At 64.7% G+C, this 51,322-nt stretch carries 73 protein-coding genes and 1 tRNA gene; 28 read left to right on the top strand and 46 right to left on the bottom strand.

Annotated features, from left to right (window positions below):
- Window positions 1-87: 87 nt before the first annotated feature.
- The 8 genes from AC0IY1_RS06495 to AC0IY1_RS06530 form a co-directional block, all read right to left on the bottom strand.
- A complete protein-coding gene (locus AC0IY1_RS06495; protein ID WP_471768528.1) occupies window positions 88-1,236 on the bottom strand; it encodes a phage tail tip lysozyme in 1,149 nt (382 codons plus the stop codon).
- Window positions 1,237-1,296: 60 nt separating this feature from the next.
- Window positions 1,297-1,527: a hypothetical protein gene (locus tag AC0IY1_RS06500; RefSeq protein WP_471768530.1), complete on the bottom strand. Its 231-nt coding sequence runs from the start codon at window positions 1,525-1,527 to the stop codon at window positions 1,297-1,299.
- Window positions 1,528-1,538: 11 nt separating this feature from the next.
- Entirely contained in the window at window positions 1,539-2,798 is a 1,260-nt protein-coding gene (locus AC0IY1_RS06505; protein WP_471768531.1) for an SGNH/GDSL hydrolase family protein, read from the bottom strand.
- An 81-nt stretch (window positions 2,799-2,879) separates the two neighbouring features.
- A complete protein-coding gene (locus AC0IY1_RS06510) occupies window positions 2,880-3,554 on the bottom strand; it encodes a hypothetical protein (RefSeq protein ID WP_471768532.1) in 675 nt (224 codons plus the stop codon).
- Window positions 3,554-5,662 (bottom strand): phage tail protein, encoded by a 2,109-nt coding sequence (locus AC0IY1_RS06515; protein WP_471768534.1) that lies wholly within the window; start codon window positions 5,660-5,662, stop codon window positions 3,554-3,556. The genes AC0IY1_RS06510 and AC0IY1_RS06515 overlap by 1 nt, the downstream gene beginning before the upstream one ends.
- Window positions 5,655-6,053: a DUF6950 family protein gene (locus AC0IY1_RS06520; protein WP_471768535.1), complete on the bottom strand. Its 399-nt coding sequence runs from the start codon at window positions 6,051-6,053 to the stop codon at window positions 5,655-5,657. The genes AC0IY1_RS06515 and AC0IY1_RS06520 overlap by 8 nt, the downstream gene beginning before the upstream one ends.
- Window positions 6,038-6,604 carry a hypothetical protein gene (locus AC0IY1_RS06525; RefSeq protein ID WP_471768536.1) on the bottom strand — a complete coding sequence of 189 codons (567 nt, stop codon included), beginning with the start codon at window positions 6,602-6,604 and terminating at the stop codon, window positions 6,038-6,040. The genes AC0IY1_RS06520 and AC0IY1_RS06525 overlap by 16 nt, the downstream gene beginning before the upstream one ends.
- Complete coding sequence (locus tag AC0IY1_RS06530; protein WP_471768538.1) at window positions 6,604-8,802, bottom strand: hypothetical protein; 2,199 nt, start codon at window positions 8,800-8,802, stop codon at window positions 6,604-6,606. Before AC0IY1_RS06530 ends, AC0IY1_RS06525 begins: the two co-directional genes overlap by 1 nt.
- A gap of 13 nt (window positions 8,803-8,815) precedes the next feature.
- Between AC0IY1_RS06530 and AC0IY1_RS06535 the strand changes: the two genes are divergently transcribed.
- Window positions 8,816-9,070, top strand: coding sequence for a hypothetical protein (locus AC0IY1_RS06535; RefSeq protein ID WP_056302895.1), 255 nt, complete (start codon window positions 8,816-8,818; stop codon window positions 9,068-9,070).
- Here the strand turns inward: AC0IY1_RS06535 and AC0IY1_RS06540 are convergent.
- The 29 genes from AC0IY1_RS06540 to AC0IY1_RS06680 form a co-directional block, all read right to left on the bottom strand.
- Complete coding sequence (locus tag AC0IY1_RS06540) at window positions 9,067-9,195, bottom strand: hypothetical protein (protein ID WP_471768539.1); 129 nt, start codon at window positions 9,193-9,195, stop codon at window positions 9,067-9,069. The genes AC0IY1_RS06535 and AC0IY1_RS06540 overlap by 4 nt on opposite strands.
- Window positions 9,192-9,626 (bottom strand): gene transfer agent family protein, encoded by a 435-nt coding sequence (locus tag AC0IY1_RS06545; protein ID WP_471768540.1) that lies wholly within the window; start codon window positions 9,624-9,626, stop codon window positions 9,192-9,194. The genes AC0IY1_RS06540 and AC0IY1_RS06545 overlap by 4 nt, the downstream gene beginning before the upstream one ends.
- A complete protein-coding gene (locus AC0IY1_RS06550; protein ID WP_471768542.1) occupies window positions 9,623-10,063 on the bottom strand; it encodes a hypothetical protein in 441 nt (146 codons plus the stop codon). The genes AC0IY1_RS06545 and AC0IY1_RS06550 overlap by 4 nt, the downstream gene beginning before the upstream one ends.
- Window positions 10,064-10,065: 2 nt before the next feature.
- Window positions 10,066-10,509: a DUF3168 domain-containing protein gene (locus AC0IY1_RS06555; RefSeq protein WP_471768544.1), complete on the bottom strand. Its 444-nt coding sequence runs from the start codon at window positions 10,507-10,509 to the stop codon at window positions 10,066-10,068.
- A 379-nt stretch (window positions 10,510-10,888) separates the two neighbouring features.
- Window positions 10,889-11,452 carry a hypothetical protein gene (locus AC0IY1_RS06560; protein WP_471768545.1) on the bottom strand — a complete coding sequence of 188 codons (564 nt, stop codon included), beginning with the start codon at window positions 11,450-11,452 and terminating at the stop codon, window positions 10,889-10,891.
- A 157-nt stretch (window positions 11,453-11,609) separates the two neighbouring features.
- Complete coding sequence (locus AC0IY1_RS06565; protein ID WP_471768547.1) at window positions 11,610-11,954, bottom strand: head-tail adaptor protein; 345 nt, start codon at window positions 11,952-11,954, stop codon at window positions 11,610-11,612.
- A complete protein-coding gene (locus AC0IY1_RS06570; protein WP_471768548.1) occupies window positions 11,954-12,511 on the bottom strand; it encodes a head-tail connector protein in 558 nt (185 codons plus the stop codon). Before AC0IY1_RS06570 ends, AC0IY1_RS06565 begins: the two co-directional genes overlap by 1 nt.
- A gap of 1,474 nt (window positions 12,512-13,985) precedes the next feature.
- The gene (locus AC0IY1_RS06575; protein WP_471768550.1) at window positions 13,986-14,606 is read right to left on the bottom strand and encodes a hypothetical protein; all 621 of its coding nucleotides are present in this window, start codon (window positions 14,604-14,606) and stop codon (window positions 13,986-13,988) included.
- Window positions 14,603-14,947, bottom strand: a complete 345-nt coding sequence (locus AC0IY1_RS06580; RefSeq protein ID WP_471768552.1) for a hypothetical protein — start codon at window positions 14,945-14,947, stop codon at window positions 14,603-14,605. The genes AC0IY1_RS06575 and AC0IY1_RS06580 overlap by 4 nt, the downstream gene beginning before the upstream one ends.
- Window positions 14,944-15,651: a hypothetical protein gene (locus AC0IY1_RS06585; RefSeq protein WP_471768553.1), complete on the bottom strand. Its 708-nt coding sequence runs from the start codon at window positions 15,649-15,651 to the stop codon at window positions 14,944-14,946. Before AC0IY1_RS06585 ends, AC0IY1_RS06580 begins: the two co-directional genes overlap by 4 nt.
- Window positions 15,648-17,996, bottom strand: a complete 2,349-nt coding sequence (locus AC0IY1_RS06590; RefSeq protein ID WP_471768554.1) for a phage head spike fiber domain-containing protein — start codon at window positions 17,994-17,996, stop codon at window positions 15,648-15,650. The genes AC0IY1_RS06585 and AC0IY1_RS06590 overlap by 4 nt, the downstream gene beginning before the upstream one ends.
- A 1-nt stretch (window position 17,997) precedes the next feature.
- The gene (locus AC0IY1_RS06595; RefSeq protein WP_471768555.1) at window positions 17,998-18,222 is read right to left on the bottom strand and encodes a hypothetical protein; all 225 of its coding nucleotides are present in this window, start codon (window positions 18,220-18,222) and stop codon (window positions 17,998-18,000) included.
- A 57-nt stretch (window positions 18,223-18,279) separates the two neighbouring features.
- The gene (locus AC0IY1_RS06600; RefSeq protein WP_471768556.1) at window positions 18,280-19,467 is read right to left on the bottom strand and encodes a phage major capsid protein; all 1,188 of its coding nucleotides are present in this window, start codon (window positions 19,465-19,467) and stop codon (window positions 18,280-18,282) included.
- A 4-nt stretch (window positions 19,468-19,471) separates the two neighbouring features.
- Complete coding sequence (locus AC0IY1_RS06605; RefSeq protein WP_471768558.1) at window positions 19,472-20,134, bottom strand: HK97 family phage prohead protease; 663 nt, start codon at window positions 20,132-20,134, stop codon at window positions 19,472-19,474.
- A gap of 14 nt (window positions 20,135-20,148) precedes the next feature.
- Complete coding sequence (locus AC0IY1_RS06610) at window positions 20,149-21,378, bottom strand: phage portal protein (RefSeq protein WP_471768560.1); 1,230 nt, start codon at window positions 21,376-21,378, stop codon at window positions 20,149-20,151.
- Between the two features lie 11 nt (window positions 21,379-21,389).
- Window positions 21,390-22,937, bottom strand: a complete 1,548-nt coding sequence (locus AC0IY1_RS06615; protein ID WP_471768679.1) for a terminase large subunit — start codon at window positions 22,935-22,937, stop codon at window positions 21,390-21,392.
- On the bottom strand, window positions 22,916-23,404 hold the full coding sequence (locus AC0IY1_RS06620; protein WP_471768562.1) for a P27 family phage terminase small subunit: 489 nt from the start codon (window positions 23,402-23,404) through the stop codon (window positions 22,916-22,918). The genes AC0IY1_RS06615 and AC0IY1_RS06620 overlap by 22 nt, the downstream gene beginning before the upstream one ends.
- A gap of 697 nt (window positions 23,405-24,101) precedes the next feature.
- Complete coding sequence (locus AC0IY1_RS06625; RefSeq protein ID WP_471768564.1) at window positions 24,102-24,662, bottom strand: hypothetical protein; 561 nt, start codon at window positions 24,660-24,662, stop codon at window positions 24,102-24,104.
- Between the two features lie 26 nt (window positions 24,663-24,688).
- Complete coding sequence (locus tag AC0IY1_RS06630) at window positions 24,689-25,174, bottom strand: 3'-5' exoribonuclease domain-containing protein (protein ID WP_471768565.1); 486 nt, start codon at window positions 25,172-25,174, stop codon at window positions 24,689-24,691.
- Window positions 25,174-25,365 carry a hypothetical protein gene (locus AC0IY1_RS06635; RefSeq protein ID WP_471768566.1) on the bottom strand — a complete coding sequence of 64 codons (192 nt, stop codon included), beginning with the start codon at window positions 25,363-25,365 and terminating at the stop codon, window positions 25,174-25,176. The genes AC0IY1_RS06630 and AC0IY1_RS06635 overlap by 1 nt, the downstream gene beginning before the upstream one ends.
- Window positions 25,362-25,610: a DUF551 domain-containing protein gene (locus AC0IY1_RS06640; RefSeq protein WP_471768567.1), complete on the bottom strand. Its 249-nt coding sequence runs from the start codon at window positions 25,608-25,610 to the stop codon at window positions 25,362-25,364. Before AC0IY1_RS06640 ends, AC0IY1_RS06635 begins: the two co-directional genes overlap by 4 nt.
- Before the next feature lie 194 nt (window positions 25,611-25,804).
- Window positions 25,805-26,332: a hypothetical protein gene (locus AC0IY1_RS06645; RefSeq protein WP_471768569.1), complete on the bottom strand. Its 528-nt coding sequence runs from the start codon at window positions 26,330-26,332 to the stop codon at window positions 25,805-25,807.
- 4 nt (window positions 26,333-26,336) lie between these two features.
- Complete coding sequence (locus AC0IY1_RS06650) at window positions 26,337-27,263, bottom strand: helix-turn-helix domain-containing protein (protein WP_471768570.1); 927 nt, start codon at window positions 27,261-27,263, stop codon at window positions 26,337-26,339.
- Window positions 27,264-27,265: 2 nt separating this feature from the next.
- Window positions 27,266-27,523 carry a hypothetical protein gene (locus AC0IY1_RS06655; protein WP_471768572.1) on the bottom strand — a complete coding sequence of 86 codons (258 nt, stop codon included), beginning with the start codon at window positions 27,521-27,523 and terminating at the stop codon, window positions 27,266-27,268.
- Window positions 27,513-27,902, bottom strand: coding sequence for a RusA family crossover junction endodeoxyribonuclease (locus AC0IY1_RS06660; RefSeq protein ID WP_471768573.1), 390 nt, complete (start codon window positions 27,900-27,902; stop codon window positions 27,513-27,515). Before AC0IY1_RS06660 ends, AC0IY1_RS06655 begins: the two co-directional genes overlap by 11 nt.
- The gene (dcd, locus tag AC0IY1_RS06665) at window positions 27,899-28,390 is read right to left on the bottom strand and encodes a dCTP deaminase (protein ID WP_471768575.1); all 492 of its coding nucleotides are present in this window, start codon (window positions 28,388-28,390) and stop codon (window positions 27,899-27,901) included. Before dcd ends, AC0IY1_RS06660 begins: the two co-directional genes overlap by 4 nt.
- Before the next feature lie 34 nt (window positions 28,391-28,424).
- Window positions 28,425-28,817 (bottom strand): hypothetical protein, encoded by a 393-nt coding sequence (locus AC0IY1_RS06670; RefSeq protein WP_471768577.1) that lies wholly within the window; start codon window positions 28,815-28,817, stop codon window positions 28,425-28,427.
- 271 nt (window positions 28,818-29,088) lie between these two features.
- Window positions 29,089-29,514 (bottom strand): hypothetical protein, encoded by a 426-nt coding sequence (locus tag AC0IY1_RS06675; RefSeq protein WP_471768579.1) that lies wholly within the window; start codon window positions 29,512-29,514, stop codon window positions 29,089-29,091.
- Window positions 29,511-29,735 (bottom strand): hypothetical protein, encoded by a 225-nt coding sequence (locus AC0IY1_RS06680; RefSeq protein WP_471768581.1) that lies wholly within the window; start codon window positions 29,733-29,735, stop codon window positions 29,511-29,513. Before AC0IY1_RS06680 ends, AC0IY1_RS06675 begins: the two co-directional genes overlap by 4 nt.
- A gap of 443 nt (window positions 29,736-30,178) precedes the next feature.
- Between AC0IY1_RS06680 and AC0IY1_RS06685 the strand changes: the two genes are divergently transcribed.
- The 19 genes from AC0IY1_RS06685 (at window position 30,179) to AC0IY1_RS06775 (ending at window position 39,554) form a co-directional block, all read left to right on the top strand.
- Window positions 30,179-30,487: a helix-turn-helix domain-containing protein gene (locus AC0IY1_RS06685; RefSeq protein ID WP_471768583.1), complete on the top strand. Its 309-nt coding sequence runs from the start codon at window positions 30,179-30,181 to the stop codon at window positions 30,485-30,487.
- Between the two features lie 393 nt (window positions 30,488-30,880).
- On the top strand, window positions 30,881-31,030 hold the full coding sequence (locus AC0IY1_RS06690) for a hypothetical protein (RefSeq protein WP_471768584.1): 150 nt from the start codon (window positions 30,881-30,883) through the stop codon (window positions 31,028-31,030).
- A 1-nt stretch (window position 31,031) separates the two neighbouring features.
- Window positions 31,032-31,385: a hypothetical protein gene (locus AC0IY1_RS06695; RefSeq protein ID WP_471768585.1), complete on the top strand. Its 354-nt coding sequence runs from the start codon at window positions 31,032-31,034 to the stop codon at window positions 31,383-31,385.
- Entirely contained in the window at window positions 31,385-31,600 is a 216-nt protein-coding gene (locus tag AC0IY1_RS06700) for a hypothetical protein (protein ID WP_471768586.1), read from the top strand. Before AC0IY1_RS06695 ends, AC0IY1_RS06700 begins: the two co-directional genes overlap by 1 nt.
- Before the next feature lies 1 nt (window position 31,601).
- Entirely contained in the window at window positions 31,602-31,817 is a 216-nt protein-coding gene (locus AC0IY1_RS06705; RefSeq protein WP_471768588.1) for a hypothetical protein, read from the top strand.
- Window positions 31,814-32,035: a hypothetical protein gene (locus AC0IY1_RS06710; RefSeq protein WP_471768590.1), complete on the top strand. Its 222-nt coding sequence runs from the start codon at window positions 31,814-31,816 to the stop codon at window positions 32,033-32,035. The genes AC0IY1_RS06705 and AC0IY1_RS06710 overlap by 4 nt, the downstream gene beginning before the upstream one ends.
- On the top strand, window positions 32,032-32,343 hold the full coding sequence (locus AC0IY1_RS06715) for a hypothetical protein (protein WP_471768592.1): 312 nt from the start codon (window positions 32,032-32,034) through the stop codon (window positions 32,341-32,343). Before AC0IY1_RS06710 ends, AC0IY1_RS06715 begins: the two co-directional genes overlap by 4 nt.
- Before the next feature lie 226 nt (window positions 32,344-32,569).
- Window positions 32,570-33,286: a hypothetical protein gene (locus AC0IY1_RS06720; RefSeq protein WP_471768593.1), complete on the top strand. Its 717-nt coding sequence runs from the start codon at window positions 32,570-32,572 to the stop codon at window positions 33,284-33,286.
- Window positions 33,283-33,681 carry a recombination protein NinB gene (locus AC0IY1_RS06725; protein WP_471768594.1) on the top strand — a complete coding sequence of 133 codons (399 nt, stop codon included), beginning with the start codon at window positions 33,283-33,285 and terminating at the stop codon, window positions 33,679-33,681. Before AC0IY1_RS06720 ends, AC0IY1_RS06725 begins: the two co-directional genes overlap by 4 nt.
- Window positions 33,678-34,169 carry a hypothetical protein gene (locus tag AC0IY1_RS06730; protein ID WP_471768595.1) on the top strand — a complete coding sequence of 164 codons (492 nt, stop codon included), beginning with the start codon at window positions 33,678-33,680 and terminating at the stop codon, window positions 34,167-34,169. The genes AC0IY1_RS06725 and AC0IY1_RS06730 overlap by 4 nt, the downstream gene beginning before the upstream one ends.
- Window positions 34,166-34,615 carry a hypothetical protein gene (locus AC0IY1_RS06735; RefSeq protein WP_471768597.1) on the top strand — a complete coding sequence of 150 codons (450 nt, stop codon included), beginning with the start codon at window positions 34,166-34,168 and terminating at the stop codon, window positions 34,613-34,615. Before AC0IY1_RS06730 ends, AC0IY1_RS06735 begins: the two co-directional genes overlap by 4 nt.
- Window positions 34,612-35,073 (top strand): hypothetical protein, encoded by a 462-nt coding sequence (locus AC0IY1_RS06740; RefSeq protein WP_471768598.1) that lies wholly within the window; start codon window positions 34,612-34,614, stop codon window positions 35,071-35,073. The genes AC0IY1_RS06735 and AC0IY1_RS06740 overlap by 4 nt, the downstream gene beginning before the upstream one ends.
- Entirely contained in the window at window positions 35,060-36,007 is a 948-nt protein-coding gene (locus tag AC0IY1_RS06745) for a hypothetical protein (RefSeq protein ID WP_471768599.1), read from the top strand. Before AC0IY1_RS06740 ends, AC0IY1_RS06745 begins: the two co-directional genes overlap by 14 nt.
- Window positions 36,004-36,162, top strand: a complete 159-nt coding sequence (locus AC0IY1_RS06750; protein ID WP_471768601.1) for a hypothetical protein — start codon at window positions 36,004-36,006, stop codon at window positions 36,160-36,162. Before AC0IY1_RS06745 ends, AC0IY1_RS06750 begins: the two co-directional genes overlap by 4 nt.
- 205 nt (window positions 36,163-36,367) lie before the next feature.
- Window positions 36,368-36,703, top strand: a complete 336-nt coding sequence (locus AC0IY1_RS06755; RefSeq protein ID WP_471768603.1) for a hypothetical protein — start codon at window positions 36,368-36,370, stop codon at window positions 36,701-36,703.
- Window positions 36,700-37,218, top strand: coding sequence for a hypothetical protein (locus AC0IY1_RS06760; protein ID WP_471768605.1), 519 nt, complete (start codon window positions 36,700-36,702; stop codon window positions 37,216-37,218). The genes AC0IY1_RS06755 and AC0IY1_RS06760 overlap by 4 nt, the downstream gene beginning before the upstream one ends.
- Window positions 37,211-37,510 (top strand): hypothetical protein, encoded by a 300-nt coding sequence (locus AC0IY1_RS06765; RefSeq protein ID WP_471768607.1) that lies wholly within the window; start codon window positions 37,211-37,213, stop codon window positions 37,508-37,510. The genes AC0IY1_RS06760 and AC0IY1_RS06765 overlap by 8 nt, the downstream gene beginning before the upstream one ends.
- A 280-nt stretch (window positions 37,511-37,790) precedes the next feature.
- On the top strand, window positions 37,791-38,906 hold the full coding sequence (locus AC0IY1_RS06770) for a tyrosine-type recombinase/integrase (protein WP_471768609.1): 1,116 nt from the start codon (window positions 37,791-37,793) through the stop codon (window positions 38,904-38,906).
- A 177-nt stretch (window positions 38,907-39,083) separates the two neighbouring features.
- Entirely contained in the window at window positions 39,084-39,554 is a 471-nt protein-coding gene (locus tag AC0IY1_RS06775; RefSeq protein WP_471768611.1) for a GIY-YIG nuclease family protein, read from the top strand.
- Between the two features lie 9 nt (window positions 39,555-39,563).
- Here AC0IY1_RS06775 and AC0IY1_RS06780 read toward each other — a convergent pair.
- A tRNA-Arg gene (locus AC0IY1_RS06780) sits at window positions 39,564-39,640 on the bottom strand.
- 220 nt (window positions 39,641-39,860) lie between these two features.
- Between AC0IY1_RS06780 and AC0IY1_RS06785 the strand changes: the two genes are divergently transcribed.
- Both AC0IY1_RS06785 and AC0IY1_RS06790 read left to right on the top strand, forming a co-directional pair.
- Window positions 39,861-41,471, top strand: a complete 1,611-nt coding sequence (locus AC0IY1_RS06785; RefSeq protein ID WP_471768613.1) for a hypothetical protein — start codon at window positions 39,861-39,863, stop codon at window positions 41,469-41,471.
- Between the two features lie 670 nt (window positions 41,472-42,141).
- Window positions 42,142-42,702: a metallophosphoesterase family protein gene (locus AC0IY1_RS06790; RefSeq protein ID WP_471768615.1), complete on the top strand. Its 561-nt coding sequence runs from the start codon at window positions 42,142-42,144 to the stop codon at window positions 42,700-42,702.
- A gap of 60 nt (window positions 42,703-42,762) precedes the next feature.
- Here the strand turns inward: AC0IY1_RS06790 and AC0IY1_RS06795 are convergent, their stop codons facing one another.
- The 6 genes from AC0IY1_RS06795 to AC0IY1_RS06820 all read right to left on the bottom strand — a co-directional run bounded on the left by AC0IY1_RS06795 (window position 42,763) and on the right by AC0IY1_RS06820 (window position 44,995).
- A complete protein-coding gene (locus AC0IY1_RS06795; protein WP_471768617.1) occupies window positions 42,763-43,221 on the bottom strand; it encodes a hypothetical protein in 459 nt (152 codons plus the stop codon).
- 128 nt (window positions 43,222-43,349) lie between these two features.
- Window positions 43,350-43,601, bottom strand: a complete 252-nt coding sequence (locus tag AC0IY1_RS06800) for a hypothetical protein (protein WP_471768618.1) — start codon at window positions 43,599-43,601, stop codon at window positions 43,350-43,352.
- Window positions 43,601-43,960, bottom strand: a complete 360-nt coding sequence (locus AC0IY1_RS06805; protein WP_471768620.1) for a hypothetical protein — start codon at window positions 43,958-43,960, stop codon at window positions 43,601-43,603. The genes AC0IY1_RS06800 and AC0IY1_RS06805 overlap by 1 nt, the downstream gene beginning before the upstream one ends.
- Window positions 43,961-44,036: 76 nt before the next feature.
- A complete protein-coding gene (locus AC0IY1_RS06810; protein WP_471768622.1) occupies window positions 44,037-44,234 on the bottom strand; it encodes a hypothetical protein in 198 nt (65 codons plus the stop codon).
- A 70-nt stretch (window positions 44,235-44,304) separates the two neighbouring features.
- Window positions 44,305-44,487 (bottom strand): hypothetical protein, encoded by a 183-nt coding sequence (locus AC0IY1_RS06815; protein ID WP_471768623.1) that lies wholly within the window; start codon window positions 44,485-44,487, stop codon window positions 44,305-44,307.
- Window positions 44,488-44,725: 238 nt separating this feature from the next.
- Window positions 44,726-44,995 (bottom strand): hypothetical protein, encoded by a 270-nt coding sequence (locus AC0IY1_RS06820; RefSeq protein WP_471768625.1) that lies wholly within the window; start codon window positions 44,993-44,995, stop codon window positions 44,726-44,728.
- A 218-nt stretch (window positions 44,996-45,213) separates the two neighbouring features.
- Here AC0IY1_RS06820 and AC0IY1_RS06825 point away from each other — a divergent pair, with 218 nt between their 5' ends.
- Both AC0IY1_RS06825 and AC0IY1_RS06830 read left to right on the top strand, forming a co-directional pair.
- Complete coding sequence (locus tag AC0IY1_RS06825; protein ID WP_471768626.1) at window positions 45,214-46,098, top strand: hypothetical protein; 885 nt, start codon at window positions 45,214-45,216, stop codon at window positions 46,096-46,098.
- A 67-nt stretch (window positions 46,099-46,165) separates the two neighbouring features.
- Window positions 46,166-46,807, top strand: coding sequence for a hypothetical protein (locus AC0IY1_RS06830; protein WP_471768628.1), 642 nt, complete (start codon window positions 46,166-46,168; stop codon window positions 46,805-46,807).
- A gap of 139 nt (window positions 46,808-46,946) precedes the next feature.
- On the opposite strand, the gene AC0IY1_RS06835 is transcribed toward AC0IY1_RS06830, so the two are convergent.
- Both AC0IY1_RS06835 and AC0IY1_RS06840 read right to left on the bottom strand, forming a co-directional pair.
- Window positions 46,947-47,306, bottom strand: coding sequence for a response regulator receiver protein (locus tag AC0IY1_RS06835; protein WP_471768629.1), 360 nt, complete (start codon window positions 47,304-47,306; stop codon window positions 46,947-46,949).
- 176 nt (window positions 47,307-47,482) lie between these two features.
- On the bottom strand, window positions 47,483-47,893 hold the full coding sequence (locus AC0IY1_RS06840; protein ID WP_471768631.1) for a hypothetical protein: 411 nt from the start codon (window positions 47,891-47,893) through the stop codon (window positions 47,483-47,485).
- A 119-nt stretch (window positions 47,894-48,012) separates the two neighbouring features.
- On the opposite strand from AC0IY1_RS06840, the gene AC0IY1_RS06845 reads away from it, so the two are divergent.
- The 4 genes from AC0IY1_RS06845 to AC0IY1_RS06860 all read left to right on the top strand — a co-directional run bounded on the left by AC0IY1_RS06845 (window position 48,013) and on the right by AC0IY1_RS06860 (window position 51,282).
- On the top strand, window positions 48,013-48,330 hold the full coding sequence (locus tag AC0IY1_RS06845; protein ID WP_471768633.1) for a hypothetical protein: 318 nt from the start codon (window positions 48,013-48,015) through the stop codon (window positions 48,328-48,330).
- A gap of 514 nt (window positions 48,331-48,844) precedes the next feature.
- The gene (locus AC0IY1_RS06850) at window positions 48,845-49,726 is read left to right on the top strand and encodes a hypothetical protein (protein ID WP_471768635.1); all 882 of its coding nucleotides are present in this window, start codon (window positions 48,845-48,847) and stop codon (window positions 49,724-49,726) included.
- Window positions 49,723-50,004 carry a hypothetical protein gene (locus AC0IY1_RS06855; RefSeq protein ID WP_471768636.1) on the top strand — a complete coding sequence of 94 codons (282 nt, stop codon included), beginning with the start codon at window positions 49,723-49,725 and terminating at the stop codon, window positions 50,002-50,004. The genes AC0IY1_RS06850 and AC0IY1_RS06855 overlap by 4 nt, the downstream gene beginning before the upstream one ends.
- A 9-nt stretch (window positions 50,005-50,013) precedes the next feature.
- Window positions 50,014-51,282, top strand: a complete 1,269-nt coding sequence (locus AC0IY1_RS06860; RefSeq protein ID WP_471768638.1) for a hypothetical protein — start codon at window positions 50,014-50,016, stop codon at window positions 51,280-51,282.
- Window positions 51,283-51,322 lie beyond the last annotated feature (40 nt).

Genomic DNA, 51,322 nt, shown 5'->3' on the forward strand with positions numbered 1-51,322 from the left:
TCTTCCAGACCAGCAGGGCGAATATCGCCACGATCAGGCCGAGGCTGCAGAACAGCCAGAAGACGGGGTAGAGTTCGACGAGCATCGCTACCGCCCGAACATTGAGCCGAGCCAGCCACCGAGCTTCGGAGCGTCTGACGGCTCGTCCTCATCGGTTGGGGCCGGCGCGGGCTCGCCGTTGTGAAGGCCCGTCTGTTCGGCGACGACCCGAGCGCGCACAATGCCCTGCGCGGCCAAGGCGCTGTAGGCGAGCGGCACGAACGCCATCAAGAACGGCGCAACAGCCTGGACGATCGATCCGAACGGTGGCGGGATGAGCCCAAGGATGATGGAAGACCCGAAGGGCAGATCGGCCGGCGCAGTGTAGGCGGCGTGCGCAGCGCCAACGAGTGCGACGAGGAGACCGAGCACGCTGGCCCACGTCACCCGGTTGCCCTCAATGGCGATCGTTGAGCCCTGGTGACGCAGATCCTTCGCCGTCGTGTTCGCTCGGGCTGGGTCGACCTTGCGACGGTTGCCGTCGTCGGCCAAGGCTTCTTTCGTCTGCGGCCCCCAGTGCCCGTCTTCGGTGATGCCGGCCGTAGCCTGCAGGGCGAGCAGCGCGGCTTTAAAGCTCGGGCCAATCTTCCCGTCGACCTTGCCGACCTGGTAGAAGCCCAGATCGCGAAGGCGCTGCTGAATGGCTCGCACCTCAAAATCGGCGAGGCTGTCTTCGGACCAAGCACGCGCCCGCGTGACGGGGGTCACTGAAGCCGGGCGCTTCGGCGGGGTCGGAGCCGAGACCGTGATCGGCTGGCCCGTAAACGCTGTGTAGGCCTGCCCAGCGTAGTTGTAGCGGCTGGGGTAGTGCTTGACGCCAGCCCGCTCGAAGGCCGCCTCAAACGCTCGGACTTTAGCTTCCAGGCCCTTCGCCGCTTTAACAGCAGGAATGGCCTTTGCCTCGGTGCTCTGCAACTCGTGCACGAGAAAGCCGAGGTTAGCTTCGTCGGACGACGGGTCATAGCCCTTCGCCGAGACCCAAGCTTCAAAGGCGCGACGCCGCGGCCCGGTCCACTGTGCCCAGCCCCAGCCCCCGCAAGATCCCGCTACAAGCGGCTTCTTCTCTTGCAGGAACTTGAAGCCCCCGCTTTCGTGGCCAAGATTGCCGAGGATCGCCGCCGCGCTCAGATCGTCCAGGCCAAACGCGGCCATGAGATCGCGCATGATGGCCGGCGCTTTCTCGGTGAAAAGCGACATCGGGTGTTCTCCAGCAGGACAGGAAGTCAGAGGCTCGGGCCGGGTGGCGCGGCGAGCTGGTCAGGGACCGTTGCGGGCAGCGTTCGTCTCGCACGGCTCCCAGGCATCACCAGAGCGACGCTCAAGGCGCTCCAGGGACATCTCCGCGTCTTCCTCGCGCGCCAGCGCCAGCGCATCCTCATCGCTCGCGCAAGCGACATAGAGGTAGCCGTCACCGCCGTAGCCATCGCGCATGCGGTGGTCGGTCGTCGGATAGCGGTGGGTGTCGGTCTGGGGATCGGTCGAGATCATAGCGGCCTCCGTCATTGACACACGGCCTCCGAAAGGATCTGGGCCATGTCGGCATAGCCCGCGCCGGACGGATGCAGCCGGTCGAACATCAGTCCGTAGGTCGCGTTCTGGTCCCAGCCCGTGTAGCTGCCGAGTGCGTTTGACACGTCGATCAGCGGGACGTTCCGAGATTGCGCTAGGCTGTATTGAGCCACGTTGACGGCCATCTGTGATGCCGCGCTGACGCCGCCGCTGATCGATGAGGGCACGCAGGTCTTCAGCAGGGGCGAGCCGCCAACCGCTGTCAGGATCTGCCCGAGCTGCGTGAGGAAGGTCGCGGCGGTCAGGGTGCCGTTGTCGATCGCTCCAGCGTCGTTGATGCCGAGGCCGACGATAGTGAGATCTGCGCCAAGGGTCGGAAGAAGCTGCAGCGGGCTCCATGGATCGCTTCCGACAATCCAGTCCGAAGCTTTTGAGCCGGAGCTTGCGCCGTTGAGGATGTCGATGCCGGGCTTGGTGCTGTCGTAGGCGTTGAAGCCGACCACGTAGACTGCGCTGCCGGTGACGCCCGTGAGGTTCAGGGTGTGGAGGCCGACTGAGCCAGCGCTGAAGGTCTTTTTGACCACCGCCGCCGGGTTGCTAGCGGTGCTCACCGCCGTGGCCGTGCCGCCGTCGATGTTGGCCGAGAGCGATCCAGTCGTGCCGTTGCCCGAGAAGAACACCTCGAAGGTGTCGACGGGGTTGGTGGGGCGATACGAGAGAGCGCCAGTCCCACCGGCGTTGCCAAACAGGAGGTAGCCGCCGACAGTGGGGGTGTTGGTCACGCCCCAGCCCGAGCCGAAGGTCAGCCGCGGGTCGAAGGTGGTCGAGACGTTGCCGCCGTTGCCGATGATACCGTTGGCTACGGCGTTGTAGCCAGCCGCAACGAGGAAGTCTGCTAGATGCGTAGGCCAAGAGGAAAGCGGCCCCTCGCCGACGCCTCGTCCGGTGCTGTCGTCCACGATCAGGATGCGCCCGCGCCGAACCTTGTTCTTCACTGCCGCGCGGCCCGTGCGCCAGGACCGAAGCAATTGGCTGTCGTAGTTCCAGAGCTTGCGGTTCGGCGCGTAGGCAAGGCGCTTGCGCAGATCGTTGAGCGCGGTGGGGTCACCGCCCGCGGCGGTCAGCGCGTCCAGTATCCAGTTCAGAAGTGAGACGATGTCCCCCTTGGGCGGGGTATAGGCGCCCGACAGAGGGTTGCCGGCCTGATTGAACGGACGGAAGACGTCTTGCGGCAGGACGGGAGGCGGCATCTCGATCTCACGATGGGAGGAGACGTGCGGACGCAGCCCAGCGGCAGGCTAGGTGGCGTCAGTGCGACGGCGTTTGGGGAGTTAGAAAGCCTCGACGAAGTCGACCGTCGGCGTGGCAAAGCGGTTGAGCGACAGGTTCAGCGAACCCGCATCATCGGAGGCAAGGCGCATCCGACAGACGGGACGATCAAAGTCGACGGCAGTCCCTGCAGGCCAGTCCGCAGCCGTCCAAGGGCCAATCTTGACCGTCCAGAGGTTGCCGCCGTCCCAGTCGATAAGGTCTGCGATCTCGTGGAGACGACCGCCAGGCATTGAGAAGCGCATGCCCGGCAGAAGCTGCAAGCCGGCACCCAAATTGATGCGGACCTGAGTGGCATTCATCGCAGCGGGCTCGGCAAGCCTAGCATCGCTGAAGCTCTGGCCGTAGCCAGTGCCATCGGAGAAGTTGGCACGGTCTGAATGCGGGACGCTGTAGCTGCACGGCACGATGCCGGCGCGATGCGCAGGGCCTCTCCCGTCAGATGCGGGCACGAGGATGACCGTGCCGCGCCCTCCTGCCTTCATCCAGCGCCATGCCAACACAGCATCTTGCTTCTGAGAAACCGGAACCGTCATCGTGCCGATCCAGCGCGCGGTCGGTGAGACGACGATCTGTTCCTGTCCCATCAGCGATTGCCCGCCGGAACGGGTTGAGCCACGCGGCTCAAGCAGAACCTGCGAGAAGCGAAGGGCCGGCGGCCAAACACGATCCGCCATCAAGTCACCGTCACTGTAATGGGGCCAGCGGTGCTCGTTGCGTCACCGAAGCCGCTGCGATTGTAGGCGCGGACCCAATAGCTGTATGTGCCCGCCGGGCGGCCAGTGTCCGTGAAGTCGAAGGCTTGGCTTGCCGAGCCGTTGACGGTGCGGATGGCGGTGGCCTGCGCGAAGTTCGTCGTCGTGCCGCGGAAGACCTTGGCGCTGCCGAAGTTCGGGGCGTTGGGGGCCGTAAAGGCGCCAGACGCCTGGCCTGCGCCACCCGTCACAACGAAGCCGGTGGGCGCTCCGGTCGAAGTCGCATCGGCGATGGCCCTGATGGTCGCTGGGCTGGTTGCCGTCCAGTCGCTTTGCGAGGCGCGGCCATAGCTGGCGATAGCGCCTTGCGCTTCGTACTCCTGCCCGTCGACGAGGACAGACGAGACCACTCGGCCGCGGCTGTCCGTGTCGGCGTTCATGTCGATCCAGTCTGTCGCACCCACTGCGCGATAGCGACCGATCAGTGAGAGGTCGACCCGCTCAGGCTCGTCCGACGTGAGAACGAGGAACGTCGCCGCAGTCGTGCCGCTGACCGTGCGCCGATCAATCTGAGCCGCCAGATCCACGGGAGGCGCCGGCACTTCGGCTACGGTATCCTCGCCAGGAAGCGCAGGCGCGGTGCCCTCCTCGGTCGCAGGGTTGAAGTCGAAGGCTGCAGGATTGATCGATACGAGGTCGAAGGTGCATGTCGAGCCATCGCCGGCCGCAACCGCGCGCTCAACGGTGAACACCGCGTCGATGCCGTAGCGCGTGAGTTGCAGGCGGATGACGTCCTCAAACAGCGCCGGAAGGCCGCTGCGATCGGTGACGAGGCCAGTGATGCGATATTGAGGGTTCTGGCGGGCTGTGTGGATCTTCGCCAGACGCCTCACCTGATTATGGTTTTGTACCCACGGCCGCGAAAAGTCACTCTCTAAAATCTCGCCTGCCGCCTCCTGCCCCGGCAGATCTTCCCACGGGTCGCCCTCGATCACTTGGTAGTCGTGGGAAGTTGAGACGTAGGAGATTTTCAGTCGGTTGAAGGCCGCACGCTTGCCAGACCCGATCTCAATCTGTCCCGTGGAGATGATGTGCGGATCGGTCAGTGTGACATCGGGCGGGACGTAGACGCCGCCGCTGATGCCGATCTTACCCTCGGGCGTGAGGTAGAGCCGCCCATCGCAGGCATCGAGCATACCTTGCAGCGCATCGGCCGGCTCGTCGGTGAGATCGAAAGCGCCGCCGAGATAGTAGCGCGGGAAACTCTCGCCGGCCTTGTTGGTGACGGGCTGAGCGTGGAGATTAGTCGCCGCCGAAAACGATGCGTCGTCGATCAGGGCGTAGGGCACCTTCATGCCGAAGGTGGGATGCGTGAGGTGGTCGCGGATGCAAAGTGCCGGGATGTCCGACCACAGCCATGTGGCCGCGTTGTCGGTCTGTGCTGCGTCGTTCAGGTTCCGCACCCGTGACCCCTGGATCAGCACGCGATGCTCGGGCCAAGTGCCAGATGGGAACGATTTCGGAAAGTTCTTCTCTTTCGGGGCTGTTGCCGCCATCACCGAATAGGCGCAGCCGCGCAGGCGGTCCTCGGCGCTCCATTGCGGGAGTTGAAGCAGGAGGGTCGAGGCTGCCTGGTCAGTGGCGCCAAGATGCCCCTCAAGCACGACGTTGTCCTGCCAGGGGGCGATACCGGATGGGCCACCGAGAGAGCCCGGTGGCAGGTTCGCACGCTTGTCCTCAAGCCAGTAGCCGAGGAATGAGCCTATCGGCCCCTCGCAGTGATAGATCGCGTTGTAGAACTTGCCGTTCGCGCTACGGTATTCGACCTTCGGCCCGGCGATCATCACCGTGCCGAAGGCGCGCCGCCGGGGCGGAAGCGACTGCTTCGACGAGAATTGCTGGCTCTGCACCTTCTGTTTGATATCAGGCGTGGTCAGCGTGTTGACGAGGAGCGAGCCGCCGAGGATCGCGGTGGTGCCGACGATGGTCCCGACCGACACGCCCGCGATGCCGACAGCCGCAATGCCGATGCCGCCGGCGCCCGCCCCGCCGATCGCGCTGATGATGGCAAATCCGAGCGCTTCAGCCACGCGACAGGCTCCAGGCTACCAGCATGCGGAAATCCTCGACGATGATGCCATTGGTGGTCTTGGCGGCCCACTTGCCATCGAAGCGGATGGCCGAGATGGTCTGACCCGCCGCATCGAGGACGACGCCGACGTCACCTTCTTGCGGGAAGGTCGTCGTGTTAAAGCCGGCCGTCGCCATGTGAACCCGCCACATCGGGACATAGCCGCCCCAGCGGATGATCTGCCGCGCCGCGCCGACCTCGTTGGTGTAGGTGCCGCGGAGGTCTGCGGCCGGGTCAATGCCGGTTGCCTTCAGAACCCAGTCCGCGCACCACATGGCGCAGTCGTTGCCGGATGCGCGATCAAAGGGCGTCGCCATGCCCTCGCGCAGATGGCTTAGTAGGCAGGCCACTTTTCGGAAGCCTGCACGAGGCGGGCGAGTTGATCTGCGCCGCCGTCGTTCGGATAGAGCCGTCGCTGCGAGGCCGCGTTCAGGTAGGCGAAGGCCGGGCGGCGCCGGTTGTAAAGCAGGGTCACGGTAGTGACGCTGATGGTGGCCGTAGCGCCGTCATCTTGGATCGTCATGCGGTCCATGAGACCGACCCAGACAGCCAGCGGCGCGTCGAGCAGCCCTAAGTCTTTGTTGAAGTGCTGATCGAAGATCCGAACAGGCCGCCCCTTGGTCTCGTCCGATGCGGCCATGGTCTTGGCGATTAGATGAGGTTCGACGCCCGACAGCGTGAGGCTCGGCCCGCCGTTGCTCGGCACGACGGCCCGCTCGATGTCCGAGATCGTGCCGAGTTCGCCGAGGCCGGACCAGACCGCGCCATCGGCCGTGCGGATCGGCCCAGCGCCCTGATGCACACGGATCGTCTCGCTGGCGAAGTCGAACTGCACGAGCCGCGCGACGCGCACGACCTGGCCCTGCTGAAGCGCGGCAATGGTCGCCGGCATGCGGGGCATCAGTTGTTGTCCTTCCACGAGGCAAGCTGGTTGCCGATCGTGCGACGGCTCTCGGCAGCCTGCGCAGCAACAAGCGCCCGAAGGCGCTGCTCGACACCAGCATCTGCGCCGCGGGCGTCGATGATCGTGTCGCCCATGCGGATGGAGTTGCCGCCCGTGGCGCCCGAGCCTTGAGCAATGGGCACGATCTGACCGTTACCGTTGGGGATGAACAGTTCGCGCCCGCGCTCGCCTACAGTGTAGGCGCGACCGGCATCGACAGGGCCACCGTTGGCCTTGAAGCCGCCGAAGAAGCTGGTGAACAGCCCAGCAACGCCACCTACCGCGCTGCTACCGGCGCTCGCGGCGGGCGCCGTACCTAGCAGCCCAGCAAGCGGCCCCTGACCCGTGAGAAGCCCTTGCAGCCCCGAGCGGAAGACCTGCTGAGAGATGCTATTCAGGACGCTTGAGAACGACTTACCCTGCAGGATGGCATCGCCAAGCCCGTTAGCTGCCGCTTCGCCGAAGAACCGAGAGGCCTCGGCCGCCTGACGGATCGCTTGGTTGGCATCCATCGTGCGGTCCTTGTAGGTCTGCCAAGCTTCGGCGCCAGCTAGAATGCGCTTGCGCTCGTCCTCGGACAGCGCCGCGCTCTCGCGGTTGCCCTTCTTGACCTCCTCGCGCGCCGCGGCCTCAGCCTTCGCAATGGCGACGGCCTTCTCACGCTCGACGTTCGTCTTCTCGACGTTGTCGAGTTCGGCCTTCGCGGTGTCACGGGCCTTTTCGATCTGGTTGATGAGAGTTTCGACGGCATCGAGGCGTTCGGCTGACGAGCCGCCACCGCCGCTGCTGCGAGGCGTCGAAAGGCTCGGCAACGCACGGGAGCGATCGCGGCCACGCACGCCGATCTCTGGCAGAGTGGTAGAGGCGTCTGCGGCACCTTCAGGGCCAACCACACCAACGGCCCTGCCGGCTTCACGCAGGAGGGTGATCGGGTTGCTGGCAGTCAGCACCTTGCCGATGTACGGGATCTGATTGACGAGATCCTTCGCCGCCGTGACCACACCAGTGATCTGCGTGTAGAGGTTGACGGCTACTCCGACGACCCGGGCGATGACGGCTTCGACCTGTAGGAATGCGTCGTAGGTGTCGAGCACCGAATTGGAGATATCGCGCTGGATCGGCGCCAGTGCAGACGACAAGGTGTTGGCGATGTCCTTGGCTTTCGCGTCGAGCTGATTGGCGCGCTCGACTTCCTCTTCGCCGATGATGCGAATGCCGGCGACCGATGCCGACGTGGTGTCCATCGCGGCCTTGAGCTTGTTGACCGCGTCCTCGCCGTTGCGAAGCTGCCTTTCAAACTCAGGGCCAACGAACTTGCCGGCGAGATCAAAGGCGGCAACGTCCTTGCCCTCATCCTTCAGCTTCTGAATGAGATCGAGAAGCGCGCGAAGCTTTGCTTCCGTGCCGTTCGCGCCCTCAACAGCGCCGCGGTCGCCAGCGGTGATGTTGCCCGCCGCTACATTCTGCTGAAGCCGATCGCTAAGAGCCGACGTGTTGCGCCCGTCTTTGCCCTCGCCGATCTTGACTTCTGAGGCATCGCGGAAGCGGTTGAGGGATGCAGCGGCCTGCTCGACGGTAAGGCCGTACTTTTCGGCGCCGAGGGTGACGCGCTGGAAATACTCAGGGGAGACGCCAGCGCGCTCGGCCTCTTTGCCGATCTTGACGAAGTCGGCAATGTGCTCGCGAGCCGCGTCGATGGACGCCGAGACGCTGGCGAAAACCAGCTTTGCGGCCTCGAATGCGAGGAAGGCGCCGAGCAACGTGCGCAGCGCCGGGATCTGAGCGCCGAGGGTCGTGATGGCGGTCGTCGTACCCGAGACGCCGGCCTGTACGGCAGCCTGGGCAGATTGGGAGGATGCTGCTGCCGCGGTGAAGCTGGTCACGACGCCCTGAAGGGTCGCCTTCTCGGCCGTGGCTGCATTGGCCGTGGCCGTCGCGATGTTCTTCACGTCGTTGCCGATGGCTCCGGCTGCGCGCGTGAGGTTCTGTTGCAGGGCGCCAAGAGCGTTGCCGGTCTGGTTGCTGTTTGCCGCCAAGCCGGACAGAGCCACGCCGGCCGACGCCATATTGCCAGCGATCGACGCGGCAAGGCTTGCCATCGCGCTCTGAGCGCGCGAGGTATCTGCCCCGAACTGAATGACAAGCGGATCGGCCATTTAGGAAACGCCCATGTATCTGATCCTCGTCCTCATGGCCTGCACACCCGGCGGTAAGCAGGTCCCCTGCACCTTTGACCGGGTCAGGGAGCCAGTGACGCCGCTGGAATGCGCCCGCTATGTCGATGGACGGTTGCTGGACGGGCGCAAGATGTTCATCTGCGCGACGGACGATGACTTGAAGGACCTCAAGCGCACGAAGGGGATGGCCGCGACGCTCGACAAGACGACCGCGATCGCTGTTCGCCTGACGTCCCAGATCCGCTAGGCCCGGCCCGCCGCCATCTCTTCCATCAGCACCTTCAGGAACTCATCCTCGGATGGTGCCTGCTCGGCTGGGCTTTTCGCCCCTATGAACCCGTCGAGTGCCGCATGGAACTCGGCCAGGGTCATGCCTTTGACGTCTTGCGGCGTGTAGCCCGCGACGGCGCCGGCTCGGATGAAGACGGAGAGGTCCCCGGGCCTTGGTCGCTTGCCCCCTCCGTCTCGGCGTTTCCCTCGGGCACTCCCGACACCGCGCCCTGCACGATCTGCACGGCGAGCTGCAGGAAGTCGGCAATCGGGTAAGCCGGTGGGTGGTAGCGCATGACAAGCGCCTGGGCTTCGATCGGCGATGAGCCCGCCCCCTCAAGGCCGAGACGGATCGGTTCCCAGATGTCGTTCACGCCGAAGCGGTGCGTTGCCAGCCGCGCCATGATCTCGCCGATGCCGGCGCTGCACAGCCGCTCCAGTTCGGACATCTCGCCGAGCCGGAGCTGAAAGTTGCGCTCGCGGCCACCGAAGGCCGCGCGCACCATTGTGCGAGAGGTGTCGCTCTCGCTCATGCGGTGGCCGGCGCCCAGACGAGCGGGCCATCGCCGCGGAACTGCGCGGTGAACTGCGTGATGCCTGCGTTGCTGCGGGTGATCTCAAAGCTCTCGATGTGGACGTTGCCCTGCCACTGGCCGCCGCCACCCGCCAAGGGCTTGTCGATGCGGAAGGTGTACGGCACCGGGCTCTCACTCGCGACGTCCGTGCGGAAGTCGTCAAGGTGATCGGCGGCGATGGCGCCCGCGAACCGGCCGCCCCATGACGTCGAACTCTTGGCGCTCTTGCGGGTCGGGATTTCAAGAGGATTGTCGCAGTCGGCCACCGTCACATCGTCATAGGCGTTGGTGATGGTGAGCGTGATCGAAGTTGCCAAGCAGACGAACTCAGCAGAAGTACCGAGGCCACGATAGGCACGGAAGCGGTTGCCGGGGAGAAGGTCAGGGGTTGCCATGGTCAGTCCTCCAAACCGGACCCAGGCCCGGCGATGATGGTTGTGAGGTCGAGGAAGACCGACTTCGCTTGCAGCGGGTCGATCACGTCACCGGCCTGCGTGACCTCAATGGGCTTCTGCAGTCGGAACGGTTCGGCAAGGGCGGGGGTGAAGTCCTCCAAGCCCTCAAGAGCATTGGACATCGCGTCGATCAGCGACCAGGCCTCGGTGCGCCCGTTGGCCGTTGAGACAGCGTAGAGGCGAGCCTGCACCGTCCAGGCGAGGCCGCATCCGATCTCGTAGCGCGAGCGCCGCATCGGGCCGACGTAGGCGTAGGGCGCCGTTGCTGTGCTCGTCGGCACGTCGTCGTAAATCCGATTGCCCGCAATGGCCTTGAAGCCGGCATCGGCACGCAGCAGCGCGCGGATCGCGTCACGCAGCGGCAGGATGGGAGAGAGCGCGGTCACTGCGCTGGCTCATAATCTGAAGGCGCCCCAATAGTGCAGGGACCGAGGCGGCAAACCTTGCAGGTGCGAGGGTAGGCCTTGCCGGCTACACGCAGCACGCATGAAGCGTCAGACGTTTTTTTGACAGGCTTTGATGGGCTAGTCGTCAACACCGGCTGAGGGTTCGCCTGGCTAATCACTTGAAAATCATGATGCCCGCGATAATCGCGGTTAACCTCAAAACGCGCAGCCGAGGTTAAGCCATCACTGCATGCGGCTAAGGCTAGATCCTGATTTTCGTAGACGCCCTGAACTTCAAACTGTCCCGCCTTATCCCCCTGCAATAGCGTGCAGACGACCCAAACGCTGCGCGATGCGTCTTTCGATAGATCCAAACCCATCACAATCCCTCGCGGCTGGCGTCGCGCAGCTCGCCCGCCCAGTCGGCCAGGGCCTCACGCGCGGAGTTGTAGAAGAACGGCTGGCCTTCGACATCGCCGCCGCTCGAGGCGCGAACCTGTCGCCCCCCTGCCCCGGTCGTGTCGTCGAATAGGTTGCCATCCGCGACCGTGCCACCGGCATGGTGCCCCGCTTCAACAGCCAAGGCGTAGTCGTAGCCGCCAGCACGCACCGCCGTCGCCTCGACAACCCAGGTCTTGCCTTCCTTGCGGTAGGTGATGCCGTTGAGGAGGTTGCCGGTGTCCTGTGCCACGCGCGAGCGCATGAGGTCGACCATCTCGCGGGCGGCCTTCTCGCTCGCATTGTCCGACTTCAGCGCCAGCTTCACGGCATGGCTAACGATCTGCTTCGTGACGGCCTCGACGCCGAAGATGCCAGTGACGGTGTCGATCAGGCGAAGGCCCGAGAGCACACCGCGGGTGTTGGAGAAGTCGCGCGCCGCGCCGGTCAAGGACGTGGCTGAATAGCCCTGCGAGAGCAGGCCGATGGTCGCGCCGATGTCCATACTCAGACCCGCCTTATTAGAATTGCTTTTCGGACAACCCACTTAGACGCGCGAACAGGAAGACGAACACCAATCTTACTCAAGCAGCATACCGATAGAAGAGCAGGCATGAACCACCAAGCAAGGCCAAATCGTAAAATGATCGTATTGCTTGCCATTACCCGCCGCCGAGGTTGCTTGAGATGTTGAGGGCAATCAGGCCAGTGCGGCGATCGGGAAGGCCGACGCCCTCGATAGCGAAGTCGCGACCCAGGATCTTCACGCGCTCGCCGTTGGTGATCGTGCGGGACTGCTTCGTGTCGCGCACAGTGAGGATGCCGGTCTCGACATTCTGAGCGCCACCGCCCTGCACCGCCTCACGCACAGACTGAGGCCGGAAGTTCGCGTTCAGAGTGAAGGCAGGCGCGTAGGGTCCGCGGTCGCCAGTGTCTTGGCCTTCGTTGTCGAGGATCGGGGGCCGGCGCATGAACTGCGCGCGATGCTCGAAACGCCCGCTGTCCATCAGACGCTCAGCACTCGATAGGGGCCTAGCAGGAACTCGACGCCGAGCGGCAGGGTCGCCGGCTGAGCCTGGGTCGTCGTCACCGCATCCCGGTTGTTGTAGAGGTGCGAGACCATGAGCAGAACCGCGGCCTTGATCGGAGCTGGCGGGGTTGCGTAGCCAGCGCTGTAGCGGACCCGGATCACGCCGCAGTCGGCGCGCGTCGCAGGCCAAGAGCCGTTGAAGGCGCAGACCACCGTTCCCGTCACGTCGAGGCGATAACCGCCAGTGTCTAGGATCTGCTCGACGCCGCTCGGGTCATCGTACTTGACCGAGGTCACAGCGATGGCCGGCGGGTAGGGAAGGCGGATGCCGAAGTCGAAGGTGTCTGTCGTGACTTCCAGGGTCTGCATGCCGACGCAGCGACCGAGCCAACCAGACGGACCATCGATATTCCCTTGCGCGGCTTCGATCAAGGCCAGCACAACGTCGTCGTCGTTTCCGTCGATGCGCAGATGCCGTTTCGCTTCATCAAGCGAGACGATCGGCTCGGGTGGCGTGATGACGCTGGTGTGCATGCTGGTCTCTGTTTCCGGTCGCGCGAGTGTCAGCCGAGGACTTCTTCGCACTGCGAGACGATTGAAGCCGCCGCGGTCCCAGCCGTGGTCGCAACCAGCCTGACGTAGTGGCCAGCCGGCACGATGTAGGAAAGCTGGGCGGTGTTGGACGTGGTCAACGCGATGCTGACAGTCAGGCCGACGCCGGACGTTGCTTCGACCCGCCCGCGCTCTGTCGTCGGGGGGTTAGCGGCGTCGCTCAGCAGGGCGACTGTCGCGCTAGAGGTGCCAGCGAGAAGCGGGTTCGTCACCTGTGTTTTGATGGAATAGCTGACGAGGACAGGCTTGGTTGCGTGAGGCTGGAATGCGGTAGCTAGAACTCGTGCTGAGACCGATGGCGCCGCCGTGGTAGGCCCGGCAGGGCCGGTTGCCCCCGTAGCGCCTGCTACCCCGGTAGGGCCTGCGACGCCTTGAGGCCCTGTTGCTCCTGTCGGTCCCGCGGCCCCCGTTGCCCCGGTGTCGCCCTTTAGTCCTGTGGCTCCCGCGCTGCCTGTAGGGCCAGTGTCGCCTTTCGGGCCTGCTGGTCCAGTTGCGCCCGTCGCGCCAGTTTGACCTGTTGCGCCTGTAGGCCCTGCCGGACCCACGCTTCCTGTTGTTCCCTGAGGGCCTTGTGCTCCGGTGGCTCCTGCTGCGCCTGTGTCACCCTTGTCACCTTTCGCGCCTGTAAGACCCTGAGGGCCAACAGCGCCTGTAGCTCCAACACTGCCGACGGGTCCGGTCGATCCTGTCTCACCCTTCAGTCCTTGCGCGCCGGTTGGCCCAGCCGAGCCAGTTGCTCCAACCGGTCCCGTGAGCCCTGTGTCACCCTTGGGTCCAGCAACTCCCGCGGGGCCGGTGGCGCCAGTTGCACCAGTCGGGCCAGCCCATCCAGTATCGCCCTTAGGCCCGGCTGCACCTGTGTCTCCCTTGTCGCCCTTCAGGCCTTGCGGACCAATTGGGCCAGGACTGCCTTGATCCCCCTGCGGGCCTCTCGGACCTCCGGGTCCTGGTTCCCCAGCCACTCCCTGGCTGCCCGCCGGGCCTGCCGCACCAGGGCTGCCTTGCTGACCGCTTTGTCCTGCATCGCCTTGATCTCCCTTCGGCCCGGCCGGGCCTGTCGCCCCCTGCGGTCCTTGAATGCCTGTCGGGCCTATTGGCCCCTGCTCACCCTGCGGCCCAGTCTCACCTTGAAGTGGAGTTACCGGACCTCGGCTAAACACGCCGTCAAGGTAAGCCTTCGCATCCTCTGGCGTCTCAAATGACACGCCGTCAGCAGTGCCAAAGTCTGCGAAATTACCACCCGCGATGAAGGTGTCGGTGGTGCCCCGCATGTTGATGCGGATGGTGCTGCCGCCACCGTTCAGGGTGCAGATGAGCGACCGCGGAGCGAATGAGTGCAACTCGCTTGAGATCATGATCTGATCGCAAACGGCGTCGTACCAAACTCGGACCCGGCTCATGGCTGGATGCTCGTCGGCCGCAGGAACAGGGTTTCGCTGATGACCTGCAGCGGCCGATCGGCGGTGAGGTAGAACAGGGCGCCGTTTGCGAGGAACGTGCTGAGCACCTGAATTGAGAAGTTCAGCGTGACCCGCTCAACAACCGTGGCGCCTTCGAACAGAAGCGCGGTGCTGGTCTGGAGCGGGCCGAGGGGCGAGCCGCTGTCAATGTCGACCCGGATCTTGCCACCGGCTTGCATGGATCGAACGGCGAGGTTGATGGTGATGTCGTAGACGTCGCCCATGGCCCGAGCGCGCAGCACGTTGTCGACGAAGAAGTTGTGCGCGTTGAAGGGCGGCAGGAGCAGGCTCTGTGTGGTCAGACCGCTCGGCGCGAAGATGAGGCGTTGCCGTATGCCAGGGTCGAAGCTGTCTTCAACGCCGATGGTGCGGTCGGTGTAGGTGATCTGGCCGAATGGGCCGTCACCTTTCGGCCCCTGAGGACCAACATCGCCGCGGGGGCCCTGGTCGCCAACTGGGCCAGGGACGACCGCATAGATGATTTTCGGCGTTGGGGGCGTGGCGACTTTAACGATCGGCGTCTTTGTCGCAACTGAGACACGAACCCCGCCGCTCATGGAACGGGCACCCCCAGGCCAACGACACGCCCCTCAACGAAAGTGCGGTGAGCCGTGCCGGCGCGGCGTTGGAGGCTGTAGGAAGCAAGCCGGCCCTTCGGGATAGACACGGTCTCTTCGGTCGTCGGCTTCCACGTCACTGTGGCATTAGGGGCGTCGTAGGTAAGCCCCTCTGAGGCCGCGCTGTCCTTGCGGATAAACAGATCACGCCACGAGATCACAAGCACAAAGGTGGATGACGGCTCTGTAAAGGGTTGACCGTTGTCATCGACGATTGCCCAGACCACGGCAGGGTCGTTGTCGCCGCGCTGGATCTCGATGTCTTCGACGGCAGCACTCATTGCGCTCCCCAATCCAAGTCCGTGAAGCGCAGAACGAGGGGCAGTTGCTTCTTGGCCCACTGGTCGGCGCCATAGATGCCCCAGCCGGGATAGAGGCCTTCGTTGTCGGGGAAGCCGGTCGGGCCGGTGTAGGTGCAGATGACCTTGGGCGAGCCGCCTTCGGGCGTGATCGTGATCTTGAGCCGTCCGTCAGGCCCGCCGGCCGCATCGGTGTACTCGATGCGGAAGGTGAAGGGCGTACCGCGAGGAACCGCAACCCGCGGCGTGTCGAGCTTGAGGCCGCCAGTCGCGCCGGGATGGCAGACAACAGCTCGGAAATACTCCATGCCGGCGACGTTCTCGATCTGGAGCGCGACGGGTGGCGAGGTCGGGTTCGTGATGCGCTGGATCTGAGCCAACAGGAACCACCAGGCGGTGAGGCGCTGGTAGGTCTTCTCGATCGTCACCGTGCCTTCGAAGAACAGCGGCACGCCGACTGGGAGGCGATCCGGGCTGCCGGCATTCCGGTTGTACGGGACCGCCATGTTGCGGACCTTGGACTGCCCGCCGTCGAGGACCACGCAGCGCTCGCCTGGGGCGGCCAGGGTGAAGGTCTGAGCCCCATCCTCGGCCACGTCCAGGCAATAGTCGCAGTCGCCGTTGTAGGCGATGCAGCGCCGGCCCTTGGCGTCGTCGAAGATGCCCCAGTCGCGAACGATGCTCACGGATTGGCCACCGCGAGAGCCTGGACGGCAGTGCCAGCGACCAGCGTCGGACCCCAGCCAACCAGATCACAGGTGCCGCCGGTCTGCGAGAGGGCATTCGTCGAAGAACCCGCGCCGATGGTGACGCCCGTAGCCGTGGTCCGCACCACGTTGGTGTCGGTGCCGAGCGCGCTGCCGTTGATCGACAGGCTGCGGCCCGTGGCGTCGAAGGTCACGGCAACCCCGAACGAGCCGGTATAGGGCGTGCCTGTCGTGTCGGCGCTGAGCGATACCGTGCCGTTCATCGACATGACGCGGGTTGCCACCGCCGTGCGGCCGAGGATCGCGTTCCCGCCGTCGCCACCGATGAAGGTCGCTGCGGTGGCCGGCGCAAGACGCCCGCGGTAGACGAACGCGCCTGCGGTCTGCAGGGCATCTGTCAGAACGGCAGGCGTAACCTTTTCGGCCGGGCGGGTCGTGGCCGAACCGGTGGTGTAGATCGGCGAGGTGGCGAAGGCGCCGACCTCACATTGCACTGCGTCGATCAGGAAGCTGTCGCCTGAGGTGGCGATGCGGAAGCCGATCGTGGGGCTGGTCAGCGTCTGGCTCGGGATCGACACGCGAGTGATGCCGGCGGTGACGGTCAGCGTCGTCCAAGTCGGCGTCGTCGCGTTGAAGTCCTGCGTCATCTCCAGCGTGCCGGTGCCGACGAGGCGCATGACGTCGACCGAGCAGATGCGGACAGCCGAGGTAGCGGTGATCGCCTGAGTGATGGTGCCGGCGGCTGCCGTAGCCGTGATGCGCGAGGCCGAGTTCGCCACAGCGTCAAGGCCCGTCTGATCCTTGACCGCGGTGATATTCGTGGCGACCCATACCGCGTTGGTGAGATCGCGGCCGTAGAGAAGCGCGTTCTGCGCCTGGGCCTCGTGCACGAGCCGACGCTTGCCGCCCGTGAAGTCGAAGCGCAGCACGTTGGCAGCGAGGTTGTTCCGGCGCACTCCGCCCGCGTCGATGTAGGTCCGCTGCGTCGTGCCCGTCGTGGCAACAGCCAGGATGTCGGACGACAGGCAGGACTTCATGGTGGTGAGGTCGCCGGCCGTCGTGGCTCGGGCGTAGCGATCGTTGTTCGGGTCGGCGATGTTGGTCAGGCCAGTGAATGGGGCCTTTGTCCACCAGCGCTGGACGGTTGCGCCCGTGCGGATGCCCTTCAGATCCACACTTGCCGCGGTGAAGTGCAGTCCGTCGCCAAGCGGCAGGCCATCGGTTGAGACGAGTTCGACGTTCTGGTCCGCGGTGATGATGGCACCCTGAGCAGCGTAGACGGTCGCCCAGCCAGCGATGAAGCCTGACTGGGTCATCTCGACGTGCAAACGCTCAATGATCCAGCGCGAGGCGACCCAGTCAGTGCGGGCCTGCGCGATCAGGGTGTTGAGGTTGCTCTGGTAGTTGCCGGCGTCGGTGGTGGTCTTGGCGTCCTGCTCGCCCTGGCTCTGCACCACGACGGTGTTCGCGGCGTTCACAGTGACGCTCTGCGCAGCGAGAGCGGCCTTGGCTGCCGTAACCTTGCTGGTGTGGATGGCGTAGAGCTGCCCAGACCCACCGGACGGCGCCCAGTAGCGGGGGGATGAGCCGGGCGCGATACCGGTCGAGCCGATCGCGGTCTTGACGATGTAGACGTTGCCGGTCGGGTTGTCGGCCAGATACGCCGAGGCGATGGCCCACTCCGAACCCCAGGTCGTGCCGGCGTTGTCGCCCTGCTCGCTGTTGACGTAGGGCTGGTAGGTCTCGAAAGCGTTGGACGCGCCCCAGATCTTCACGCGGGCGTTCGGGCTGCTGTAGCCAGTCGGGAGAACCTGGCTCGCGTTGAAGCCGCCGTTCGCTGTGGTCGCCGTGCCGAGCGCCTGAGAGTTGGACTGCCCCCACATGATGAGCAGCAGGGCTGGGCCAGTGGCGGCAGCGATGACCGCACTCGTCGCGGCGCTGGTTGCGCTGGCCGAGCCTGCTGAGTTCGTGGCCGTCGTCGTGACCGTGATCGTCTTGCCGATGTCGCCAACGACCGGGACATAGGTGGTCGCCGTGGCGCCCGAGATAGGCGTGCCGTTCGCTGACCACTGGAAGGTGAAGGACGTCGGCGAGTTGGCCCAGGTTCCTGATACCCGCGTAAGCGTGGAGCCGACCTGTGCCGTTCCCGAGATGCTGGGTGGGGTCTGGTTGACGGGCGCGGACACGCCACCGCCGCCCCCGCCAGCCCAGACGGGCGGCAGGTTCTTGGCCTTGACGATGGGGGAAAGCTGAACGGAACGGCCGACGCCCCGGTCAGCGCGGCCATCAGGGCGATTGGACGGGCGGCCAGGGCGACGAGCCATATCAGTGCTTCCGCTTGCGGGAGGAGGAGGCGACGCCGGCCTTGTTGTCGGGGGCGTCGTTCATCTTGTTTTCGGGCGCGGGCGCCTGCTTCGCCTCGGGCGCACCGATCAGGCCGGTTTCCTCGAGGTGCTTGCGGTCGGCGGCGTTGGCAGGCTCGACTTCGTCGCCGGCCGTGTAGGTCGTTCCGTTGTGATGGAACGGGTGTTTTGCAACGAGTTTGGACATGGAAGCGCCTCCCAGAACGAGGCGACGCGGGAACCACTAGGCCCCCGCGTCGATGGATCAGGCGAAGGCGCCGCCGACGAAGGCGGTCGGGCGGGTCACGGTGAGGGCCAGACGCTCCTCGCCGCGCAGGGTCAGCATGTTGCGGACGAAGTTGTCGCGATCCTCTGAGGAGATCGCCACGTTCGCCTGCTCACGGTCCCAGATCTTCGCGGCCAGCGAGAACGCGCCGACCATGAAGGTGCCGACCGCCATCGCGTCGCTCTCGACCACGCGCATGCCCCAGAGACGGGGATCGGAGCCGGTCGTCACGGCCGAGTAGAGGTAGAGGCCGCCGGCATCCTTGAGCAGTTCGATGGTGGCCCAGTCCTGCGGGTTGAGCACGACTGCGGTCGCCGGGAAGAACGACTTGCGCACCTGAAGCTTCGCCCAGCGGATGTGATCCACCATGTTCGCGTTGGCCGGGATGCCGGTCGACGAGTAGGCGGTGCGCTGGGTGTAGATGCCGTTCATGTTGCCGGTGGCGCCGGAGCCGAGCAGGAGCTGGTTCTCCTCGACCTGCTCGAGACCCACGCGAAGGTCGCCATCGATGAGCGAGCCGAGCATCGGCACGTCGTCGTAGACCTGCTTCGACACGGGGATCCAGTGCGCGATCGTGACGACCGGCGCCTGCGCGGCAGTCCACGTCATCGCGCTCTCGGGCTTCAGAGCACCCTCGGCGACGATGGCGGCAGCGGTGGCGAGCGGACCCTGCACACCGTACTCGATGAGCTGGGAGTTCGTCTGTCCGACAGGGATCAGGTCGCGAACCATCAGGGGACGGTTCACGCGCGTGACCATGTCGGCCTGCTGCGCGGTCACGAGCGGATGGCGCGCGGCCGGAGCGGTCGGGGTGGTGATGATCGTCTTGAGTTCGATCGACACCGTGCCCTTGCCGCCGCGGGCGCCGAGCGACTTGAACTGCTCGTTCTCGGCGAAGATCTCCGAGGCGCGCTTGGTCTGCGGCTGCGAGCCGCCGAACAGGCCGGCGCGGTTGGCCTTGCGCTCGATCTCGTCGGCGCGGTCGGTCGCCTTCTTGATCTCAGTCTGGAGATCCTTCAGGTGGCCCTCAAGCACGACCGTGTCGGCCTTCTCGCCCTTGAGCTTGTCGATCACCTCGGCGAGGTCCGTGGTCTTCTTGTCCAGGGTCTCGTAGGTCGTTTTGATCTCGGTCTGCACGAGCTTGGTGAAATCGGTATCGTCCGCCATGAGGTCAGGTCCTTGCCTTGCGGATTGCATCGAGGAGGGCGCTTTTCAGCGTCTCCGGCTCGGGCTGTCCGCCAGCGTCCCGCGTGGCAGTCAGTGCGTCGAAACCACCTTTCAGCAGGGTCTCGACGTCTGTTCGGCTCATCTGCAGGCCGCGCTCCCGCGCGAAGTCGAGCAGCATGTTCCGGAACTCTCGGAATTGAAGGTCGGCCGCTTTCACGGCGCTGATGAGCGCGTGGCTGTCGGCCGGGAAGGTGACGATGCTGGCCTCGGCCAGGTTGATCTTCTTCAGCACCCGCACGCCGTCGCTGCGCTCGGATGAGCCGCCCGGCGGAATACTGAAACCGATGGAGATGCCGTCGACATGCCCCGCCTTCACGGATGCATAGGCATCCTCGGCGAGGCTATGGCCGGGGGTGAACTCGCCCTCGACGATTAGGCCCTTGTCGTCCTCGGCAAGTTTCGTCCAGCGCCCGATGACCTTCTCGGGATTGTGCTGCCAGAGCATCTTGATCCCGGTTTTGTTGGCCTTGATCGTGGCCGAGTAAGCGCCGGGAACGATGGTGTCCTTATAGCTGTCGATGTTGCCGAAGACGGAGGCGTAACCGCGCACAGTGCGCGCGTCTGCCTTCACCTCGACATCGTCGAGAGCGGTGAACTTGTATTCCATTGCTTGAAGCCTCGTCAGGCGGCGGGCAGCGCCGGGTCGGCGGGCGTGTTAGTGGCGTTCTGCGATCCGCGGAACAGTTCGTCGCCGCCGTCGATCGGGTCTTGGTCTTCCATGGCCCGGATCTCGTTCTGGGTGTGCCAAGCCGGCGCGCCGCCAGAGCCGAGGGCCTTGGTGTAGTATTCCGCCCGATCCTTCGCGGCGCCGCGCATCAGGCCCTGCAACAGGAAGTGCGAATAGCTGGCCGGGTCTTCGATCAGGTCGCGGTCGAGGGTGTTTTCCCAGCGCTGCACCCACGGGTCGAGGGTGTGAACGACATGAGCGATGAAGAACTGCTCCGACGAAGCGAAGGTGGCCGTCTTGTCCGCGGCCATGAGCATCAGCGGCAGCACGCGGAAGGCGCGACCGACCTCTTCAATCTGGAAACGACGGGTCTCGATGAGCTGCGCGTCGACCGCAGTCATGGTCATCGCAGCAAACTCCCAGCCGCCGTCGAGAACAGCGATGCCGCCTTCGCCGCCTACGCCGAACTTCTTCTGCCAGGCCTCGGTGAGCGCGTTCTTGGCATCCGGCGAGAGCGTGGCGCCCTTGTTGGCGAGGATGCCGCTCGGACGCCCGCCCGTGCGCTGCAAGGATGCCTGCGACTGTTCAAGACCGCGGGAAAGGCCGAGGAGAGCGCGGGCGATCCGCACAGTCGGCAGCCCTTCAATGCCGTTCAGGGTCGGGCCACGCAGATGGAACACGTCGACGGGGTCGAGATCGCGTTCCCGACCGTCAATTGTCGCCCGATACGAGAGGGTGCCCCCCTCGAATTTGACCGACATCAGCTCGGGTAGGATCGGGATCAGCTCGTCGATCTGGCCGTTCACGCGCGAGATGTACGAGAAAGCGTTCCCGCCGAGGACGGCGTGCATCGTCATCATCTCGCGCCACTCAAAACTCGTCATCCACGAGTTCGGCTTGCGGTGCAGAATGCTGTAGATTGGCTGGTCGGTGGCGAGTTCGCGGTAGGTCTTGCCGCCGCGCTGCACCTCCCGCATCACCTTGAGCGGCACCTGGGCAACGCCCTCGGCGATCACGCGCACGGCACAGAACACCGCGGCAAGCTGCAGCGCGCTCTCGGGCGTCAGGGCCACGTCTTGCGCGATGTAGCCCTCAACGATGCCCCGCGGCACATTGCGGATGAAGTTGTCGCCGTCAGACGGGCGCGGCCCCCATCTTGAGATCAGGTCTCCGAACCAACTCATGCTGTCATCGCCTACAGAACGAGGAGGGGAGAGGTTTCAAGGTAGGAAGGCGCAACGTCTTCTGTCCGATCTCGCGACTTGAGGCCTACGGCCATGGTCAGCGCCACCGCGCCGTCGATGCGGAACCGAGCCTTTTGCTTGTCCAGTTTGCGCCCATTGGCCGGGTCCATGACCGCAACCGCGTTCGCCACGTTCCACGTCAGAACCGGATTGGCCGGGTGCTTCAGCTTGCCTTCGATGATCGCCAACTCGAGCGCGTCGATGGCCGGCGTCATGTCTCGGAACCCCTGCCCCCAAGGGATGAGCCGCAGCCCATCGCCCTTCTCGCCATCCTTGTGGCAGTCGAAGTCGATGCGGCTGAACTCTTTGATGAGGTCGTCGATGCGCCAGCGATCGTAGGCCATGCCGAGGATGCGATAGCGCCCCCAGAGGTCAGCGACGAAGCGAGCTATCGTTTCCTTGTCGATCGACTTGCCAGGCGTAGTAAGCAGCTGCCCGTCCTTCGCCCATTCCTTGAACCGCTGGATGCCCTTGCCGAAGTCGCGCTTGCTGTGCTCCTCGAGCAGGGCTTCCGGCTTCCAGAGGAAGGGCTGAACCCGCGTCCCGCTCTCGGCGCTCACCATCACCAGGGCGGTGAGGTCGTTGATGCTCGACAGATCCAGGCCGAGGTAGACTTCTTCACCCTCGCGGATCGTCGCGTCGCCCGCGCATGCGGTCCATTCGGCCCGGCTGATGAGCGACGAGACCGGCGCCACGCGCTGGTTAAGGTAGAGATTGCGGAACTTCGGCTCCTCGGCCGGCATGCGAGCCGCTTTGCTCGCCGTGGCCTTGAGATCCGCCAGAGACCGGAAGTCGCCGAGCGCTGGGTTCGCCAGCTTCCAGACCTTCGGGTCAAAGATCTTCTCGTCCGGTGTCTCCTCGGGCACCGCGTACAGATGGCAGACGATGGATGCGTCACCGCCGGTCAGGCCGTCGTCGATCAGCTTGGAAAGGATGTGCTCCGGGTCGTTGGACTGGGTCGAGATGGTGCAGAACAGCGGCTCGGCGCGTGCGCCCATCGAAGTGTCGAGCACGTCGTAGAGTTCGCGATTGCGGGCCTGGGCCAACTCATCGAAGACGACAAACGACGGGTTGAGCCCGTGCTTCGTGCCCGCCTCAGCGCTGATGGCCTTGTAGAAGCTCCCGTTCGAATAGCAGGCGATGTGCTTCGTGCTGTCGACGACGCGGACCATGCCGGCGAGTTCGGCATCGGCACGCACGATCTGCGCGGCGACCTTGAACACCTGGGCGGCCTGCTCGCGGTCGTTGGCCGCAGAATAGATCTCGCCGTTCTCGATCGCTTCCGGCCCGACGAGATGCGCCAGGACCAGCGCCGCGATGAGAGCGGTTTTTCCGTTCTTGCGAGCGATGCTGAGGATGGCGCGTCGAACGAGGCGCCGACCGTCCGCACCGTGCGGCTCGTAGATGTCGCGGATGAAGCGCTTCTGCCAAGGACGCAGAATAAAGGGACCGCCCTGCCCCTCGCCGCTCGGGACCGTTAGTGCTTCGATAAACCGGATGACACGGTCTGCCCGGTCAACCCGTCGAACTTGCTTTTGGGTTTTTCTGCCGGGAGGTGCAGCGCGGCGCGGGCCTTCGGATTGAGCCCGAGCCGATCGCCGAGGCTGGCGATCAGCGACGCTTGCTGGTTGATGATTTTGAGCCATCCGTTCGGGGCCTCGTTGCCCGATGTGTTGAGCACGATCCACGCGAAGTCTGGGTTGCTGATCTCGTGTGCGGCCCGCTTGTGGATCGCCCAGGCCATCGCGAACGCCGCGAGCGAGTAGCTATCTAAAGCCGAGTAGATCTTCGGCGGCATCGAGCCCTTAATGACCTCGATGCAGGCCGCGGCATCGTCCGGCATGTGGTCCGGCACGAACGCATCGCCCAGACCCTCGATGCCGCTCTCAATGATGGGGCGTTTGCCGGGGGTGCCCTCCAACCGCTCGATAGCGGCGAGCTTCGGCTTAGGTCCACGCAGACCCATCGGGTTGTCCTAAATTCGCGAAAAACTTGCGGAGTTTGAAGGGGAGTTTGACAGCCGCCCTTTAGACTTTTTCTTTCCAGACTTTCGATACCCCCCTACCCTACTGTCGAGAGGCCATCCATCTATTCCGACTACTTGCCTTGCCTTGCCGCCCTTCTCTAGGGCCTGCTCATCCCTGTCGTGACAGTCAGTGCAGGATGAGGCGAAGGGGCCATTCCAGAACAGGGTCTCGTCGCCCTTGTGCGGGGTGACATGGTGGCAGACCGTTGCGGCTGTGATGACGCCCTGTCGTTGGCATCGCTCGCATAGGGGGTGGGCTTGAAGCTGCTGTGCCCTGATGGCTCGCCACCGGGCTAGGTTATACCAACCCTGCCAGGGCTGCTCTCGCCTGCGCTTGGCGTTGTGCTCTCGGTTGGCTTGGCGCTTCCATTCGGGCTTGGGCATCAGAGGGTGATGACCAACCAGAGGACCAACACGCAAAAGGGCCAGCCCCTTCGGACCAGCCCATCAGACGCAACGCGCCCTGTGAGACACTGCCCACGGCGCAGGGTCATTGTCAAGCCCCTACCACAGACGACATCAATGCTTGCCTGATCGCCATCCTCTGCCGCGCATAAGGTGCAAATCCAATTGCGCTCCTGGGAGGTCGGATCATTAGCGACATCCATGGGCTCGGTGCAATTCGGACAGAACCGCATCACTTCCACAACCTATGAAGGCTGTTAAGGCCGACCCGCAAAGCGCCCCGCGTATCATCGTTGCGAGGATAGCTGTCGAGCGTGCAGACCAGGGTCAACGCCTGGTAGGCCGCTCGCGCCTCGCCGGTCTCCTCCAGCGCCCGCATCGCAGCAGACCAATCCTTGCGCAGCGCGGCCAGTTGCTCGGACGGCCTTTCCGTCGCCGTAGACCGGCCGCCACCGCCCTCCAGCGTCTGAGGGGCAACACGATAGCTCACACCCTCGCAATCGCGCCCGTGGGCCTCGTGCAGCGTTTTCCATCTCTCTCCGGCCTCGTACTGATCTCGAGTGATAGCGCGCTCGTTGTAGAGCCGGCCGAGAGCATGCCCGAGCTTTGGGTCATCAGGGTCTTTCTGGCCGCGGCGGTGAGGCTGATTGCGGACGGTCGCCATGATCTTCTCTTGGCTTTCCTCGACGCGACCGCGGACGGTGGTGGGACGCTGCACCCGTCCATTCCTCTCCCTTGCCTTCGGGACGATACGGAGAGCCGCGACTTTCTCAGGGGTGCTGGCGTAGGGCATGGGGCTCTATCCTGTGCGGGGGCGGGTTAGGCGAAGCGCTGCCAATTCAGTTCACGCTCTCGATGCTGCAAATGCTCCCAAGCATCCCGCGTCCAGACGGCATCGGCGAGCGCATAGTGCTCCTGCGTGTCTTGCTTCGGCAGGGTAGCGCCGAGCCGGTCTGCTTCCTGCTTCAAGTCGCGGCAATACATCGGCCAGCCATCCGGCAGATCGATCATGCGGCCGAAAAGCTGGCAAAGGACGACCCAATCGTAATCGGCGTAGTAAGCCCAGAACTCCGGCTTCTGACCGCAGAAGATGCGGACAGCATCGGCTATCGTGGCACGGCTGAAGCGATGCCCACGAAGATGCGGCACCACGTTCTCATGCACCCAAGGGTCAGCGCGAGAGAGGTCGCAATCGGCATTTTCCATGTATAGCGTACCGCCAATCTCGCTCACCATGCCGATGCTGATGAGGTCGATCGTCTTGCCGTCCTCGACGAACTCAGTGTCGAACCAGATCTTACCCATCACTTCTCTCCCGCTTGGTTCGCACGTTCGATGAGCCATTCGCCGAGACGACGGCATTCGGGGTTGGACAGGAAGAATTGTCCGTCCGCGTCCTGACCTTCTTCAGCCGTGAAGAGGACGCCATTGACCACGTCGTCGGCGCAGATGGCCGGAAAGATGCCGCCGCCGCGGAAGATCTCGCGCTCGCTCACGTCGCGCACTCCTCTATCTTCGGGGTACGGGGAGGAGCAGGAACCGGCATCCAGTGGGTCGGGTCTTGGATGCCAGGCAGGCCGACACCCTCATAGCCGCCCTCCTCGCTCATCGTTTGCCAGCGGCCATAGCCGAACTCAGCATCGACCTCCCGCCACTCAATCCCAGCGATCCGGTCGACAACCCAGAGGTCTACAGGCGTCCCGTCCTTCGGCGCAGTCTCAATCGGTTTCCACTCACCCATGGCTCACCCCCTCTGTCTTCCGCTGGGTCTCTGAGGAGGCGGGCCGAGACGACCGCATGATCCGCTCGTTCGCAGGGATGGCGGAACGAAGCTCGGCAAGGGTGGCCTCAAGGCGGGCCTTCATGGCGTCTTGATCGCGCTGAGGCAGGCTGCTGAAAGAAGGGGCTGGGCGGTCATCTTGAGGCTCCCATGGCTTACGCATCGGATGGCTCCTCTTGCGGCGGGTTCTCGGCAAGCCAGCGCTGCCAGTGCGAGCGGTTGTTGATGCTGACGGTGTCTTGCTCGGCAGGTGTCCGCCCAGTCTGCGCAGCAGGTGCCATGCTGGCCGCGGCCTCTACATCTCGAGCGGCCTGCTCGAGACCAGCCGCATTCGCTTCGCGCTGCGCCTCGGTCGGCACATAATCCGGCTCGGCCTCAAGGACGCGCTCGAGCCGCATAGCCTTGCCAGCGGCAACCGATGCGATGCGGAGGGCTAAACGGCGCAGCCGGGCGGTCGACGGGGCAAAGCTGTACTCGTCTTCACGAATGTCGCCTCCGGCCTCGCCACGCTGCCAGCGTGCCAGGGCCTCTCGAGTTGCCCAAAGCGGCACGTCGAATAGCGCCTCAAGGTAGCCCTTGGTCTTGGCTGCCGTCGTCTGCGCATCGGCGCGCTGCGGCGAGTAGGCGAGTAGGAGTTCGCCGATCACTGGGGCGATCTCTCGGGGACTGCTGAGCCGCGCCATCGCCTTAAGCTCGGCGATATGCTGGGAGATAAGTGACCGTTGCTCGTCCGTAGGGATCAGATGCGCCGGCATCGTCGGCGTTCGCTTCACGATTTGACCGCCCACCATCGTGATACGATCCGAACCCAGGTCGCTGACAGAATGCATCTGTTCCGAGAGCCAGGCCGGCGCCAACATGATCGAACTTGGTTCCGCCGCCGAAGCGCGAGGGATTAGGGCCAGTGCTTTGGGCATGGTCGGCTCTCCTGTCGGACAAAAGGCGGGTGACGTAGGGGATGGGATCTCCGGTGCCGTTCGCGACGGCCTCCTCGATGGCCCAGAGGACGCGACCGGCGTCGCCGTCGTTGTCTCGCAGCCAGCGCCCGATCATCTGCCTCGAGGGCTTGTCGGAAGCGCCAATGCTGACCAGGGCTGCCGGCCCCTCGAGCCAGAGACGATCCCGGAGCGGCATCGCGATCGGCTCGGCTTCAGCCGTGCCCGAAGCGTTAGCTTCGGAACTGTTCGATTGGTGGTTCCCTTGTGGTGGTTCCCCTTGTGAGGGATTAGCGGCAGGAGCTGCCGGTAGTGTTGGCGCCATTTGCCGGTTGATTTGGCGGGATTTGCCGGTTGTCTCGGCGCCATTTGCCGGTTGATTGATAACCGGCAGCTCATTCCGGTTAACAGCATCCATGTCGAACTTCAGGATGTCGGTGCCGCGGGTGCCGTCATCCCGCCAGCGGGCCTTCCGGCTGATGATGCCAGCCTCGACAAGCTCCTTGATCGCGGTGCGCACCGTGCGCTCGCTCATCTCAAGGGTTTCGGCCAGCGTGCCCTGAGAGGGCCAAGCGCGCCCTTTCTCGTCGGCATAGTCCGCGAGAAGCAGGAGGACGGCCTTGCGGGTCTGACCGCCGGCCGTGACGCGCTTTGCCCAGTTCAGGACGTCATTGCTCATGGTCAGTCCCGAGACAGGCGTGACAGGGTCGCGAAGCGGGCCAGGACGTACCGGCGCGGCAAAGCGGGCATGGCGTTGAGCAGACGGCGGGCCTCGTCACGACGATCGCTGTTCGTGACGTCGCCAAGTATCTGGCGGGCTGCGTGAGCCTCAGGAGCGACTTCACAAGCCCTGGTGAGGCGTAGAGCCAGCTTGCCGCGGCGCTCGTTGGTGAGGCCGTCCTGGAAAGGGCCGAGGCCGTCGAAGAGGTTATCCGGCATGTGCGAGCCCCCGCTTGCGAACAGGGACAGGCTGGGTCTCGATGACCTGCACGAAGCAGTCGTCATGGTGCTCAGACCAGCCGATCTGGATGCGCTGGCAATCGCTGTCGTCGCGGACGGCGCCGATGCTCACCAAGAGATCGCTGACGGCTTTCTCGAGGTTGCCGATGTCCCGCGGGCGATTGTCCGGCTTGCCGATCTGGATGATGAGCGCGTAAGGGCCAGTGATCTTCCGACCGTCCTTAGCCGCCAGCGCGACGATCCACTCGTTGGCCTTGACCCACTTCTTGTAGGCCGATGCCTTTACCCGGCCGACGCCAGTGACGTTGCGAGTGAGCACGTTCACGCTCGGCGGCATGGAGACGGTGAAAGAGATCATGCCACTGCCTCGCGGATCGCAGAGACAGGGCAATCGGGCTGATTGTCGTACTTGCCACCCGCATAGGTGCGCTCGGGCGGGGCCATCATCTGGTGGAAGACGATCTGGGCGATGGGCTGGCCGGCACGCAGCAGCACGGGGCCGGGCGCGTGGCAGGTGATCTCGAGCGTGAGGTAGCCGGACCAGCCGGGCTCGAGGCAGGTGTTGAACAAGCTGATGCCCTGCCGAGCGAGCGTGCTCTTGTCGAGAACGAAGGCCATCACGTCATTCGGGATGACGAAATGCTCAATCGTCGAGGCAAGGCAGAACTCGCCCTGCGTCAGGGTGCGGTTCTGCTTGATCCGCACGTCGTAGCCGGCGTGAGACAGCCCGAAGCTCAACCCGGTCTCATGCACGCGCCGCTCAAGGAACGGCACGACCATAGGCCGATCCTCGCCGCCATAGAGAGGCAGCCGACGCTCACGGATCATGTAATCGGGCAGGATCACGGGCGGCCCCCAAAAGTACAGCGAAAGACATCAGTCATTGCGAGCCCTCCGACGCCATCGCATCAGCTTTGCCTTTTGCCTGTCGAAGAACAGCCCGAGCCTTAGCAACACGAGGGCTACGAGCCCCGGCGACGGCGGCGGTGATCTCGGCGTCATGGGCAAGCTTTCTTAGTTGGCGTTGACGCTCGTTTTCGTAGGCAGCCGCGATGGCGTTCGCGACGTCTGCCCAGATGCGCTTGGGAGCCCGGTAGCGAAGCGACCAGAGGGCGCCGTATTCGATGCCGTGGCGCTGGGCGATCCGGCGCAGGGCGTTGTCCGTGTCGCCGGGGCCGCGGCTTTCCCAGCGCAGCATTTCGCTGGCGAGGCCCTTGGCCTCAATGACTTCAGCCGTGACCATTTGCAGATCCCGCAAACAGGTTTTGCACATCGTCAGATCCGATCGGTGTTGAGTGATCCTCAGCAGCGAGCGGGGAGACGGTGCAGTGACCGAGAGAGGCATCCCGGCCGGGCGACATGGTGAATTCGAGATTGCCGCCGATGCTTCGTGGTTGGAGCACATCGAGCGGGTACGCGAAGGAGGGAAGCGCTACCGGCCGGCAAGCCGTAGCGATCGCCCGTCCGTCAATGAGCAGTCCATCGGGGCCGGCAAGCCTCGTCGGAAAGCAGAACAACTGAAACTGGATCTGAGGGCAGCGCATCTAAGCTGCCTCAGCAAAGGGCCGAGGGCGGTCAGCAAGAACAGGCAGGAAGCCCGCGCCATACCGAATACCGACCTCAAGACCGAGCCAGTGAAACAAAGGGGCGGCGCGGTTACGCAGAACAGACAGATACCGCGCCGGATCTAGGGGACCTCCTTCATCGGAGTGCCCCCAGAATGCGTGATGGATCTCGGCATAGGAGACCAAGCCGCCATGACCGCAGATCAGCATGACGACGAACTTGAAATTCAGGCAGCCATTGACCGGCTTGCGGTTCGGGTCACGATGACCGCGGGAGGAAACGAACCAAGCCTCGCCAGCCTGCCAGACCGTTTGATGCACAATGTCGATGACGACAGCATCAGGCTTCCGAAGAGAGATGCGCCCGGCATTGCGTGTCGCGAAGATGACGCTACGGCCGCTCATGCCTGGGCAGCCGGCGCTTGAGCAGTCCGCGCAGCATATCGACGGTCTTGATAGCGAGCGACGATGCCCGCAACAGTGCTCTCCGCGAAGCTGCAGTCCTCAGCAATATCGAGCGTATCCATGCCGCGGAGCCAGCGCGTCACCACCGACCGAACGACGGTGGGATGATGGTACTCGTCGAGGAAGGCTTCGTTATAGCCGGCAATACGCGGAGCTGGCATGGCTCAGGCTCCCATGAAGCCCGCGCACACAGCGCAGACATAGACATACGGGGCTGCGATCAGAGCGAGGGTGCTCATGGTCAGGCTCCTGCGGGGCTGATGACTTGGGGAAGGTCGGAAGAGGCTGCCGGGATGCGGTCGAGACCGCTCCAGAGGTCAGTGCGAGCCTCAAGGCCGAGAGCATGAAGCTTCCGACTGATCGCCATGTGCGTGCTGGCAGGGAAGCGGCCGCGGCCGTTCGTCTTCCAGTTCCAAATGGCTCTTGTAGATGCCCCAGTGATGCGGCGGATCTCGGCAGAACCGATAACCCGGATCACGTCGTCCGTTGTGAGGAGGGGCTGAGGTCGCTTGCTCATGTCCCCAACCTAATCCACGAAACGTGGATTGGTCAAGTCCACAAATCGGTGATGGCTGGTGAACGGCCATCTTTTTACAATCGGGGCATGACAGCGAACACGACAGAAGCGCCCGAGAGCAAATCTCAAATCGGGGCGCGATTGGTGCTGACGCGTGAAGCTCTAGGGCTGTCGCAAAAAGAGTTTGCCGAGGCCTGCGGGATTTCGAACACCCGCCTCGAAGGCTACGAGAGCGGGCGCAACCTCTTAAAGCCCGAGGTTGCCGTTCTCGTCATCAAGGCCGCGGGCGCTGCCCGGGTGGATTTCAATTGGCTCTACCACGGCGATCTCAGCGGGCTTTCGCACGCAATTGCTGAGAAAATCAAAGCGGCGATGCCAGGTCACGCCGCGGCTTAGTTCCCACCACTTATGAGCTTGGGTGGCATTCGCGCTGGAAGTTGCGCGGCGGGCTGCTGGTCCAAGAAGTGATGCACAAGCCAGTTCAGATGGTCCACAACCGCGCGCGCTTCCTGCGGGTTTTGCGGCAATTGCACCGCAAGCTGCAGCGCGAGGCCTCTCGCCCGAGCGTCCGAAAGCTTCTTGGCGTCTGAGCCATTTGGCATCTTTGCTCCAGTTCAGGTGTATGGAATTGCACTTTAACGTGTCATAAGGAAAAATCTACCGCCCTATTCTGCGGCTAAAGAACGGAGCACGAACGAATAAAAATCCACGTATCGTGGAAATAGGGCTGGACGCGTCCACGTTCCGTGGATAGTATCTCTCCATCGGCTTCCGGCCATGGAGAGCGCCTTGCCCTTCGGTTCCTACCTCAACTCCCTTCCTGCTGATGACGCGCTGATCGCGTCCAGCCTGACCGTCGCTTTCGGTCTGATGGCTGTGTGCGCCCTCGGCGCGCTGATCGTCGGCCGCCTTCTCGCCCCCCGCGCTGGGGAGGCTTGAGATGTTGGCTCGAAACCCGATCATCCAGGCCGATTGCTGGGACGACACCAGTAAGACCACGTCCGAGTACACCAAGGATGGTACGGTCGTCGGCAACGTCTACTGCTATTTCGGTCTCTGGTACGCTCAGTTCGCGCCGGCCGATGCTGCTAGTCCGACCACTCGCGAAGACCTCTACGGTGGTCTTGGTCTGCCGAGCCGCATCGCCGCGAAGGTGATCGTTGAGAACGCCATCGCTGCCGGTCAGACGACCTCACGTCGCCGCAAGTTCAAGCCGCAGCCCATCGGCCGAGATCCTGACGATGAGCACAAGCTCACTGTCTATGACGTCCTTCGTCAGTCGGCGGTGCGCTGATGAACGCGCCCTCCTCCCTTGATCTCGTCTACTCCGAGATCAACGCCCTCGGCGGCTACGTCAATCCGAAAGACAGTGATGCCGTCGCCCGCGACGAGCTTCTTGGCGAAGTCCTCGCGATCCTTGAGCGCCACGGCGCCCGCGATGCTGCCCTGCGTCATCCAGCTAATCCTTCGGACTACCAGTCCGGCTTCCAGTCATTCGTGGGGTACTGAGATGAGCGATTGGCAGACAATCGACACTGCGCCGACTGACGGCACATGCGTGCTCATCGCCTTCGATGGCGAAGTTCACCCTGGATATTATGACGACGGCCTTGATGACGAGGGCGACGAGTTCCAGCCCTCCGGATGGTGGTGGTTTGACCAGCTAGACACCGGACCCGTCAACCCGAGCCATTGGCAGCCCTACCCGACGGGGCCGTCGCAATGAGCGCCGGCCTCACCCTCGATCCCGTACCGGGCATGCCCTCCTCCTGGGTCATGCGAGGCACTGAGAGGATTGCGATCCTGATCCCCCCGCAAACCTCTTGCGACGCCTGGGAGATCTGGAACCGAGGCGAGTGGATCGCCCACCGCTTCGACACTGAGGATCAGGCTCTCGCCGCCCTCGGCATCATCCATCCGCAGCATGAGGATCTGGCAGCATGAACGCGAAGCACACTCCGACGCCTTGGCGCGTAGAGACATCGCCTGTCCGCCGTAGCTTGTGCATTTTGTCGGTTGACACTTGGATCTGCGGTGAATTGTCAAACGGCAATGGTGAAGACGAGGGCGAGGGTGACGCCAATGCCGCCTTCATCGTTCGCGCCTGCAATGCCCACGATGATCTGGTGGCGGCGCTTTACGAGGCCATCGCGCAGATCGGCTACATGCACGAGAAGTTCTCGGTTACGGGAACTGGCGAAAGCGCCCTGACGAAGATCCGTGCTGCGCTCCACAAGGCGGAAGCGCCATGAGTGCCGAGCCCGTCTTCTGTTCCGAATGCGATTTCTTGCACCGTCTGAGCAAGGACGATGCCCGTCCCTACAAGTGGCGGTGCGCAGCTTTCCCGCTGCCTCTCACCTTCCGGTTTGTAGCCAAGTCCTACGCCCCGGAAGCTCCTTTTGAGCTTTGCGAGCGGGTCAATGCCTTCGGGAATTGCAACCGCTTCACCCCGATCCGTAGCGCAGAGGCGCCGCAGCCATGAGCAGCAACCTTAAGATCTGGGACACCCTCGGCCGCACTGACCCGGCGCATACCAAGAAGTTCACCCGAGGCGGGGGCTTCAAAGGCACGGCCATCAAGCCGATCTATACCGATCAGAAGATGACCGAAACGTTCGGCCCCTGCGGTGTGGGCTGGGGGGTCTCCCAGCCGACATTCCAGACCATCTCCGGTCCTGACGGCCAAGTCGCTGTCTACTGCTGGGTAAATCTCTGGTTCTTGGACGAGAGCGGCATGCGCTCTCAGGACATTCCGGGGGTCGGCGGCGACTTCGTCGTCAAGAAGTTCTCGTCTGGCATGACGATGGACGATGAGGCTTTCAAGAAAGCCTACACCGACGCTATCGGCAACGCGATGAAGCACCTCGGCATGTCGGCGGACGTGCACATGGGGCTTTTTGACGACAACAAGTACGTCACCAGCGTCGAGCGCGAGATCGCCAACGAGCGCCGCGCCCCGGTAGCTCAGGCGCCCATGCTCGTCACCAGCGGGGCTGGCCCGACTGAGGACGACAAAGCGAAAGCGTCTGGCTGGATTGCCGAGGTCCAGGCCTGCGAAAGCCGCGCGGATCTCGGCGCTCTCTTCCGCACGCCGGAGTGGGAGGCTGCTAAGGCCACCATGACGGCTGAGGCTCAGAAGCTCGTCCAAGACGCTCTCGCCAAGCATCCGCAGTACCAGCAGAGGGCTGCCGCATGAGCCGGGCCTTCCTCATCCTCGCCAACCCAGAGGTCCGCCAGCGCGCTCACCGTTGGGTCGATGCGCTCCCCCAAGGGACCCGCGTCGAGTTCAAGGAGCCGAAGCGGACCCTGCCGCAGAACTCTCATCTGTGGGCGCTTCTGACCGACGTCGCCACCCAGAAGACCCACTGCGGCCAGCGTTACCCGACCGAGACCTGGAAGTGCATCTTCATGCACGCCCTCGGCAAGGAGACGCGGTTCATCCCGTCTCTCGACGGCTCCGGCTTCCTACCGATCGGTCAATCCTCCTCGGATCTGTCTAAGGCTGAGATGTCCGAGCTGATCGAACTCATCCTCTGCTGGTGCGCCGAGAATGGCGTCGTTGTCAGCGATCACGTCGGAGTGGCCGCATGACCAAATCACGAGGTTTGCGCGAACACCACGGCCTGAAGGGGTCATCAGCATACAACGTTTGGTGCTCGATGAATGACAGATGCAGAAATCGGAATAGCCCTGCTTTTCAGAACTATGGCGGTCGCGGCATCCGTGTGTGCGAAGCTTGGAGCAAGTTCAGCGCCTTCCATCGCGACATGGGCGACCCACCGGAAGGCATGACACTAGAAAGAGAGGACAACGATAAGGGCTACGGGCCCGATAACTGTCGATGGGCGACCCGCGAGGAGCAGGGCCGGAATAAACGTAACAATGTGCTCCTGACCGTAGACGGAGAGACCCATCCTTTGTCGGTTTGGGCTGAGCGGACGGGGATGAAATACGCAACGCTACACATGCGTATCTGCAAAGGCTGGTCGCATGAAGCCGCGGTGAAGGCGCCTTTGGTCACGCACCGCAAGGGCATCCCGCGCGGCCAGAGAATTCATCAATACGGAGGAGCGGCATGAAGCCCGAGCCCCGCCGCGCCGTTCCGATGAAGCTGCAACGCGATCTCGCGCTGAAGCTCTGCGCCGATTTGATGAAGAAGCTCGGCATGATCCCGGTGGAGGTCACTCCGGCCTTCGAACTGGACCACGTCCCAGCGCTCGCCCTGCGCGACATCAGCCCGAGCGGCGAGCACATCCCGCACCAGCACGACCCCGCGCACTTGGTCTGGATGACCAAGGAAGCGCACGCGGCCAAGACCTTCGGGACCGGCGCCACCACGCGCGGCGCCGACGCAGGCGACATCGCTCACGATCGCCGGCTCACCGAAAAAGAGAACGAGTTCCGGCGCCGACTGATGGCGAAGGACAGAGGCGAGCCGCCGCCACCATCTCGAAAACCAAAGCATCGGCTGCCTACGGGCCGCCCCCTCCAATCTCGCAACACGTTCAGGGATCGCAGGCCATGACTTCACCCTCTCAAGATCAAGACCTGCGGACGGCGCTGGAGCGCGTGCGCCACCTGAAGCGCGGCACTGAGTACGAGGTGCTCGGCGAGGCTGAGGCGCAGGTCAGCAACGGCGATAGCGATCGGTTCGGCGAATGGATCGGGCTATATGAAGGGCACAAGCTTGTCGTTTACCGCTGCGTCAAGACCGGCAAACTCTGGTGCCGGCGCCCTGAGGAGTTCCGCGACGGCCGCTTCGAGACCCTCACCCCCGCACAGGCACCGGACAAGGCGGGCGAGGCAACGCGGGCGGCCGAGGAGATCAAGGCAGCGTTCAACGACGCCGCCAAAGCGCGAGACGAGGCTGGATACGTTGGCACCCCTGCCAGTTGCATCCAATTCTTTGCAGCAGAGGTGGACCGGCTCGAAAAAGCTCTCGCCGCCCTCACCCCGATGGGAGCAGACGATGGCACACGATAAGACACAGGCACCGGACAAGGCGGGCGAGCGGGAGGGGGTGGCCGAGTTGGTGGCAGCGACCACGGACCTGCTAAACAGCAGTCTAGGGCATCCAATCGGCGACGAGTACGCCGAGCACCCTGACGACAACGATAAGCGCCCCGGCGATAGCTTGGGCAAGAACATCTATCGCGCCCGCTGGAACCTGCGGGATCGGGCTCGCAAGGCGCTCGCCGCACTCGCCCCCCAGCCCAACGGGACCGAGGCGAGCCGGGGCGTGGGTGCGGACTGGCCCGGTGTTGACGACCACGTCGTTCAGGCAGCCCGAGATTTGTGCGCCGAGCGGCGGGGTCAGCCGGAATGGCTCTGGTTCGAGAACGAGCACGGGCGGGTTAGCTTCGGACGCTGGCCTAAACTGCCGACCCAGGCACCATACGTCCGCGCTGATATTCCACTGGCCGCCACCCCCACGCCGCCAGTCTCGCCCACGCCCGACAGCACGGGGCCTGCGGACATCTGTCACGACGATCAGCTAGCGATCTGGTCGGGCGACATCATCGGTAGCCTCGGAATGGGCGGCTACCTGCGGGAGGACATCTCCTACGAAGACAAGCTCCACATGTACGCTCTTGTCGACGCCGAGATTAAGGGCATCTGCGCCGCCCTCACCCCGTCCGCACCCATCGCAGCCCCCGTGCGGGAGGACGGGGCACACGTTGCCGAGCTTGTTGCAGTAGTGCGCGACTTGCTTGACAGCAGCCTTGAGCACCCGGTTGGCAACGAGTACGCCGAGCACCCCGACGACAACGACAAGCGGCCCGGCGACAGCCTCGGCAAAGACATCTATCGCGCTCGATGGAACCTGCGAGATCGTGTCCGCAAGGCCCTCGCCTCCCTCCCCGGACCCGTAGGCGATGTGCCGGGTGAGGCTCAGACACAGGAGGGCGGGCGATGAGAGTTCCACAGACCGGCATCAAGTTCGACGTGATCCGCGGCTACTCTGCGCACCGCAGAATACCCACACAGGCCAAGCGCCTGTTCTACATCGAGCGCGGGCCGAATTGGTTTGTCGCTCGGATTGGCTCTTTTGCTTTGAAGGTGTGGCGATGACTGCGCTTCAGGTCGGAGACCTGCACAAAATCAATTACCCGTATGAGGGCGTAGACCGTTGGCATCGCGTCCGTATCGTGAGCGTCAACGAGCAAAGCGGCGCGGTGTGGGTCAGGCTGGCAGACCATATTGGGAATAGCTTCCCGGTGTCGCCCGATGACCTGCGCCCTGTCTCTGTCCCTGCGGTAAGGGAGGGGCGGTAGCTATGGCTGAACTTGACCCCCGCATAACGCAGGCGGTTGCCGTTGTTTCGGACGCGAAAGCTGCGCTCGTAGCAACCGCAGAGGCTATTCAGGCCGAGTGCCCTCATACCTTCGTGCTGCATCGAGAAGGGCACGGCAGCTTTTCCACGATCCGCATATGCCCTGCGTGCGGCCTGGAAGAACAGGCGGACGCATACGCATCGGCCGAGTGCTTCGTAAAACTCCGGTCCAAGTACGTCTGCAATGCATCTGACATCCTCAAGCACCGCATCCCGAACGGTCCGGACTTCAAGCGCGTCCAATACGGCCGCTACCTCAAGCCTGAGGAGCAGAGATGACCACCCCCACACCCCCGGCCGTCTCGGAGGCGATGCGCGAGGCGGTCGCGCCCGTCACCCGCGCCGAGGTCCGTGCCTGCATCGGCCCGACGATCCCGCTCCGGCGGCGCTGGGTCGATCTCCTGATGCGAGGGCCGATTGCTCGTTTACACGCGGAGATCGCCCGCCTCACGGGAGACCTGAAGGTGGCGAACGAGGCCTGCGATCGGGCCGCGATGTCCGGCGGCTTCTACGCCAGGCACGCCGAAACCTATCTCGCCCGCGCCGAAGCCGCAGAAGCCGAGACCGCTCGTCTGCGCGCCGCCCTAGCAGAAGCCGAAGCCCGAGGGAGGCGGCAGGGCCTGGAGGAGGCGGCGAAGGTCATAGGCATCCGGTTAGAGGAAAACGTCCGAGCTTACGGCCAGGAAAGTACGCGGGCCGATGAATGCTGGTGGGTTGAGCGCCACATCCGTTCCCTCGCCACCGCCCCAGCCGAGACGCAGAAGCCCGAGACGGGGGAGAGCCATCATGGCTGACGCCAAGAAGCATCCGGCAGACGGTATGGTCCTGCGCGTCGAGGTTGGTGGCGGGGCCATCATGTCCTTGCCTGACCCAGCTTCATACAAGACAGGCGGCATCTGTTGGACACTGACCTATGGAAACCCGCACGGCGTCAAACACGCCGCCGTCTCCGTCATCAAGAGCTACGACTACCTGTTGGACGCAGGCATCCCGGCAACGGAGGCGATCCGGCGGCTGCGCCTGCTTCGCAAAGCCCGTTTCCTCGCCTCCCAACCCGCCGATCAAACCCGTCAGGGGGAGCCATGAAAGCGAGAGGCTACCGGAACGACGATGCGCCGCTGCGTGTCTCTCCGCTCCCGCCGGGGGTCATGCCGTTCGGTCTCTCCAGGGTCGAGGCGGCTTGGCTCATCGGGGTCAGCACGACGATGTATGACGCCATGGTTCGGGACGGGCGGATGCCCAAGCCAAAGCGGATCGGTTCGCGCACTATCTGGGATCGAGGGGCCGTTGAGCGCGCGTGGTCGGCCATCGCTGCGGAGGATGCTGAAGCCGAGCCGAAGAACGATGTATGGAGCGACCTGCAAGTATGAAGCAGGCCGCCACCATGCCCCGTAAACTCCCGCGCTACTGCGTTGAGGATGTCGATCGCTACGGCAACGTGCGGATCTACCTCCGCAGGAAGGGGCTGCCGAAAGTGCGGCTTTCTGGAACGCCCTGGGCGCCAGACTTCATGGCAGCATACGAAGTTGCCATGGCTGCGGAGGCCCCTGAGCCGAAGCGCGCGGGCAATGGCGCAGCCGAAGGATCGTGGCGCTGGCTATGTCAGCAGTATTTCAGTTCGGTGGCCTTCGGAGGGCTGGACGTGGCGACCCGCACTCGGCGCCGCGCATCGTTGGAAGCAACCTTTGCCGAGCCGCTGAAGCCGGGATCTGATCGGACATATGCCGACTTCCCGGTTGATCGCATGACAACCGTCGCAATCCGCATCCTTCGGGATCGAAAAGCGGCAACGCCAGAGGGCGCAAACAACAGATTGAAGGCGATCCGAGGCGTTTTCAAATGGGCAACGTCGAAAGAGATCGAGCTTGTCGCGACCAACCCGGCCCGCGACGTCGGCAAGATCGTCGTCGCCACGGACGGGCATCACACTTGGTCCATTCCCGAGGTCAAGCAGTACATTGAGCGCCATCCGAAGGGCAGCAAAGCGTACCTCGCCCTCTGTCTTCTCCTGTTCGCGGGCGGGAGGCGTTCGGATGTTGTCCTCTTCGGACCGCAGCACTTCGATGGCGGTTGGCTGCGCTACACCCAGCACAAGGGCCGGAACAAGAACCCGATGACCCTTGAGGTGCCAGTTCTGCCGGTGCTGGCAGCCGCCATCAGCGGTACACCCGTAACCGGGACAACGGCGTTCCTCGTGACGCACGCCGGCAAGCCGTTCACGTCCAACGGCTTCGGTAACTGGCTGAAGGACCGCTGCGTGGAGGCTGGCCTGCCACACTGTTCGGCGCATGGCCTGCGGAAGGCTGGAGCTACGATCGCCGCTGAGAACGGGGCAACCGTGAAGCAACTGATGGCGATGTTCGGTTGGCGCACGTCGCAGATGGCCGAGCTGTACACGAGGAAAGCCGAGCAGAAACGATTAGCCCACGGCGGCATGGCGTTCATCGACTTTGAGCGAGCGGGCGATTTTCTCTTGAAATAGATGAGAGTTGTCCAACTTTCTGTTGGACTTGCGGCGCAATGGCGATATACTGGCCTGGCTTAGTAAGGGAAGGCAATGCCCAGAGCCCACAATCTGCCAAAGTATGTCATACTCGACGTCGATAGATATGGATCGACGAGATTTTACTATCGGAGATCGGGCCAGAACAAAGTCCGAATGCCGGATGACAGGAATTCTCCGGCCTTCACGGAGATGTACAACGCGTTGATCGCAGGCGCGGTGATTGTGAAGGTGGCGGCCCCTCCCCGACCGCCAAAACGGCCGAAGCAAAGCACCGGATACGTCTACTTTCTGCGGACTGACCAGGGCATCAAGATCGGGTTCAGCGAAGATCCGTCCTCTCGGGTAGGCGCGCTCAAGACTGGGATGGCAACGCCCATTCTGGGTCTCGTCGTAATGCCGGGTTCCATGAAGATGGAGCGAGAGCTGCACCGGCTGTTTGGCACGGCGCGGAGGAACGGAGAGTGGTTCAAGGAAGTCCCTGAGATCACTCAGGCGATGGCTCAGGCCGCCGCTTATGGGCGCGTTGCTGCGCTCGAAAAGCTTCAGCCTACTGTCCCGCTAGAAGCCCATTCGAGATTATTGACTGTCCCACCGAACAAAACAGCAAGCATTCCAGCCACTTAAAATAGGGAGTGGCGACCCCGGTTGGGCTCGAACCAACGACCTGCCGCTTAGAAGGCGGCTGCTCTATCCAGCTGAGCTACGGAGTCATGCGCCAAAATCGTGGTAGCAGGCCCCCCGCCACCTGTCATCAAGAGACTCTGTCACAACGCGTTTCCCCTCTACAGAAGCCCTCTTTTCGGGGCATTTCGGAAGGTTCGATTAACCCTGGCCGGTCCCCAACCTGGGGATCCAAAACCCCGGAAGCGCGGATCGCGTTTGCTACGGGTGCGCTACGCGGTAGAGCAGACGCCTACCTCGGAGCCATGCATGCCCAGGAAAGCCGTCGCCGTTCTCACTGGCAAGCAGATCGAGGACCTGATCAAGGATGCCCGTGCGACCCGGGCGGCGGCGCGTGACGTCAGCATCGGCGGGTGCGAGGGGGCCACGCTCCGGCTGACACCGACGGCGGCGGTCTACTCGATGCGGTTCCGGCACGAGGGTGAGCCTCTGCGCATCCGCCTGGGCGACGCGGACGATTGGACGCCGGTGCAGGTTCGCTCCGTTGGGGCTGCGGTCCGTGCCCATGTCGAGGAAGGCGCTGGCGTCCCAGACCCAGCCTGGATCGCGCTCAAGAGGGCAGCGCTCGTGGCGAAGGCGGCCAAGGGCGAGGCCGTGGTCGTCCCGGCGCACATGCCGAAGAACCGCGCCCCTGAGACCTGGACATACAGGCAGGCCCGGGACGCCTGGGTCGCGCACCTCAAGGCGGAGGCCGAGAGCCCAGCGCAGGTCTACCGGCCTGACACCGTGCGGAACTACAGGTCTGTCGTCGGCTGCCCTGCAATGCGGGCCCTCGACGACCGGTTCGTCTCCCGCATCCAGGCACCCGATGTTGCTGAGGCGGTGGCCGGCCTCGTGAGAGAGGGAAAGCGGTCCCAGGCCCGGGATGTCGTCCGCGTTTCGAAGCGGTTCTGGGCCTGGATGGCGGAGCCCGGGCAGGTCCGCCTCAGCGGCGCTGCCCGGAAGGCCATGGAGGAACTCAAGGCACCGAAGCTCGGGGATACCAAATCGAGGCAGCACTTCCCGTTCGTGAGCGAGGTCGCGATCATGCTGTCCATCGCTCAGACCGGCATCCTCGTGGATAGCGTCGGATTCGCAGTCGAGCTCCTCGTGTTCACGGCACAGCGCCGCCTATCGATCTGCAAGGCGCGGGTTGAGGAGTTCCTGCCCTGGACCGAGCGCGAGGGCTGGGGGATCTGGTGGGAGGGGCATCGGAAGGTCGGAAGGGGTTCACCGACAGCGCGGGACCCGTTCGCCGGTAGCCATGCCATCCCCCTGCCCCCGGTCGCATGGCGCCGGGCGCAGGCTTACATTGAGCGCACCACCGAGGACGCCCTGACAGCAGGCAAGCTGCGGTCCCCTTGGATGTTCCCGATGGTCCGGGCTCGCCGCGTTGGGGGCCGGACTGACTGGCACCTCCACGAAGATACGCTGACCCACGACGTCGCCGCGATGCCCGGCTGCCGGGCAACGCCCCATGATGTCCGGAGGGCCTTTGCCTCCTACCTTCAGGAAGAGGCCGGGATCTCGTCCAACCTGGTGGGCCTCGTCATGGACCACGCCAAGAGCGACCTGCTCCACGTCACCGACAACAACGGCATGACCCGCCGGTACACGCGGGACGAGATGCTAGCCCTGAAGGCCAAGCCGATGGAGGCGTGGGTCGAGGCGCTGCGGCTAGCCAGGATTGACGTCGAACTTCCCGACAGCACCGAGCTCAAGGCTCAACTCGTCGCTGAGCATCAGCGCCAGCGCGGGATCAAGGACGCCGCGGCGGAGCAAGCACGCCGGCGCGCAGCCTCCGCCAGGGCCTACGCCGAGGGGCGGACGACCCGGCAACGTCGGCGGCGCAGACCAGAAGGCGCGACCGGCCCGGTCTGAGCGCGGCGGTCCCGTCCTAGCGCCCGGGCGACGTCGGCCGGGCGCTCAGCCCGCGCGAATCCCCTCCCGCCGCGCCGCTGCCCCGAGGCCTCCATCAGGTCCTCGGCGAGCGCCCGCATGACCGCGTCGCGCTCCTCGGGCCCAGCGTCCGCGACGTCCTGAAAGCTAAGCATTGATCCCTCCGTTCTTAAGAACAAATAGGGAACGCTTGGAGTGGGGAAAGGGTGCGAAGATCGAATGCGCGAACCTCGGAGCCTCGCCGATTTCCCCTAGCGGCGGGTGCGCGTGACGTGCGCATGGTGCCCCCGGAGGCGTGGGGACTACTGCGTCGAGAGGATGGCCGCCCGCCTCGGGCCGGGGGCCGACCTCGACACCGTGCTGCGTTGGATCACACGAATGTGCCCGCGCCGGAAAGCGTGGGGGAAGCGCGGGCCGAGCCAGTACGTCCCCTGGTGCCGGGCGGCGTTCGAGGACCTCCGCAACGGGAGGCCCCCGGACCGCGTCACAGGATCCAAGGGTCCAGGGATTCCTTAAGGTGACCGTGCTAGACCATTCACCTCAACAGCCGACCGAGGCCGCCGTGAAACGAATAGCCCGCTTCCGCTCACCGACGAGACCCAACCCCGGGGCGTGACGCGCGTGCGCAGCCCCCCTCACGGAGGCTGCCCTGATGACCACGTTTTTCACCGCGGACACCCACTTCGGCCACAAGGGCGTCCTCGCCATATCGCGCCGCCCATTTACCGACATCGACGAGCATGACGAGATGCTCGTGCAGGCCTGGAACGGGGTCGTCGGCCCTCGCGACGAGGTCTGGCACCTCGGCGACTTCGCGATGGGGTCGTCGCCCGAGCGCTGCGCCGCGGTGTTCAAGCGCCTGCGGGGGCGCAAGCTCCTTGTCCGGGGCAACCATGACAAGCCGCGGGTCACGGGCTTGCCGTGGCACGAGGTCCACGACCTCGTCTCGCGCCGCATCGAAGGCCAGCGCATCATCATGGCTCACTACCCGATGCGGGCCTGGCCCGGCGCATGGCGTGGGTCCATCCAACTGTTCGGGCACACCCACGGTCTCCTGCCGGACACCTCGCAGTCCTGCGACGTCGGCGTGGATCGGTGGTCGTATGCGCCGGTCACCCTCGGGCAGATCCGGGAGCGCCTCGCCGCGACGCCGGAGATCCCCGAAGAGCGTCGGCTCGGGCAGGCGGAGGACGACGACGGCGAGGACGCCTGAAAGCAAGGGTGCCCCGGATCATCTCCGGGGCCCTCTGCCTTTTGTCGCTCGGACGTGACTTCAGCCGAGCAGGTGGACTCGGATGCGCGCCTTCGTGTCCTCGAAATGGGCGGGCACGATGTTCATCCAGAAATTGAAGGCCTCCGCGTACGCCTGAGGGTAGGTATCGCCACTCGTTTCGAGCCCGACGTAGATCTCGCGCGTGAGCTCGGCGTGGTCCTCACTCTCCTGGAAGACCCCCGCGACATTGATCTCATCATTCTTTGCGACCCGACGCATGGCAGCACTGCCGAGTTCACCCTTCATGATCTTGTAGGCGTATCCGCACGGACGTGACGGGTCCGGCCAGAGACCGTAGACGCGATCTGCCAATTTGAATGTGCGTAGGAGCATGAGCGCCTGGTTGGGCCCGTCCATCGTGGACATGGATTCGCGCGTCTTCTGCGCCAGGTTGATGAGGTCCTGTAGCTGTGCGCTCGTGAGCTCGGGCTCCTGCTTCTTTACATTTCGCTTGCTCATCTTGTCCTCGTCGCCAGGCCGCCCAGCGCGGCCGTCGAGGAGACCCTGTCCGCGTGGCGGCGGCGGCTGGAGTCGAAAGGGGGTCCAAGGTTAACAACCCGGGTTTTCGTCCACAGCGACCTGCGGCGTCATGCTTGGCGGGCCCTCTTGGCGGTCTCGAAGGCCCGGCGGCGGAGGGCGATCTCGACGGCGCCCGGGGTCATGATGAGGTGATGGGCGGCCCACGTGCCGAGCCTGTTCTTGATCAGGCCGGGATCGGGGAAGGCCTTCCGACGCCAGGCTGCCCGGGCGTCGGCGAGAGACGGGTGGCGGCTCACGACCCGCAGCGACCGACGGTCGACGATGACGTAGGCGCCAGTCGCTGCGAGGCGAGCCGGCATTACCTGACCTCGTCCGCCAAGCCGTATGTCTCCACGAAAAGCTCGCGGAGTTCGCAGGCATGCATCTTTGGTAGGAACGAGCGGATGGTCTCCCGCCCCGTGAGCTTCCCCCACTTTGCTTGGTAGGGGTCGTCCGCCCGCTCCGTCATCCAGACGTCCCATTCAATGACCGCCGCAGCGAGGCGCAGGGCATCCTCGGCGGTCGTCTCGTAGGCCAGCGGCACAGTGTACTCGCGTGCCGCCATAACGTGCACCCATCGGATGTACTCACCGTCCAGCTTGGCGACGCCGGTCGCGACGTCCGCCTGGACGTCCGTTAGGTTGATGCTGTCGTCGAGGTTGAGGTTCACTGTGCGCACGGTGGCGCTCCTTCATGATGTGGGGTTGCTCAAGTATCGGGGACGCCCCTGCTGCCGGGCGCGCGACGGGGCGGATTCAGACGGCTGAGATCGCCTCGACGCGCGAATTCTTGCAGAACCAGAGGAAGTCGCCCTTGAAGCCGGTGGCGTCATGGAAGGCGAGGTACGAGCGGTACCTCGCTGCTGATCTTGAGCGGGCCTTGACGACATGGGCTTCGTCGTAACCGAGGGTTCGGATGGCGAACGTGCGGTCGGTGCTGCTGTGCTTGTTCATGACTGCCTCAGGGTGACGGGGATGACGTGACCGGATGAGCGCCCCTGCCGCCGGGCGCGCGACGGGGCGGTCAGGCCTGGCCGAGGGCGGCCTTGATCAGGCCGAGGGCCGCATCGACGGCGGCGTGCCCCTCGGCCTTGACGATGAGGAGCCGGTAGCTGCCCGCCTCTTCGTCGCGTGCTTCCGCCATGACGGCGAGGCGGGAGTCCTGCGGGCGCGCCAGGACGCGGGCGGGACGCCTCGCCTTCGTCATGGGCGCTCCTTCCCCTCGTTTGGGTCGACCCAAGCCATCGACGCTTCGATGCTGGCGATGGCGCCTCGCACGGCACTCATGACGCTCGCCTCCGCGGTCGCGACATGGATCTGCAGACGCTCGTCCGCCCACCGGCCTGACCCGGCGCGCGCCTTCGCGGCTTTGAGGACGGCTGCGTATCGAGCGCGGGTCTCGCGCGCGTCGACCGCGGCAAGCTTGGTGATGAATCGGGAGCACGTCACCGCAGGACCTCCGCCTCGATGAGGGTGATCCCGGCCTCGTCATAGAGCGTGACGGTCTCGGGCTCGCGCGGCACGTAGAGGACTTCTTTCTGCAGGCTGAGGCCGCGCAGCACGCCGTCGCCCGGGTCGCGTCGGCCGCGGCAGACGTCGCTGACGTAAGCACCCGACAGCCCGTGGCTGGCTGCCCAAGCGGACTGCCCGCCCGCCGCCATGCAGGCCGCTCTCAGCCTTGCGACGACGTCCTCCGTTCGTAGTGGCTCGCTCATACCCTGTCTCCGACGCGATTAACGAAGGTTATGGTATGGCTGTTCCGCTAAAATGCAAGACGATGAATTCCTTCGAAAGTCTCAGCATTCGTAACTCGCAATTTGCACATTACGAATTACGAGATGTCGCACCCAGCGTTGCTTGAGAGTCCTTTCAATATGCGGGGTGGAGTGCTTGAATCAGTCAATCAGCCGATTGACAGGAGTTGCACGCCGCCATGTTCACCCTCGCCCTCTTCATCATCGCTGTCGGCCTCGTCGCCGCCGCGGCCGCCTCGGCGGCACACGATCGGCTCCCCCTCGACGAGGCGCTCCCCGTCGGCGCGCTGGCCCTCGCGTGGCGCCGCACCGGCGAGCGCCAGACCCGCAACGGGCGCCGCACGCTCTGGCACGCCGAGGGCGACACCTCTCGATTCGCCCGGGCCTACACCGCCGACCGCGAGGGACTGCGCGCCGTCGGCTTCTCCTGGGACGACCGGACGCCGTGCTGCTGGGAGCCCATCCCGGCGCCGGTGCCACTCGCGGTCGAGGAGGCCTGCGCGCACGCCGAGGCCCTCGCGGATTCGGCGGAGCGCGAGAAGGAAGCCGCACGCCTCGCCGCGGCGGAGGCGGAATGGGCCGAGGGCGGCGCCGTCCGGGCAGAGGCCATAGATGCGCTCCGGACCTGCCTCTCGACGCGGGCGTGGGCCTGGAACAAGCGGAAGCGCGGCCTCGCTCAGTCGCTACTCGGAGACCGTCCGTCGGACCGGGACGCCCGTCTCGCCCGTGCGCTTGTCGACGAAGTCGAGCTCCTCGTCCGGACCGTCACCCAGCGTCTGGGCGAGGAGCGGATCGCCGAATGGTGGGAGCGCGCCGGAATCGCCGAGGTCCGCGCCTCAGTCCACGAGGCCTGCCGGACGCTGTCCGAGATGGACGCTGATTGGGCCACGGTGCGGAACGCTCGCGGTTGGTCAGCGGCCCACTCACACTCCGGCCACGTCCTCGCGAGCCTGCCGGAACTCGGGCAGGCCGAGGCGAGCCACGCCCTAAGGGCGGTCTGGGCCCACAGGAAGCAGATCTCACCCGGGCTCAGGCGCGCGGTGTTCGGCTCAGCAGAAGTCTAGCCGCCTAGTTGATTTCATCCCGCCACAGACAATCGAACCCGTAGCAACCGACAGGATCACCCCACCCATGCGCCGTACACTCGCCGCCGCCATCGCCATCATCCTCGCCACCATGGCCGCCGCTGCCCAGAAAGTGTGGGACGGCACGAAGTGGGTCGCGGGGGCATTCTCGGGCATGCCCACGCCCCCGAGCACCGCCATCGAGGACGCCCTAGACGATATCGGCTACGGGGCCGCCCCCGTGACACCGTCCGCCGCCCCGGCCGCCGAATCAGTGACACCGTCCTCGGCGCCGGCCCCGAAGCCCGAGGCCGCCCCCGCGCTCATGTCCGCGCAGGTCGTCGAGCTCGATCCCGTCCTCGCCCGGGGACGCCTCGCGGCTCGATTCGTGGAGGCGACGTTCACGCTGGAGCCAGAGGAGAACGTGCTGGCCGAGTGCGACGACGTCCTGAAGGCCTGGCTGCTCAGCCTCAACGCGGCCGAGATGATGGCCGTCCACCGCGCCGGGGCGCACCGGGTCGCCGCCCACCTCGCCGGAAAGCGCCTCATCGAGGAACTGCCCGAGATCGCGACGGACGCGGAGTACCGTCACTACATGGGGCAGGCGGCCCGCATCACGCCGCAGCGCCGCGCCGAGATCCAGGAGTTCGACGCGGCCTTCGAGGACCTCATCAACGACGCGAGCTACGAGCTCAAGTGCGGCATCTGACATAGCCACTGGACGAAAAGAGGCCCGCCCCGGCATCCCGGGGCGGGCCTCTCTTTTTGTGTGCACGCATGCGTTTTTGGGGTTGTCCTTTGCCCTGTGCACACACGGTAGCATCACGTCAGCATCTCACGGCATGACGTCAGGCCGCCCGCATGCCAACGGCCCCGCGGAGCAGCCCCTTGATGTGGACGGTCTCGCGCTGGGCGGAGGCGACCCGCGCCTCGGCCGACGCGGTCGCTGCCCGGGACGCAGCGAGCTCGCGCTGCAGCCGAGCGACTTGCGCGCGCAGGGCGGCGTTCTCGTCGACGGAGGCCTGGAGGGCGGCACGCTGACGGGCGACGGCGCGGGCTGCACGCTGGGCGGCGCTCAGGTCTCGGTCAGCCTGCTCGGCGTCGACGACGGCCTGCTTGGCCCGGGCGTCGTCGACGAATCCAGCGGCAACGGACGCGATGCAGAGGCCGCCGCGGTCGAATGTGCTGGCGATGCTGTGTGCCGACATGGGGGCCTCCGGGTTCGTCGATGGCCCGACGATCTCAGCTCACGGACTCGCCGTGAAGGGGGAGTCAAGCGTTGTCCCTGGCCCGGACACAAGAACGGGGCGCCAACCTGTGTTTTGGTTAGCGCCCCGTTACTACAGTGAACCGTAACGGAAAGTGGGATGTACGCCGTCCGCGGCTAGCGAGCGAGGCCGAGGCGCACGAGCAGCGCACCCTTGGCCTGCTGCTGGCCGATGCCACGGGTCTCGACGAGCTCCTGCATCGCCCCGCCGAGGACGTCCTGAAGGGTGATGGCGAGCCCGGTCAAGCTCTTGGTCTGCGCGATGGTGCGGGGGTGTCCCCGGCGGGCGCAGGCGGCGACGACGGCACCGATGATGGCGGCGTCCACGGTGCGAGGGTCGGGGACGCCTTCGGCCTTCCGCTTGGCCCGCTCGCTCCTCTTGCGCTCAGCCTCGGCGCGACGGAAGGCGGCGGCGCGGGCGGATGGCGTCTCGGCAGGTGCGGACGCGTCCGGCTCCGGCGCAGATTCAGGCACCATGCCGGGGGCGAAATCGTCGGTCGGGGTCGGGAATGCTTCGAGGTCGAACATGCTGCGGCTCCTGTCCTGCAACATGGTCCCCCACGGGTCGGCAACCGACAACCCGGATGGTGTCCGGCGGATGGCGTCCGGGGGTTGCCCGTTACGGACGCCATCCGCAGGCTGCCCGCATGTTGCAGATCACCCTCGAAATCGACGTCCGCTCGTTCGAGAACCAGGTCGACGAGCACATGGCCAAGGCGTTCCAGCCGGCCGTCGTCGCGGCCCTGAACGCCGCTGGCGAGGCCGCCGTGCGCGCCGTCCGGAAGGGGATGCTGACCGACTTCGACAGGCCGAATCCGTTCACGCTGGAGGGCGTAGACTTCTACAAGGCGGCCGTCCGCACCAACGGCGGCGACCCCAGCGCCTCATCTACATCAAGGACCGGACGGCCAGCTACATCGACGTCCACGTCACCGGCGGGACCCGGCGCGCCGGTGACCCCTTAACGACAAGGCGCGGCCCCATCGTCCCTGGTCCGAAGGCGCCCCGGGACAACTTCGGCAACCTGCCGCGCGGGTTCACCGCGCAGGCCATGCAGGAGCCCAACGACGCGTGGGTGACGCTGAAACCCGGTCACCCGCCCGCCCTGGTGCGCAAGCGCCCCGGGCAGAAGATGGAAGTCCTCGCCCTCATCGTGGAGGAGGTGCGCTTCGATGCGCCCCGGTTCGACTCCCCACACAGGCTTTCGAGGGCGCCTTCACCATGAGCTGATGCAGAGCAGAGCCACGGTTGCAACTTATAGATTGTCATGACAGCAAGCTCTCACTGCAATGGGTCGGCGACCTTCCCTTGGGTCGAGCTAGGCAAGCATGCTGTTTTAGGTCGGGTAGCCGCTACCGCGCCAGCGACTTCGACGCCCTTCAGTCGCATCGGACAATGAAAGTATGAATCATCGACGTCATATTTTGTTGACGAGCGGCGCGCCGCGATGCATGAATATGTGCATCACGGAGATCATAAATGGCGCGGTTCACCAAGGACGAGATGCGGGACGAACTCCGCACGATTTTCCTCTACGAGGCCGATCACATTATGCTCGGACGGGGAACGGAGATGGCCACGGCGTTCATCGGGTTCCCGACCGATAACTCGGGCGAGTACATCAATCTGAGTCCCTCGCTCGTCGACCTGAGACGCTTCGACATCGCGAGCGTCTTCGACCGCTGCTACGACTACGCCTTCAACCCGAGCCCGCTGAATGCGTCGGACGGAAGCGAGGTGCAGGATCTCCATACCTTCATGGAAGGCACGCCTCGGATGGGCGGAAACGCGTCGCAGGTAACCCATATCTTCATGACGTCCGATGGCTTGTGTCGGATCATCTCCGACGCGGCGATGGCGCGGTGGTCATTGGACGATCACCACGGGGACCTGACCGTCCGTGACATCGCCCTCCTCGCCGACATGTCCGAGGGCGCCGTTCGGAATGCCATCTCCCTCGCCGACGAGAATGGGCTTCAGGCCATCAAGGGCACAAAGCCGGTTCGCATCGACGGGCAGGTTGCCTTGCGCTGGCTCCAGTCCCGGCGCGGGTTCATCCCGACCCCGACCTCCGCGAAGGAGGACGCCTTCCTCGCGGAACGCATCAAGTCCGCGGTCACCGTCGAGGAGCTCGTCACCCTGACGAGGCGCCAGGCAGGCGTCGCGCTAGGCCGGTCGGACGAGTTCCTCAAGAAGGTTGGGCTGGATAGCTGGGAAGCCCTGGAAGCCGACATTTGCAGGATGGACGTTGGCAGAGCCCGAACCTTCGGTGAGGCCCTCGAAGTCGATGTGCCCCTGTTCGTCGGCAAGGCGATGGAGCTCGGGCTCCGCCGGCAGATGGCCGAGGGAGGCGCGGCATGACCGGCCCTGGGTACACCCAGCACGCCCAATCGCGGGCGCAGCAGCGCGCCATCCCGGGCGTCGCCGTCGGCCTGATCATGCGGTTCGGCCGAGTGCAGCGGCACCAAGGCGCCGATGTCTTCAGCCTCGACCGCAAAGCTCGAAAGTCGGTCCGGTCTTACCTCGGGACCGCTGTCTACCGGGGCATCGAGGATCACCTTGGGATCTACGTCGTGCTCGGCGATGCCGGCCGCGTCATCACCATCGCCCACCGCACCGACCGTCTCAAGAACGCCTGAGGAGCCCACGTGAACACCAGCATGCTCGCCCGCTTCCGCAATGTCATCGCCGCCGCGTCCGAACGGGAGATCCGCGACGACGTCTCCCTGGGCGGAAAGCTTATCCTGTCCGAGGATGGCCCTCTCCAGGTCTCGTACGCACCCTTCGAGCACGTGGTCCCCACCGCCCGGGTCGTCATCGTCGGCATCACTCCTGGCAAGTACCAGGCGACGGAGGCCCTGATCGAGGCACGGCGCCAGATCCTCTCCGGTGCCGACAACGCGACCGTGCTGTCGGCCGCTAAGGTTCATGGCTCGTTCTCGGGGGCGATGCGTACCGGGTTGGTCGCCATGCTGGACGAGGTCGGCCTTAACGGCCGTCTCGGCATTCCTACCTGCGCGCGCCTATGGGACACCCATGCCCATCTGGCGCACTTCACGTCGGCGCTACGCTACCCCGTGCTGATCGGCGGCGAGAACTACAGCGGTCAGCCGTCGATGACCCGTACGACGGTCCTGCGGTCCTATCTCGAAGGATGCCTGGTCGAGGAGGTACGGGCGCTGCCAGACGCGATCTGGATCTCCTGCGGGTCCACCGCGGCCAAGGGGCTTGCGTGGGTCGTCAAGCAGGGCGCCCTCGATCCGGAACGAGTCTGCGTAGGCCTTCACCCCTCTCCGTCGAGCGTGGAGCGGGTCCAGTATTTCCTGGGTACCGGCCGACCGCGGGCAGAGCTATCCGTCAAGACAAACCCCGACATCATCGACGCGATCAAGCGGACGATGATCCGCAAGGTGGCGGCGCTTGCACCGATCAGCTCCGGTACGGTTCAGTCATTGACGACCCCGACGCCGGCAATCGCGAAGGCTGCCCCATCAGCGACTCCGAAGACCATCATTTCCAAGGCGACGAAGCGAGAGCGGAAGGTGCCGAGCCGCCTTGGGTTGGACATCCAAGCCGCCGTAGCGGCCGATCCTCGCTTCCAGGAACATCGGCCCGACAAGCTGTACCGGTGCATCTATCGAACTCGGAGAAGCGGAACCGTGTTCGCATTCGAGCGTGTCACGTTGGATTTCATCCGATTTTGGATACCGGCATCCCCGGCAATTGAGGCCGCTCTCACATCGAAAGGCATCGCCGTTTCGAAAATCAGCCGGCCCAACCCGTCTGCAAGCGATCCGACGCTGTACGGGCGCCATTCGGCCCTGAAGGCAATCCCTGAGCTGAAGGACGAGGCCCTGTTCCCAATCACCGTGACTAGCGGCGGACAAGCTCTGGTGCTTTTTGGCGCGCTCTCCTGATCTCGCAAGGCACCGGGGTGGAAGTGTCGAAGGGAAGGAC

It is taken from the genome of Methylobacterium sp. AC690 (genome assembly GCF_979256535.1).

Coding starts and splice junctions, on each gene's coding strand:
- AC0IY1_RS06625 (WP_471768564.1), bottom strand. CDS start 24,662: ATGCCCTACGCCAGCACCCCTGAGAAAGTCGCGGCTCTCCGTATCGTC.
- AC0IY1_RS06830 (WP_471768628.1), top strand. CDS start 46,166: ATGCGCCGTACACTCGCCGCCGCCATCGCCATCATCCTCGCCACCATG.
- AC0IY1_RS06610 (WP_471768560.1), bottom strand. CDS start 21,378: ATGAGTTGGTTCGGAGACCTGATCTCAAGATGGGGGCCGCGCCCGTCT.
- AC0IY1_RS06540 (WP_471768539.1), bottom strand. CDS start 9,195: ATGACCCTGGCCGAGTTCCATGCGGCACTCGACGGGTTCATAGGGGCG.
- AC0IY1_RS06580 (WP_471768552.1), bottom strand. CDS start 14,947: ATGAGTGCTGCCGTCGAAGACATCGAGATCCAGCGCGGCGACAACGAC.
- AC0IY1_RS06795 (WP_471768617.1), bottom strand. CDS start 43,221: ATGAGCAAGCGAAATGTAAAGAAGCAGGAGCCCGAGCTCACGAGCGCA.
- AC0IY1_RS06815 (WP_471768623.1), bottom strand. CDS start 44,487: ATGACGAAGGCGAGGCGTCCCGCCCGCGTCCTGGCGCGCCCGCAGGAC.
- AC0IY1_RS06565 (WP_471768547.1), bottom strand. CDS start 11,954: ATGGACAGCGGGCGTTTCGAGCATCGCGCGCAGTTCATGCGCCGGCCC.
- AC0IY1_RS06550 (WP_471768542.1), bottom strand. CDS start 10,063: ATGGCAACCCCTGACCTTCTCCCCGGCAACCGCTTCCGTGCCTATCGT.
- AC0IY1_RS06785 (WP_471768613.1), top strand. CDS start 39,861: ATGCCCAGGAAAGCCGTCGCCGTTCTCACTGGCAAGCAGATCGAGGAC.
- AC0IY1_RS06700 (WP_471768586.1), top strand. CDS start 31,385: ATGAACGCGCCCTCCTCCCTTGATCTCGTCTACTCCGAGATCAACGCC.
- AC0IY1_RS06840 (WP_471768631.1), bottom strand. CDS start 47,893: ATGTTCGACCTCGAAGCATTCCCGACCCCGACCGACGATTTCGCCCCC.
- AC0IY1_RS06695 (WP_471768585.1), top strand. CDS start 31,032: ATGTTGGCTCGAAACCCGATCATCCAGGCCGATTGCTGGGACGACACC.
- AC0IY1_RS06825 (WP_471768626.1), top strand. CDS start 45,214: ATGTTCACCCTCGCCCTCTTCATCATCGCTGTCGGCCTCGTCGCCGCC.
- AC0IY1_RS06595 (WP_471768555.1), bottom strand. CDS start 18,222: ATGTCCAAACTCGTTGCAAAACACCCGTTCCATCACAACGGAACGACC.
- AC0IY1_RS06775 (WP_471768611.1), top strand. CDS start 39,084: ATGCCGGATGACAGGAATTCTCCGGCCTTCACGGAGATGTACAACGCG.
- AC0IY1_RS06765 (WP_471768607.1), top strand. CDS start 37,211: ATGGCTGACGCCAAGAAGCATCCGGCAGACGGTATGGTCCTGCGCGTC.
- AC0IY1_RS06725 (WP_471768594.1), top strand. CDS start 33,283: ATGAGCCGGGCCTTCCTCATCCTCGCCAACCCAGAGGTCCGCCAGCGC.
- AC0IY1_RS06735 (WP_471768597.1), top strand. CDS start 34,166: ATGAAGCCCGAGCCCCGCCGCGCCGTTCCGATGAAGCTGCAACGCGAT.
- AC0IY1_RS06680 (WP_471768581.1), bottom strand. CDS start 29,735: ATGCCAGCTCCGCGTATTGCCGGCTATAACGAAGCCTTCCTCGACGAG.
- AC0IY1_RS06720 (WP_471768593.1), top strand. CDS start 32,570: ATGAGCAGCAACCTTAAGATCTGGGACACCCTCGGCCGCACTGACCCG.
- AC0IY1_RS06590 (WP_471768554.1), bottom strand. CDS start 17,996: ATGGCTCGTCGCCCTGGCCGCCCGTCCAATCGCCCTGATGGCCGCGCT.
- AC0IY1_RS06820 (WP_471768625.1), bottom strand. CDS start 44,995: ATGAGCGAGCCACTACGAACGGAGGACGTCGTCGCAAGGCTGAGAGCG.
- AC0IY1_RS06640 (WP_471768567.1), bottom strand. CDS start 25,610: ATGGGTGAGTGGAAACCGATTGAGACTGCGCCGAAGGACGGGACGCCT.
- AC0IY1_RS06645 (WP_471768569.1), bottom strand. CDS start 26,332: ATGGCGCGGCTCAGCAGTCCCCGAGAGATCGCCCCAGTGATCGGCGAA.
- AC0IY1_RS06525 (WP_471768536.1), bottom strand. CDS start 6,604: ATGCCCCGCATGCCGGCGACCATTGCCGCGCTTCAGCAGGGCCAGGTC.
- AC0IY1_RS06510 (WP_471768532.1), bottom strand. CDS start 3,554: ATGGCGGATCGTGTTTGGCCGCCGGCCCTTCGCTTCTCGCAGGTTCTG.
- AC0IY1_RS06535 (WP_056302895.1), top strand. CDS start 8,816: ATGTATCTGATCCTCGTCCTCATGGCCTGCACACCCGGCGGTAAGCAG.
- AC0IY1_RS06855 (WP_471768636.1), top strand. CDS start 49,723: ATGACCGGCCCTGGGTACACCCAGCACGCCCAATCGCGGGCGCAGCAG.
- AC0IY1_RS06835 (WP_471768629.1), bottom strand. CDS start 47,306: ATGTCGGCACACAGCATCGCCAGCACATTCGACCGCGGCGGCCTCTGC.
- AC0IY1_RS06575 (WP_471768550.1), bottom strand. CDS start 14,606: ATGAGCGGCGGGGTTCGTGTCTCAGTTGCGACAAAGACGCCGATCGTT.
- AC0IY1_RS06850 (WP_471768635.1), top strand. CDS start 48,845: ATGGCGCGGTTCACCAAGGACGAGATGCGGGACGAACTCCGCACGATT.
- AC0IY1_RS06495 (WP_471768528.1), bottom strand. CDS start 1,236: ATGTCGCTTTTCACCGAGAAAGCGCCGGCCATCATGCGCGATCTCATG.
- AC0IY1_RS06530 (WP_471768538.1), bottom strand. CDS start 8,802: ATGGCCGATCCGCTTGTCATTCAGTTCGGGGCAGATACCTCGCGCGCT.
- AC0IY1_RS06800 (WP_471768618.1), bottom strand. CDS start 43,601: ATGCCGGCTCGCCTCGCAGCGACTGGCGCCTACGTCATCGTCGACCGT.
- AC0IY1_RS06630 (WP_471768565.1), bottom strand. CDS start 25,174: ATGGGTAAGATCTGGTTCGACACTGAGTTCGTCGAGGACGGCAAGACG.
- AC0IY1_RS06545 (WP_471768540.1), bottom strand. CDS start 9,626: ATGAGCGAGAGCGACACCTCTCGCACAATGGTGCGCGCGGCCTTCGGT.
- AC0IY1_RS06505 (WP_471768531.1), bottom strand. CDS start 2,798: ATGCCGCCTCCCGTCCTGCCGCAAGACGTCTTCCGTCCGTTCAATCAG.
- AC0IY1_RS06600 (WP_471768556.1), bottom strand. CDS start 19,467: ATGGCGGACGATACCGATTTCACCAAGCTCGTGCAGACCGAGATCAAA.
- AC0IY1_RS06675 (WP_471768579.1), bottom strand. CDS start 29,514: ATGAGCGGCCGTAGCGTCATCTTCGCGACACGCAATGCCGGGCGCATC.
- AC0IY1_RS06760 (WP_471768605.1), top strand. CDS start 36,700: ATGACCACCCCCACACCCCCGGCCGTCTCGGAGGCGATGCGCGAGGCG.
- AC0IY1_RS06620 (WP_471768562.1), bottom strand. CDS start 23,404: ATGGGTCTGCGTGGACCTAAGCCGAAGCTCGCCGCTATCGAGCGGTTG.
- AC0IY1_RS06605 (WP_471768558.1), bottom strand. CDS start 20,134: ATGGAATACAAGTTCACCGCTCTCGACGATGTCGAGGTGAAGGCAGAC.
- AC0IY1_RS06755 (WP_471768603.1), top strand. CDS start 36,368: ATGGCTGAACTTGACCCCCGCATAACGCAGGCGGTTGCCGTTGTTTCG.
- AC0IY1_RS06560 (WP_471768545.1), bottom strand. CDS start 11,452: ATGGACATCGGCGCGACCATCGGCCTGCTCTCGCAGGGCTATTCAGCC.
- AC0IY1_RS06670 (WP_471768577.1), bottom strand. CDS start 28,817: ATGTGCAAAACCTGTTTGCGGGATCTGCAAATGGTCACGGCTGAAGTC.
- AC0IY1_RS06770 (WP_471768609.1), top strand. CDS start 37,791: ATGAAGCAGGCCGCCACCATGCCCCGTAAACTCCCGCGCTACTGCGTT.
- AC0IY1_RS06790 (WP_471768615.1), top strand. CDS start 42,142: ATGACCACGTTTTTCACCGCGGACACCCACTTCGGCCACAAGGGCGTC.
- AC0IY1_RS06705 (WP_471768588.1), top strand. CDS start 31,602: ATGAGCGATTGGCAGACAATCGACACTGCGCCGACTGACGGCACATGC.
- AC0IY1_RS06655 (WP_471768572.1), bottom strand. CDS start 27,523: ATGCCGGATAACCTCTTCGACGGCCTCGGCCCTTTCCAGGACGGCCTC.
- AC0IY1_RS06500 (WP_471768530.1), bottom strand. CDS start 1,527: ATGATCTCGACCGATCCCCAGACCGACACCCACCGCTATCCGACGACC.
- AC0IY1_RS06810 (WP_471768622.1), bottom strand. CDS start 44,234: ATGAACAAGCACAGCAGCACCGACCGCACGTTCGCCATCCGAACCCTC.
- AC0IY1_RS06570 (WP_471768548.1), bottom strand. CDS start 12,511: ATGCACACCAGCGTCATCACGCCACCCGAGCCGATCGTCTCGCTTGAT.
- AC0IY1_RS06845 (WP_471768633.1), top strand. CDS start 48,013: ATGTTGCAGATCACCCTCGAAATCGACGTCCGCTCGTTCGAGAACCAG.
- AC0IY1_RS06740 (WP_471768598.1), top strand. CDS start 34,612: ATGACTTCACCCTCTCAAGATCAAGACCTGCGGACGGCGCTGGAGCGC.
- AC0IY1_RS06660 (WP_471768573.1), bottom strand. CDS start 27,902: ATGATCTCTTTCACCGTCTCCATGCCGCCGAGCGTGAACGTGCTCACT.
- AC0IY1_RS06750 (WP_471768601.1), top strand. CDS start 36,004: ATGAGAGTTCCACAGACCGGCATCAAGTTCGACGTGATCCGCGGCTAC.
- AC0IY1_RS06730 (WP_471768595.1), top strand. CDS start 33,678: ATGACCAAATCACGAGGTTTGCGCGAACACCACGGCCTGAAGGGGTCA.
- AC0IY1_RS06650 (WP_471768570.1), bottom strand. CDS start 27,263: ATGAGCAATGACGTCCTGAACTGGGCAAAGCGCGTCACGGCCGGCGGT.
- AC0IY1_RS06715 (WP_471768592.1), top strand. CDS start 32,032: ATGAACGCGAAGCACACTCCGACGCCTTGGCGCGTAGAGACATCGCCT.
- AC0IY1_RS06685 (WP_471768583.1), top strand. CDS start 30,179: ATGACAGCGAACACGACAGAAGCGCCCGAGAGCAAATCTCAAATCGGG.
- AC0IY1_RS06710 (WP_471768590.1), top strand. CDS start 31,814: ATGAGCGCCGGCCTCACCCTCGATCCCGTACCGGGCATGCCCTCCTCC.
- AC0IY1_RS06745 (WP_471768599.1), top strand. CDS start 35,060: ATGGCACACGATAAGACACAGGCACCGGACAAGGCGGGCGAGCGGGAG.